Genomic DNA, 55,230 nt, shown 5'->3' on the forward strand with positions numbered 1-55,230 from the left:
ATCGGTGATTGCAACGTCACCACCGTGCCATGGCCGCTCGCCCTTCAGAGCAAGCGCCGTTCTCTCTCCAAAACTTTTTGCAGAACCTTCAGGACACTATCCCTCGCCGATGCTCCGGCTGCGCCAAAGGCTTGTTTGGATGCCTCAGCTTGGACCTGGTGGCTTGGCAACCAGGGGCAGTTCTAGACCGGTCGGGGCGCGGCCAGACTTTCGAGTTTCAAGATAAGCCGCCACGGATTTGCAATGATCTCCACGACGAAGCCATAGCGCTGGTTGCTCGCGCAACCCTATGGGCGTCCTGGGGGCTGCTCCTGCGGAAACTTGTCTTCATGGACGATTGCCACGGCCCGCACAAGATTGCCTCTCACCTCGAAACCGATCCAGTGTCCGTCCATCAGGTGTGTTTGTCTCGGACAGGCGAGGAAATAGTTCCCCGCCTGCTGGGCAACAAAGTTGAGTTGTCTCTTCTCATTAATTTTAATCCCCTCTAGCGGAGCGGTGTACGCCCCCCAAATCGCATCCTCAGCCTCCAACTTCACTGGCATCTCCGACCGAGCATAGACCCTGGTCACCATCAGACCGTGCCTGAAATTCGAAGAGCCATTGATGAACTCGATCTGTACCGACCATTCTTCTGGCACGATGATCGTGAGATTGCCGTCCCAGTAGCCGTTGAAGTCGATAATGTCGGTCCGGATGTTGTCCCTGCGGTACCGCTCGACTTGGTTCCAATCGGCGACAATCTCTATAGCCACCGTCTTGGCTGCCGGATCGTTTTTGATCCAGCTCGGGACGAAAGGCTCCCCAGCCAGCGCAATTCCAGGCAACAATCCAAAGGCGAGAAGGGCAAGGTGGGCAAAGCGCGCCATCGCAATCAGAGGCTCCTCCCGAGCGGAGCGGCCAAGCTTAAGCGACCGTAATCGAAATCGACTAGGCCTATCCCTCAACGAAGAGAATACCCCCAAAACAAGATCCACACCAGCAAACCCCCTTTTGGCGGAACGGAACAAAACTCGCCGTCGCCGGAGGCGCCCCCAAGCGAACGCCCCACCTCGCACAGGCCGATGTCTGCCGCCGAAAAGCGAAGGAGGGTAAGGTTATCCCGCCAGGCTGATCGCCGCTCGGCAAAGGTCTCCTTCGGGCCGGAAAGCGGACAGATGCTTTTCTAACCCGGAGCGACACGAGCAGACCTTTTGTCCGGCGCAAGTGTCGTCCTGACGTGACCCAATGCGGCCTTCAGTTGCGAGCGTCGCTCGCTGGAGCTGCGTCAGTCGGTCGGGGGCCAATGGTATTTTCAATGGAACGCTAATATACATGGAAATCCCAACGAGCAGCGCCTGCCAGATATTTGAGGAATGCCATGCGAAGGCTCATCTTCACGGCAATGTGTATCGCCGCCGCAACAGCAGCTAACGCCCATGATTGGTACGAAGACAAGATTGACCCGCAGACCAAATTCAAGTGCTGCGGTGGTTCGGATTGCCGCGCCGTACCTCGGTCTTCGGTGCGGTCCAGGGTAGACGGTGGGTACACTTATTTGCCGCATAATTTCACCATCCCACGGGACCGTGTGCAGCAATCCCCGGACGGGCAATACCATATCTGCGAAAATAAATATGTCGTAACCAATCAGCTGTATTGGCGTTGCTTCTTCGCACCTCGTGTCGATGTGTCTATACTTCTAAAGCATTAACCGCGCGTCGCTTCCGCGATTCACATCCGCAAGGTGCTAGTCCATTAATTCTGTTGGACTTTCTTCAAAATTGTCGAAGCTCAGGCGGTGCGCGACTGCCTCAGGGATTTCATTGAGTACATCGCCGCTACCGAGAGCAACTCCATGGGGCGCTGCCGCGGGTGACTTCCGGCGGACTCCGCAAATTCGGTGACAGTCCAGATTTTATCGTGTCGGCATGGCCGTGGTTGTCTAGATTGGCTGTGTGGCCCGCCTTGCCCGTATTGTCCAAGTCCACTCGCCACGAGACGCAACGCGGTAACGGCTGGCGATTTCGACCACGATGGACAGCCAAGCGATAGGGGTAACTGGCGCGGGATCATCAGCACGGTTCATGCGAGAGCAGCATTCGCCAGAGGCCGGAGCTACGGCTGCAGCCTCGAATTTGACGCATCAGCACTTGCAAATCGTCGGCCGAGGTCTTTTGCTCGCGCGATAGTTGCCCTTGACCGTTGAATGGTTGGCGAACAGATGAATAAAATCGATCGACGGCGGCCAGAGTCGGAAACGGACGCCACCGTAAATGCCGCGAGACTTGGAACTCGACTGCGCCTCGCCCGCCAGACACGCGGCATGACGCTGAAGAGCCTGGCCGCGGCTGCGAATTGCTCGGAAAGCCTGCTGTCCAAGATCGAGAACGGCAAGGCTTCGCCGTCCCTGCCCATGCTTCACCGTCTGGTCGAGGTTCTCGACACCAACATCGGCTGGATGTTCGAGCAAGTCGATGACGACGAGGCGATCGTATTCCGGGCGGGCGCAAGGCCTTTGATTGCGCTCGACGCGCTACGGCGTGGCGAGGGCATTTCGCTCGAACGCATCATTCCGTATTCGCCTGGCCACCTCTTACAATGCAACATCCATCACATCGAGGCAGACGGCGAGAGCGAAGGCCCGATTCAGCACGCCGGCGAGGAAGTCGGCTACGTGCTCGCCGGCCGGATCGAGTTGATCGTCGACGGCAAGCGACATGCTCTCGCCACCGGCGATGCCTTCGTTTTCAGGTCGGAGCTGCCGCATCATTACCGCAATATCGGCAAGGAACGCGCCAGCATTTTCTGGGTCAACACGCCGGCGACTTTCTGAGCAACGCTCTGCGTTCATTTGGATTGACAAATATTCAAGTCTCTTGAATGCTTGCCTCGTGCCTGTAGCACCAACGGGAACCAGCCGGTCTGGTCCGCAAGCAAGGGGAACCGAAAATGCGTCTGTTCAAAATTCTCGCCGGCTGTGCCGCCGCCATTGCCATGGGCTCGGCAGCCATGGGATCGGCGCTTGCCGATACGTTCGCACTCGTCAACATCAACCAGCAGGCCCTGTTCTTCAACCAGATCAACGAGGGCGCGCAGAAGGCAGCCGACGCCGCCGGCGCCAAGCTGGTCATTTTCAACGCCAACAATGTGCCGAGCGCGCAGAACGACGCGATCGAGAACTACATCACGCAGAAAGTCGACGGCATCATTCTGGTCGCCATCGACGTCAACGGCGTCAAGCCCGCGATTACTGCGGCCAAGGCGGCCGGCATTCCCGTCATCGCCATCGACGCGCAGATCCCCGACGGCGACAACGTTTCGTTCATAGGTGTGGACAACACCAAGGCCGGCGAGGACATCGGCAAATTCTACGCCGACTATGTGAAGACCGAGATGGGCGGCAAGGCCAAGATCGGCATCGTCGGCGCACTCAATTCATTCATCCAGAACCAGCGGCTCGACGGGTTCAAGAAGGCGGTGACCGAAAGCGGCCAGGCCGTCACCTTCCTGGACACGGTCGACGGCCAGAACGTTCAGGAGACGGCGTTGAGCGCTTCGGAAAACCTGATGACCGCCAATCCGGACATGAACTCGCTCTATGCAACCGGCGAACCCGCCTTGCTCGGCGCCGTTTCGGCTGTGACCAGCCAGGGCCGCACCGGCGACGTCAAGGTGTTCGGCTGGGATCTGACCAAGCAGGCCGTTCAGGGCATCGACGACGGCTGGGTGGTGGCGGTCGTGCAGCAGGATCCGGCAGGCGAAGGCAAGGCCGCGGTCGAAGCGTTGGGCAAGCTCAAGAAGGGCGAGAAAATCGACCCGATCATCAATATCCCGGTGACGATCGTGACCAAGAAGAATGTCGACCAATACCGCGCGATGTTCAAGTAAACTGCGTCGGCGACCGAGCCGCGGCGCCGCCTGAAGCTGCGCCGCGGATACCTGGCAATCGCGTGGAATCCCAGATGAGCAGTGGCCAGACCTATCGGGTGCGGATGAGCGGCATCTCAAAGCGTTACAACGCCATCCAGACGCTCGATGATGTGTCGCTGACGCTGAAGCCGGGCGAGGTGCTGGGGCTGGTCGGCGACAATGGCGCCGGCAAGTCGACATTGAGCAAGGTGCTGTCGGGGGCTGTGGTTCCCGACGCCGGCACCATCGAGATCGACGGCAAGCCGGTGATCTTCAGCTCGCCGGCGGACGCACGTGCGGCGCGCGTCGAGATGGTCTACCAGGACCTGTCGCTCTGCGACACGGTCGATGTCGCCGGCAATCTGTTTCTCGGCCGCGAGCCGCGCCGCCGCATCGCCGGCATTTCCTTTCTCGACAAGAAGCGCATGCACGACGAGACGCGCCAGATGCTCGATCGGCTCGGTATCGTCATTGCCGACACGCGGCTCAAGGTCGAAAACCTCTCCGGCGGGCAGCGCCAGTCGATCGCCATCGGCCGCGCCGCCTCGTTCGAGCCGGCCGTGCTGATCATGGACGAGCCGACGGCAGCGCTTGCGGTGGCCGAGGTCGAGGCGGTGCTCGAACTGATCCGCGCGGTCAGCGCGCGCGGTGTCAGCGTCATTTTGATCACCCACCGGCTGCAGGACCTGTTCCTCGTCTGCGACCGCATCCAGGTCATGTATGAAGGGCGCAATGTCGCCGAGCGGCTGATCGGCGAGACCAATATCGAGGACGTGGTCAATCTGATCGTCGGCCGCAAATTCAGTGCGCGTTCCGCCACCAACGGCTATCGCGGTGGAGCGCCGGCATGAGCGATGCGATCCACGCTGCCCAGCCCTCACGAGTGCGCAAGGGCACCTGGCGCGATGCGCTGCTCGCCAATGGCAGTGTCGTCTCGATCGCGCTGTTCTTTCTGGTCGTCTGCATCATCTTCTCGGTGGCGACCGACGCCTTTCTGACGTCGCCTAATCTGTTGAACATCCTGCGGCAGTCGGCGCCGCTGCTGATCGTCGCCGCGGCAATGACTTTCGTCATCACCACTGGCGGCATCGATCTTTCGGTCGGCTCGGTACTGGCGCTGGTGGCAACGCTGTCGGCGACGCTCTTGCAGTTCGGCCTGCCATGGTCAGTCGTTATCCTCGCCATGTTGGCGCTCGGTGCCCTGCTTGGCGCGGTGCAAGGCTATTTCGTCGCCTATGAGGGCATCCCGTCCTTCATCGTCACGCTTGCCGGGCTTTCGGTGATCCGTGGCGTGGCGCTGCTGATCACCGGCGGCTATTCGATCCCGATCGAGCCCGGAAGCGCTTTCACCGTGCTGGGCCGTGCCTGGTTCCTTGGCGTGCCGGTGCCGGCGCTGATCGCGCTGGCGATCCTGGCCATCGCCTATCTCGCCTTCAACGAGACGCCGTTCGGCCGCTATGTCACCGGCATCGGTGCCAACGCTGAGGCGGTGCGGCGCGCCGGCGTCAACACGCGGCAGACGACGCTCTTCGTCTATGTGATTTCCGCCACCGCGGCAGCCCTTGCCGGGATCATCATTGCTGCCCGGCTTGGATCGGGATCTTCGAATGCCGGACAGGGTTTCGAGCTGGAAGTCATCGCCGCCGTCGTGCTCGGCGGCACCAGCCTGTTCGGCGGCCGCGGAACGATCATTGGCACGGTGCTCGGCGCGCTGACCGTGGCCGTCATCGGCAACGGCCTGATCCTGGCGCATCTGTCGCCTTTCCTGACGCCGATTGTCACCGGAACGATCATCCTGGTCGCCATCTGGCTGAACTTCCGCCTGTTCCGCGGCGCCGTGCGGAGCCGTTGAGCCGATGGGCGGTCTGTTCGATGACGCGGTGCCCGGCCAGCGGCTGGCGATCGGGGTCGAAACCGGCCATGTGATGACCGTGCTCGGCCCGGTTCCGGTCGAGGAGATGGGCATCACGCTGATGCACGAGCACATCTTGCTCGATGGCGCGCGCAGCTGGAAATGCCCCTGCCATCCCGATGACATGGCGGTCGCCGAGCAGCCGGTGAACATCGAGATCATCGGCGAGTTGCGAATGAACCCATACGTCAACCGCGACAACGTTTCGCTCGACGACGCCGACCTGGCGCTGTCAGAGCTACAGCGCTATCGCGCACTGGGCGGCCACACCGTCGTCGATGCCACCAATATCGGCATCGGCCGCGATCCCGAAAAGCTCGCCCGTATCAGCCGCATGTCCGGCCTGAAGATCGTCATGGGCACCGGCTTCTATCTCGAGCACACCCATCCCGAATGGCTGAAGGCCATGGATGTGGACGCGGTGACCGAATTCATCGTCAACGATGTCGGCGGCGGCGAGACGCAGCCGCCGATCATGGCCGGGCTGATCGGCGAGGTCGGCGTCAGCAAGGATTTCACCGCCGAGGAGCGCAAGTCGCTGACAGCTTCGGCGCGCGCCTCGCGCATCACCGGCGTGCCGCTGTCGATCCATCTGCCGGGCTGGGAGCGGCTGGCGCACGAGGTGCTCGATATCGTCGAGGCCGAGGGCGCCGATCTCCGCCATACCGTGCTCTGTCACATGAACCCGAGCCACGACGACCCCGACTACCAGACAAGCCTCGCCCGGCGCGGCGCGTTCCTCGAATACGACATGATCGGCATGGACTATTACTATGCCGACCAGGACGCGCAATCGCCCTCCGACGAGGAGAACGCACGCGCCATCGCCGCCCTTGTCGAGGCCGGTTTCGGCGACCGCCTGCTGTTGTCGCAGGATGTCTTCCTCAAGATCATGCTGACGCGCTTCGGCGGCTTCGGCTATGGCTATATCCTGAAGCATTTCATACCGCGCCTGAAACGCCACGGCGTCGAGCAGGCGGCCATCGACCGCATGCTGATCGCCAATCCGAAAAGCGTATTCGCGCGGCTCTAAGCGGCCTGGAATTACACGGGAGTTCAAATGTCCAAGAAGAAGATCCTGCTTGCCGGCGAATCCTGGGTGTCGACCGCGACCCATATCAAGGGTTTTGACCAGTTTCCGACCGTCACCTACCACACCGGCGCCGACGAATTGCTGGGCGCGCTGAAGGCGACCGATTTCGACGTCACCTTCATGCCGGCGCATGAGGCGCAGCGCGGCTTTCCGCAGACGATGGAGGCGCTGTCGGCCTATGACGCGGTCGTGCTATCCGACATCGGCGCCAACACGCTGCTGCTGCATCCCGACACCTGGGTCCACTCGAAGCCGACACCGAACCGCCTGCGCCTGCTGCGCGATTATGTCAGCGGCGGCGGCGGTCTGTTGATGTTCGGCGGCTACTATAGTTTCCAGGGCATCAACGGCGGGGCGCGCTACCGCAAGACGCCGGTCGAGGACGTGCTGCCTGTGAACTGCCTGGCCTATGACGACCGCGTCGAGGTTCCGGAAGGTTTTGCGCCCGTACCGAAACCAGGGTCGACACATCCCATCCTCAGGGGCCTTGGTTCGGACTGGCCGATCCTGCTCGGCTTCAACGAGGTGAGGCTGAAGGACGGTGCGGAAGTTCTGGCTGCCGTGTCGTCGGACTATGGCTCGCTGCCGCTGCTCGTCACCGGCCACTATGGCAAGGGCCGCACCGTGGCCTGGACATCCGATGTCGGGCCGCATTGGCTGCCGCCGCAGTTCATCGCCTGGCCAGGCTACAAGACCCTGTTCGAACAGATGCTGGGCTGGGCGACCGGTGAGAGCTGAGCCATGCGCGTCCACGTCGTCGGCAATGCCTGCGTCGACACCATGTTTCGCGTCGGCCGCTTCCCGGCCGCGGGCGAGACTTTGAATGCCGTGAGCTATGCCGACGGGCTCGGCGGCAAGGGCGCCAACCAGGCAGTCGCAGCAGCACGGACTGGTGCAGAGGTGACGTTCTGGACGGCGCTCGGCAAGGACCCAGCTGGCGCATGGATCAGGAGCCGCCTCGACAACGAGCTGTCCGACCTTGAGGTCAGCCAATTCGAGCTGCCGAGTGACCGCTCGACCATCGTCGTCGATCGAGGCGGAGAGAATTTCATCGTCAGCGGCGTCGCCTGCGTCGAAGCCTTCGACCCGGTGGCGCAGACAGCACTTGTCCGCTGGATCGCTCCCGGCGACATCCTCGTCTGCCAGGGAAATTTGCCCCTCGCCGCGACCAATGCCTGCCTCCGAGCAGCAATGGAAAACGGCGCGCGCACCGTCCTCAACGCCAGCCCCATCGATGCGGCATCTGTGCCCGATCTCGGACTGGCGGAGGTTTTGGTGGTCAACCAATCCGAAGCGCAAGCCCTGACCGGCCAGAGCGATATGGCAGCCGCCGCCCGGGCGCTGGCGGCCAGAGGCGCAGGTATTGTCGTGATCACGCTCGGCGGCGAAGGCTGTCTCGTGCTTGGTCCGGACCAGACGGAACCGCTTCGCTTGCCGGCGCCGCGCGTCGAAGCACTCGACACCAGCGGCGCCGGCGATGTGTTCTGCGGCTGCCTCGCCGGCGGGCTTGCCCGGGGCATGCCGGTCACCTCGGCACTGGAGCTGGCGCTCGCCGCCGCCGCAATCGCCGTGACACGGCCGGGCACGCTGGCATCCTGTCCTTCCGCCTCCGAGATGGCGGCGCTCATCGATCAAATGGAGCTCTCATGACCCAGATCGGCCAATCCGGCGGCGACGCGCTCGTGGACCTTTTCGGCCGCACCAAGGTGGTGATCGGCGTCGTTCACCTGGCGCCGCTGCCCGGCGCGCCGCGCTATGATGGCGAGGCGATCGAGGCGATTTACCAGCGCGGGCTCGACGATGCCCGGGCCTATCTCGATGGCGGCTGCGACGGCGTCATCGTCGAGAACCATGGCGACATCCCCTTCGCCAAGCCTGACGATATCGGACCGGAGACGGCGGCCTATATGGCTGTCGTCTCAGACCGCATCCGCCGCGAGCTCGGCAAGCCGATCGGCATCAATGTGCTGGCCAATGCCGCCATCCCGGCCTTGGCGATCGCTAGCGCCGCCGGCGCCGGCTTCGTCCGCGTCAATCAGTGGGCGAATGCCTATGTCGCCAATGAGGGCTTTGTCGAAGGCGAATCGGGCCGTGCGGCACGCTACCGCGCCAGGCTGCGCGCCAACGGCATCCGCATTTTCGCCGATGCCCATGTCAAGCATGGCGCACACGCCATCGTCGCCGACCGCCCAGTGGAGGAACTGGTCAAAGACCTGGTCTTCTTCGACGCCGACGCCATCATCGCCACCGGCCAGCGCACCGGCCACGCCGCGGATTTGGGCTACATAAGCATGATCAAGCAGGCCGCCGGCCTGCCGACGTTGGTCGGCAGCGGCGTGACGCCGGACAACGCCAACGATATCCTCGCCATTGTCGACGGGGTCATCATCGCCAGCGCGCTGAAGCACGACGGCGTCTGGTGGAACCAAGTCGACTCTGCTCGAGTAAAGGCGTTCATGGGTGGTCTGAGGCGATAGCTGACTTCAACCCCCCACCGCACCGAAGGGCCGCAGTCACCCGCGCGAGGGGCGGGAGCTCTTCGGGCTCGCCCGCCGCCCAGAGCAAAAGATGGGCATCGAGCAGAAGTTTCATGCGTCGCCGCCAAACAGCTTCCCGATTTCCTCATCGGCCATGCGATCAACCTCGTCTGGAACTGAAAAAACTGCCCGGCCATAAACCCAACGCGACGCATTTCGCCGGCCGCAGGTGCGTCTATGGCAACGACCTTCACCATCGGCTTGCCGGATCTCGCAATTATGAAGGATTCAGCTTTGACCGCCCTGTCGACAAGACGAGACAGATGCGTCTTGGCCTCGTGAATATTGACGGTGTGCATTGCGGGCCCCGCGACTTAGTCCATGCAACTTAGTCTACTCGGGCCGATCTTCAACTATTGAGCGACTTCCTCGCGCCTAGCCGGCTCCTAGCAAGGAAGGGATTTCGACCTAATGACCCGAATTCGCCGTTAGGAATGGCTTGATCAGGATGGTAGCTTCGCTCAACCACAGCAACGAAGTCGAGGCGATCGTTCGATGCTTGTGGGGAAGGCATATCGTCCAGTAGTGTCGTTGGACGCCCGTTTCGACTTCGATGCCGCCGATCTTCACGGATCTCGAGACACAGTAACTGTTTGGAAGTCCCGCATCGCCTCTGCGGATTCGGAGTTGCCAGCCCCAATTCCTTTGGCAAGCCTGTTTGAAGCTGGTTTAGCTGTTCATCGTAGCGTGCCGGCACCACAGGGTCACCGCGCAGGGGTGTCGGCTGATCTCGACAAGGATCTCGCCGGACTGACCAGTTTCTCCATCTCGCGGAATTCGTTCCGGCGCTGCGCTCCCGCCTCGCCGCGAGACTCGAATTTTCCCATTGCTCACCCAAAGATGAATACCGCTTTCACCTTTTGCGTCAATTTATAAATTTACGCATGGAAACTCTTGGACATTATCTGTAAATTTTCGCCTTGCAGTTTGCACGCCTGGCGGGCAGCGCCGAGGAACCACCCGGGAACGGATGTCCGTGACGAGAGGATTTCAATGCCGATGACGCACAAGACCATGGAGGATTTCGCGCGCTCCTGCGGCGTCTCCAGGCCGACCTTGTCGAAATATTTCGAGGATCCAACCAGCGTCAAGCCGGCGACGCGAAAGCGGATCGAGGAGGCACTCCGCTCGTCCGACTATCAGCCCAATCTGTTTGCCCGCAACCTGAACCGCAAGCGGACCCGCAGCATAGGCATCGTGGTGCCGACACTCGCCGATCCTTTCTATTCCGAGATGGTCAGCCGCATCGAACTCAGGCTGCGCCACGAAGGCTACTGGCCGATCGTGATCTCCTCGCACGGCTCGCGCGAACTCGAAGTGGAAGCGACGCGAACCATCCTGTCACTAAAAGTTTCCGGTGGGCTGATCGCGCCGCTCGGCCTGCGCTCGGACCACCGTGCGCTGGAGAAGCTGACGCAGGCCATACCAATCGTCTATTTCGACACCTATCTCGAGAGCGGCACGCCATTCGTCGGCAACAACAACAGCCAGAGCGTTTCGACGATCGTCGATTACCTCTGCCGCTCCGGCGACGCGCCGGTCTATTTCGACATCCCGCACGTCAATCACAATACGCGCGAACGCCTGCACAACTATGTAAGCGCCATGCAACGGCTCGGGCAAGAGCCGGTGATCATTGGCGACACCCATGAATACACCTGGGATTTCGAACGGATCGGCTACCAGCAGATGGAGGCAATGCTCAGCACTGGTGGCTTGCCGGGTAAGACCATTTTGTGCGCCAATGACCGCCTGGCCTTCGGCATCATGGCGGCCGCCTATTCGCAAGGTCGCAAGGTCGGCCGCAAAAGCGATTGCGACCTGCGCGTCGCGGCCCATGACGACCACCCGCTCAGCCGCTACACCTGTCCTGCCTTGACCACCATGGCGCAGGACTTCGCCGCTATGGCGGGACGCAGTGTGGAGACGCTGCTGGCCCTGCTTGATGAGGACGGGACTGCGGTTGCACCCAAGATCAATCTCGACGCGACGCTGGTCATGCGTCAATCGGCCTGAGCATTTCCAAAGGCGAGATCGAAGCCGCGCCATGCGCCGACCGCCGCGCTGACCGCTTGCCGTGCAGCCGGGCCATGGCGGCCCATCGAGACGAAGCCGTGGATCTGGCCATTCCAGCGGCGCAGGGCGACCGGCACTCCTTCATCTTCCAGACGCTTCGCGTAGGCCTCGCCTTCGTCGGCGAGAATGTCATGGCCGGCGATGGCAACAAAGGCCGGCGCCACACCGGCAAGGCTGGCCGCCTTCAGCGGCGACACGCGCCAATCGTCGATATCGCCGGCATGGGTGACATAGTGGTCGCGGAACCAAGCCATGGTTGCCGCAGTGAGACCAAAACCCTCGGCAAAGCGGCAATAGCTGTCGGCCGTCTGCGAGGCGTCCGTATTCGGGTAGAACAGCAGCTGCGCCGTCGGCGGATTCTTGTTTTCGCGCGCGAGCAGGGAGAGCACCGTGGCGAGGTTGCCGCCCGCACTGTCGCCTGCGACAGCGATGCGCTTCGCGTCGACGCCGAGATCGTCGACGGCACTTTGCATGAAGGCAAGCGCCACGCGGCAATCCTCGATGGCCGCCGGGAACTTGTGCTCCGGCGCCAGCCTGTAGTCGGGACAGACGACGACGCAGGCGGCCATGTTGGCAAACCAGCGGCAGATCTCGTCATGGGAGTCGAGATTACCGATCACCCAGCCGCCACCATGCAGATAGAGCCACGCCGGCGCGCCGTGCGCGGAAGCTCCTAGCCCGCGATAGATCCTGAGCGTCAATGGGCCGCTTGTTCCGGCGATGGTGCGCTCGGTCAGCGAGGCGACCGGCTCGCGTTCGCCCTGCAGTGTCGGAAAGCCCTGCTCATAGGCGTGGCGGGCTTCTTGAGGGCTGCCGGCCTCGAACGGCTTGGCGGCCGCCTGCCGGCCGAGGTCGAGCACATGCCGGGCTTCCGGATCGAGCAAGGGCGAAGGCGATATTGTCATGGACGGCCCCCAAACTCAGGCAAGCAGGCTTGCCGCCTCGTCCTCCGCAAGGAGTGGCGGCTGATCGACGGTTCCATTGACTGCAACCGACTCGCGGCTTTCTCCCGAAGCGAGGGTCGCTTCCATGATCTCCAGCACATGCAGCGCAAGGTCGCCGGACGCACGCGGCTTTCTTCCGCTCAACAGCGCGCGTGAAAGGTCGGCGACGCCGAGCATGCGGTAATTGGCGCGATCGGGCGCGGCGAAGGGCCAGTTGCGAGCGCCGTAGAGTTCGCTCTCGCTTGTGAAGTCAGCCCAGTCGGCTCCGCGCTCCGAAAGCGAGACGGTGCCGCCGAATGTGTCCGGATCGGGCAGCTTGAGCGAGCCTTCCGTGCCATGCAGTTCGATCGGATGGTTGGAGTGCTTGAAGACGTCCCAGGAGGCGCCGAAGGCGACGGTAACGTCTGAGCGGAATTCCAGCAGCGACAGGATGTTGGTTGGCGTGCCGACCTTGAAGGTGGTGTTCCTGTAGGGACCCTCTGCGGTGATCAGGCGCTCCTCCTGGCCACGCGTTGCCATGGCCATCACGCGGCCGACCGGCCCGAGCAGGTTGACCAGCATAGTCAGGTAATATGGCCCCATGTCGAAGACCGGGCCGCCACCGGGTTGATAATAGAATTGCGGATTGGGATGCCAATGCTCCATGCCGCGCCCCATCATGAAGGCGGTGCCGGTCACCGGCCGGCCGATCGCGCCCCCGTCCATGAGGCGGCGCGCCCGCCGGCCGGCGGCGCCAAGAAACGTGTCGGGGGCCGAGCCGAGCAGCAGCCCGCGCTTCGCCGCCTCCGTGACAAGACGGCGACCGTCGTTGGCCGAGGTCGCCAGCGGCTTTTCGGTGAAGACATGCTTGCCCGCCGAAAGTGCTGAAAATGAGATGTCGAAATGCGCCGACGGGATGGTCAGGTTGAGGACGAGGTCGATCTCCGGGTCGGCCAGAAGCGCGTCGACGCTGAGCGGACGGATGCCATATTCGCTGGCGCGCAAGGCCACCATGTCGGCGGAAATGTCGGCGCAGGCGCGCAGTTCCACCTCACCGAACAGAGCCGCATTGCGCAAATAGGTCATCGAGATGTTGCCGCACCCGACAACGCCGATGCCGAGCTTTGTCTTTGATTTCCCGTGCATTTCGATCGTACCTCCCAACACGTCAGCGGCCTGGACCGCTGCGCGGCAACGGATCACATTCGCAAGCCGCTATACAACATTTTAAATATTGACGCGCGTAAAATTGTTATAGAACATGCGAAAATGCTGACGAACGTCGGGCGCGCTGCCGGCCCTGGGAGGAGAAATGACTGACATGAAAAATCGGCCGGCCGCCGGCTCGAAGCCCGTGCTCATGTGATGATCGCCGACCGCCGGCAATTTCTCACTGGAAGCGCCGGGCAGCTGGTGCAGTAGCGCGGCTTGCGCGCAGGACTGGGCGTTCGCCGGACTCGCGCCAGTCGCGCGCCGAGCTTTGCCAACACCGCCTCGGGGGAGGCTGACGCAGGGCGGCATCAAGGAAGGAAAGGACGGTCGTGAAAAACCTGAAAGTCGGTTGCCAGACTTTTACTTGGGAAATGTTGGGAGACCGCTTTGCCGGCGGCCCCGACGATCTCGTGAAGGCGATCGCGGATGGCGGCTATGCCGGCATCGAGATCACCGACACGATGATCGGCCGCTATGCCGGCAGGCCGGCGGAATTCGCCACCGCACTGAAGGCGACCGGCCTCACCCTCGTCTCCTTTGCCTTCGGTTCGAAGAACGGCTTCACACTGAAGGAGCAGATCGGCGCCGACCTCGAGGCCGCGAAGCGCTGGATCGACTTCGCCGCCGCTTTTCCGGGCGCGATGGTGTCGATGGGCTCGGCCACCGTCGTCTCGGACGGCCGACGCGACGACAGGTTCGCCATCGCGGCCGAGATCTACAACAGGGCGGGTGAGCTCGGGCGCAAGGCCGGCGTCGATGTCGCGGTACATCCGAGCTCGCACCACAACACGCTGCTGTTCGACCGCGCCGATTACGACCGTATCTTCGGGCTGATCGATCCGTCGCTGGTCGGTTGGGTGCCCGACACCGGCCATATATTGCGCGGCCACAACGACATGATCGACACCCTCACAACCCATCGCGACCGCATCCGCTACGTTCACCTGAAGGATGTCGATGCCAGCGGCACTTGGGCAATGCTTGGCAAGGGCGTCTGCGACACCCAGGCAGTGATCGCCATCGCCAGCGCCGCGCCCAACTTCAACGGCTGGCTGGTGTTGGAGGAAGAATCCGACACCGCTGCCGCAGATCCGGCCGCCGCGGTCAAGACCAACCGCCAGACGATGCGCGGCTACGGCGCGTGAGGAACAGATCATGATCCGGAAACAAGACCGCCGCCTTCGTGTCGGTGTGCTCGGCTGCGGGCCGATCGCGCAATTCGCCCATCTCGAATCCTGCGTCAAAGCAAGGAACGCCGACCTCTATGCTATCTGCGATGCCGCCCCCGACCTTTTGGCGCGCATGGGCGCGACCTATGAACCTGAGAAGATGTATGGCGACTACGACGCCATGCTGGCCGACCCGGAACTGGAGGCGGTGATCGTCGCGACCTCGGACGCCTATCACGTGCCGATGGCGATCAAGGCGCTCGAGGCCGGCAAGCATGTGCTGTGCGAGAAGCCGATCGGCGTCTCGGTCGAAGAGGGCCAAAAACTCGCCGACGCGGTCAAGCGCTCCGGCAAGGTGCTGCAGGTCGGCCACATGAAGCGCTTCGACCCGGCTCTTGAGGCGGCGCGCGATTTCGTCCGCGACGAGATGGGCGAGATACTGGCGCTAAAAGCCTGGTATTGCGATTCCACCCACCGCTACACCAACACCGATGCCATCCAACCGCTGCCGGTCAGCAGCCGGCTGGCGCGCAAGCCGGCCGGTAATCCGAAGGCCGATCTCAGGCGGTACTTCATGCTTGCGCATGGCTCGCACCTCGTTGACACCGCACGCTTCCTGTGCGGCGAGATCCTCGCGGTGCGCGCCCGTCTCAACCAACGTTTCGGCGCCTATTGCTGGTTCGTCGAAACGGAATTCGCCAACGGAGCGCTTGGCCATCTCGACCTGACGGTGGCTGTGCGCATGGACTGGCACGAGGGCTTCCAGCTCTACGGCGAAAACGGCTCGGTGATCGCGAAGACTTTCAATCCCTGGTACTTCCGGGCAAGCGAGGTCGATATCTTCCATGAGAAGGATGCAACGTCGCGCAAGCCGCTTGGCGCGGACGGCCATTTCTTCCGACGCCAGCTCGAAGGCCTCTCCGACACCGTGCTTGACGGCGCGCCGCTGCGTGGCGCCGACGTCGAGGACGGCCTCGCCTCGATCCGCGCCATGGTGGCGATCGCCCGCTCGGTCGAAACCGGCCAACGCGTCGAGATTGCTGGCGTAACAGGAGCGGTCTGATGGAGATCGGGGTGTTCGCCAAGACCTTTCCGGGAAGCGAGCCGGCCGGTGTGCTGGCCGCGGTGCGCGACGCCGGATTTGCCGTTACCCAGTTCAACCTTGCCTGCGCCGGCCTGCCGTCGATGCCGGATGCGGTGCCGGATCACGCCATCAGCACTATTGCGGCTGCGTCTGATGCCTCCGGCGTCGCTTTGGTGGCGCTGTCGGGCACCTACAACATGGCCCATCCGGACAGGACGGTGCGCCACGACGGCCTGCGCCGTCTTGGCGCGGTCATCGAGGCCGCGGCAGCGCTTTCGGTTCCGCTCGTCACCCTGTGCACGGGAACGCGCAACGCGGACGACCAGTGGGCGCATCACCCTGGCAATGCCGATCCGTCGGCCTGGGCCGATATGGCAAGCGAGATGGAAAAGGCGCTTGCTCTGGCCGAGCATCACGGTGTCGATCTCGGCATCGAACCCGAACAGGCCAACATCGTCACATCGGCAGCGGACGCGATGCGCCTTATCGCAGAGATGGGCTCGAAGCGGCTGCGCATTGTGCTCGATCCGGCGAACCTGTTCGAACAGGCGAGCACAGGGCAAGCACGCGCCGTCGTCGCTGCAGCAGTCGAAGGCACCGCAGGCCACGTCGCCATGGCCCACGCTAAGGACCGTTTCGCCGACGGCCGCTTTGCCACCGTCGGCCGCGGCGTCGTCGACTTCGCCGATTTCGTCGCCCGGCTCAAAGTGTCAGGCTTTGACGGGCCGCTGGTCACGCACGGCCTTTCAGCCGAAGAGGCACCAGGCGTCGCCCGGTTCCTGAAGGGGCTGGCCTGATGGCGCGCCCGGCCACCTTGTTTCGCGACGATGCCACGCTGCGGATTTCCGATGAGGGCGACGGGCTTGCCGTCGTCTTCCAGCACGGGCTGGGCGGCGGCGAGGCACAGGTCGCGCAGGCTTTCCCCATCGACGCCGGCTGCCGGCGCATCACGTTGGACTGCCGCGGACACGGTGAGTCCGATCTAGGCAGCCGCCGACCGTTTTCAATGGCGATGTTTGCGGACGATGTTCTGGCCGCCGCCGACCAGGCCGGCCTCGACCGTTTCGTCGCTGGCGGCATTTCCATGGGCGCCGCGATTGCGTTACGCCTTGCCTGCCGTTGTCCGGACCGCGTCGCCGGCCTGATGCTTGTGCGGCCGGCCTGGACGTTCGAACGCGCGCCAGTGAACCTGCAGCCGATCGCCGAGGTCGCCGGCCTCATCCTCGATCATGGCCCCGACAAGGCCAGGACGATCTTCTCGCGGTCTGAAGTCGCCGCGCGCCTGCAGAGCGAGGCACCAGACAATCTCGCCTCGCTGTTCGGTTATTTCGACCGCCCGGATGCAGCATTGTTTGCGCAAGTCCTGGCCGACATCGCTGCCGATGGAGCTGAGGTCTCGGCAAGCGACGCCGCCACCCTTGGCATTCCTGTGCTGGTCATCGGCAATACTGTGGATGCGGTGCATCCACTATCGGCCGCGCATACACTTGCGGATGCCATCCCCGGCGCGGCCTTTGTGGAGATCGCCGCCAAGGCGCTCGACGGCAAAAGGCATTTCGCCGAGCTGCAGGCCGAGATCACCACGTTCCTTCACGCCCACTTCAACATCCGGAGCCTTGTTGCGTCATGACGAGCAAATCCTTATCCGGCCGTGTTGCCATCGCCGCCTTGCCGCGCAACCGGCTGCTCGGCGAGTTTTCCCTGTGGTCGGCCGACCTGGCCAACATGGAGCGCGATCTGAAGCGCATAGACGCTTATGTCGACCTGCATCACATCGACGTCGCTGACGCCCGCTTCACCCCCGGCTTCCTGTTCTTTCCGGATCTGGTGGCACGGATCGCCAAGCTGACGACAAAGCCGATCCATGTGCATCTGATGGTCGAAGCGGAAATCGTCGAGGAGCAAACGCGCCAGTTCATCGAGGCCGGCGCCGACCTCATCAGCGTCCATGCTGAAAACGGCGAGGCCGGGTTGCGCGCCGTGCGGCTGGCGCATGAGCTCGGCGCCGAGGCCGGCGCGGTGCTCAGGCTGGAAACGCCTGTCTGCGCCGTCACGCCCTTCTTGCCCGAAGTTGCCTTTGTGACGCTTCTCGGCACGTCGATCGGCGTCAAGGGCCAGGCGCTGTCCGATCGGGCCTGCCCGCGCCTGATCGAGGCGCGCGCGCTGATGCGAAAAGCAGGTCGAGAGAACCAAATCATCTTGGCTGCCGATGGCGGAATCCGACACGAGACGGTGCCGCGCCTGCGTGCTGCCGGGGCCGAAACGGTGGTGCTCGGATCGCTGGCGTTCGGCGAACCCGACCTTGCGCAACGCATGGCCTGGCTGCATGGGTTGAAGGTCACCGCCTGATGACCAAAGTTGCGCTTGCATTCGATCTCGGCGGAACGGAGCTGCGGGGCGCGCTGGTCGAGCGCAACGGTCGGGTTGTCGCCCGCGTTTCGGCGCCGACGTTGGCGGGTGCGGGATCGGAAGCGGTGATCGGCCAGATTATCTCACTTGCTGGCAGGCTTTTGGTCGAGCGGCCGCAGGCAGAGATTGCCGGCATCGGCGTCTGCGCGCCGGGGCCGCTCGATCCCAAGGCCGGGATCGTGATCGCGCCGCCGACGCTGGCCGGCTGGCACGACGTGCCGCTGCTCGACATTCTGGGCAGGCATTTCGGCCTGCCGGTGCGGCTGGAGAACGACGCCAATGCAGCCGCGCTGGGCGAATGGCGTTTCGGCGCCGGCCGGGGTAGCGGATCGGTGGTCTTCGTCACCGTGTCGACCGGCATCGGCGGCGGCGTTGTTGCCGATGGCCACATCTATCATGGCCGACGCGGGCTGGCAGCCGAGATCGGCCATATGACCATCACCGGCGAAGGCGACCGCTGTTTCTGCGGCGCCATCGGCTGCTTCGAGGCGGTGGCATCGGGAACCGCGCTCGGGCGGCATGCCACGCGGCTGACGGCTCCCGGCGACGGCTCACTGCTCAGGCGTCTTTCCGGCGACGGCGATGTCTCGGCCAGGCACGTCGTCGAGGCCGCTCGCGCCGGCGATATCAGGGCCCTGGAACTGGTCGAGGCCGAGGCGAAGTGGCTGGGCATCGGCTTCACCAATCTGTTGCACCTCTACTCGCCTGATCTGATCGTGATGGGCGGCGGCCTCGCCAACGGCTTCGATCTGCTGGCGCCGCTTGTCAGGGGCACCGTCGAAGCGCGGGCGATGCCCGCCTATCGCGATGTGCCGATCGTACAGGCGCAGCTCGGCGACCAGGCCGGCCTGGTCGGCGCGGCAAGCCTGATCCTGCGGGAGGGCAAGCCAGGAACGTCACTGGCAATGGCGCAGAACGACGAGAGAAGATGACGCCGGCACTCGCCGGGAGCGCTTCGGCCGCAGCGAATTCGAACTCCGGCGTCAAACGCAGCGCGGCACCGAGAGGCTGATGGCAGACGGAAGGCACTCACACGTAGCGCACTTCGACTCCCAGCTTGTCCAATCGGCTACGAATCCCATACGGCATACCAGTGTCGGTGATGATCAGATCGACACGTGACAACGAGAATGCCTTGGACGAGGCGCCGATATCCCATTTGCTTGAATCTGCCACAAGGATCACACGCCTGGCCATACGAACCAGGTTACGCTTCGTACGTGCAATGTCTTCTGAGACATCGACGACGTCGAATGAGTGATCTATCGCATGCGCGCTGACGAATGCCTGGTGAGCCACAAGACCGCCCACGGCCTTGTCAAAATCCGACACGATCGTGCTGACCGTCTCGGGATAGACCCGACCGCCTATCATATGCACGTCCAGTCCGGGACGATACATCAGATGCTGCGCGATGTTCATCGCGGTTGTCGCTACTACGACATTGCTGACCGGGGGCATCTGCATTGCGACCTGCAGCAACGTCGAGCCGCTGTCGAACAGCACGGACTGGTTGTCTATGATCTGGCGCGCCGCCATCTGCGCGATACGCCGTTTGGCATCGAAGTTGCGGTACATCCGTTCTTCGAAGGCCGCGGCGGGCGAATCAGCGGGCAAGGCAATTGCGCCGCCATGCGTTTTGATCAACTGCTTTTTTGCGTCCAGAATTTCCAGGTCGGACCTAATGGTCACCTCGGACACGCCGAAGTTTTCCGCCAGTTGGCTGGTGCGCGCCTGGCCGGTCCGTTGAAGCTCGAGCATGATCTGATGTCGTCGTTGTTCCGCCAGCATGTGTGACCCCGAATTGCTGTTTGAATAGCTGCACGCTAACCTTTCGAAAATCGAACCCCAAACCGGCAAGCGTTTGCGAATCCTTGGGATAGCGCGTCATCGTAGCGAACGCTAGCGGTCGCAATCGCAATCTTATATCAAAACGAAAGAAATCGAAATATTGAGTATTGTTTTGCTTTCGAGTTAGGGTCCCTCAATGTCAGATCAAAAATCGCGAAGGGACTGCACCGATATGGGCCTTGGAACTAAAATTCGCTTGTCGCGGCTGTTCTCGCATCGATCTGGAAACCTGTTCGGTGGTGCGGTCGACCATTTCGTAGGCTATGGCAACGTCCGTGAGGGCGGCCTTGCGGATCTCCCCGGCGCGCTCAAGCGAGTGATGGCCGGAGAGCCAGATTACATCAGCATTCAGCCTGGTGCGGCGCGTCATCTGTGGCCGGCTTACGCCGGCAAGGCGGCGCTGGTCATTCAGGCGGGATGCTTTACGCCCGACGATCGAATCAGTCAGTTGATCGCGACACCCGAAGATGCCGTGCGCTACGGTGCCGATGCGCTGGCCGTCGCCATTCCGGTGCGGGGCGATACCGAGGGCCACTACATTCGCTGGCTTACCGATACGGTCAACGCTGCTGCTCGTTTCGAAATGCCGGTCGTTGCTCATGTTTATCCGCGCGACTATTCAAACGGCTGCAAGATCGTCTTCACGCCCGACGAGATCGCCTATGCAGTTAGGATTGGCTTTGAGACCGGCGTCGACGTGATCAAGGTCGGATACACTGGGGACTTCGACTCATTCAAGGAAACGGTCGCCACTTGCCCGGTTCCCATCGTTATCGCCGGCGGCCCGAAGACCGAGGATCTTCTGGGCGCTCTGACCCAGACCTCTGAAGCCCTGCGCGCCGGCGCGAAGGGTGCGGTCGTGGGGCGCAATTTGTGGGGGCATGGTGACACCACGATGGCAGCGCGTGCGTTCAAGGGCGTCATTCACGACGGGATGGCGCCGCAAGACGCTTTGGCGGCTGCGGCACGTGAGCCGTGACCGGCGATCTTCAGGTCTTGGGCTTCGGAGCCTTGGCGATTGACGACATCATCTATGTCGACAGCCCGCTGGGTGCCGGCAAAGGGAGGGTGACAAATCGCACGAGGGACCACGGCGGCAATGTGGCGACGGCACTCGTTGCTGTCGCCAAGTTGGGCGGGCGTGCCGGTTTCATCGGCTGGCTGAGCGATCAGCCACATTCAGATGTCAGCGCCCGCGAACTTGAACGACACGGTGTCGACATATCGTTCGCGCCACGTCGTTCCGATGCCAGGCCGATCCGGTCGGTGATCACTGTGGCGCCTAATGGTGACCGGTTCATCGCCTATGATGATGATGTGCCGCACGGGACCTCAGATGCGCTGGCCGACAGCGTCCTTGCGCAAGCCCAGGTATTGTTGATCGACGGCTACGCCACGCAGGCGGAGATGGTCGTTGCTCGTGCCCGCACGCTGGGTCTGGCGGTGATCGCCGATATTGAGTGGACAATCGGACCTGCAACCGACCGATTGATCCGCCTATCAAATCACCTCGTATTCCCTCTGGAATTTGCGCAGACCTATACAGGCGAAAAAGAGGCGACGGCGATCCTGCGCAAGCTGTGGTCGGATGACCGCTCCGCGGTCGTGTTGACCGATGGCGATCGAGGCGCCTACCTCCGGCAAAGGGACGATGCCGTTTTGTGGCACGTTCCGGCCTACAAGGTCAGGGCAGTGGACACGACCGGCGCGGGGGATTGTTTCCATGGGGCCTATGCCTTTGCCCTTACACAGGGAAGGCAGCCTGTCGCCTGCGTTATTTATGCAAACGCCGCGGCCGCGATCTCGGTAACGGGCCGCGGTGGCCGTATGGCTCTGCCAGACCACAACGCCTGTCTCGCGTGGATGGCGAAAGAAAATGCGCCTGTGCCCATACCGATTACGTCGCCAGACTGAGAATTCATCGCTCGGATATTGCCGCTTCTGGTGGAACGTCCGGGGAGCGCGCCTTGGCTGCGCCGATGACACTGCCGGTTCGATCTGCAGTCGCGCTGGGTGGAGGCTATTCGACGTTTAGCTAGCGCTGATAATAGGGAGGATGTGACGTGGCCATTGTTGTGTTGGACAAGATTTGCAAGACCTACGGGACGAAATTCCAAGCAATCAGGGATCTTAGCCTGACGATAAACGATGGCGAGTTCCTCATTCTCGTTGGCCCGTCGGGATGCGGAAAATCGACTGCCTTGCGCATGATCGCGGGGCTGGAAGAGATCAGCAGCGGAACCCTGAGCATTGGCGGCGAGAATGTTGAGGATCTGGCGCCGAAGGACCGCGATATTGCGATGGTCTTTCAGAATTATGCCCTGTATCCGCATATGACAGTGTTCGACAACATAGCCTTCTCGATGAAGCTTGCGGGGAAGAGCAAGGCCGAGCGCACGAAGCGCGTCCATGAAATTGCAAAGACCCTGCAATTGGAAACGCTGCTCGACAGTAAGCCGGCGGCGCTGTCAGGCGGACAACGCCAGCGGGTCGCCATGGGGCGCGCGATGGTGCGCGAACCGGCGGCCTTTCTCATGGATGAACCCTTGTCAAACCTCGATGCCAAGCTGCGCGTGCAAATGCGCGCGGAAATTGTCAGCCTGCAAAGACAGTTGGGGGTGACCACGATTTATGTAACACACGATCAGACCGAAGCCTTGACCATGGGCGACCGGGTTGCGGTCTTGAAAGGCGGTGTGCTTCAGCAGGTCGACACGCCAAAGACACTGTACAATCGGCCAATCAATGCCTTCGTGGCGGGTTTCATCGGGTCGCCATCGATGAACCTGTTCGAAGGCCGTTTGCACAATGGCAGGATCGACCTGCCGACCTTTTCGATCCCGGTGCCGACGAGTGCGTTTGAGCGCTCGCCTGGTCTGACCGCCTTCGAAGGCAAGACACTCATCTTCGGCATACGCCCCGAGGATCTCTACGACAGCAGTCTGGAATCGGGATCGCGCCATGCCACTCTGCCGGCCATCGTAAAGTCGACGGAGGAATTGGGATCCGAGCTTGTCGTTCACCTGAGTGTCGATGCGGTTCGAATCGATTCCGGCGACCCAGATGCCGTTGAAGATCTAAGCGGTGCGGCAAACGCCGTAGCGAGGTTTGAAGCCGTCAGCGCGGTCCGGCCGGGCGAGTTGATTAATCTTGCGATCAACGCGGCCAAGTTGCACTTCTTCGATCCCCAGACGCATCTCGCAATTTAGCGTGATCCGCGAGGGTTGATCCGGAAAGAATCGGACGCGCAAATTTTGTTAGACGCTGGCTCCGCTCTGGTGTGCGAACCCCTCGCTCGACCATCAAATCGGTTGGTTGAGGGTTATTTTTGGGCCGTGACTTCTAAGCTGCAAGATCGTAGCCGGCCAGGAGCCAAGCATTCGTGGGCGACTAAGATCGTTGGCTTTGCATCAAGGGAAATTTCGGGCCGTCCTCCTTGGCAAACGGTGCAACCCTGCTCGACATCGTTCAGCGTGCGACACGCCGATTTTTTCACCGGGAGCTCGAGATCGTCTTGTGCCCATTGGTCACCCAACAAAGCGACCAAGCGATCAAGAGTCGCCTGAACGCCGTCTAAATTGCGACGTCTTCGCAAGTGCGTGACCTCGCCGAAAGCCCGCTTTTCCGCCCGATCGATGCGCCTTTCATTTGTTTTCTTTTGAGCTAACAGGCTTTCGTTTGTTTCGACGCGACAGCGCAGTGCGAAAGACCACCGCGGAAAACTTAGGAAAGAAGCTGTACGGATTGTCCCTGCGCCGAAAGCAGTTTGGCGGCCTTCCGGTCAAACGAGACGAAAGTCTCCCCGCCAAGCCAGCCGCCGTCAAAAGCGATCACGCCGTCCGCGAAATCGCCGCCGGCATCGAGGACTGACAGCCCTGCCTCAACTGCCGGCCGGTTGACGACAACATTCGCGGTGTTCAGCAACGCCCGGATCGCCGCGGCAATATTTTCGCGCTCTGTCTGGTATTGCCTGGCCAGAACCCAGGCGAAGCATAGGCGCGCAGCAGCACATTCGTGTCGGCCGTAACCCTCATTCCTTGCCGGACCCGGCCGCGGCGCCCGCTTCCGCTATCGCCTCGTTGATCTCCTCGATGCTGAGCACCTGGCCGTTCGTCTTGCCTCTGAGGAAGCCGTGGAGGTCCCGGAATGACCCTTTCGCCCGTGCCGCCTTCAATTCCGCCCGACCGTCGGGCAGCAGATCAAGCTCGATCTTCTCGCCCGGCTTGATGCCCAGATGTTGCAGCACGTCCTTGCGGAACGTCACCTGTCCCCTTGTCGTCACTGTCAACGTTGTCATATTAAACATTTCCTGTTCATCGCAATAAGATAATGCAAATCTGCATTATTATCAATGCAGATCGTCGGGGCCAAGCTTGGCGTCCATGCGGCGACAGAATCGCATTCCTGCCGTTTAGAAAGCCGCCAGGGACTGTGGATTCGCTCTCGCCCCCTAGTTCGGCAGATTCGTTGATTTCCCAACGTCGAGTGGATCACGAACGGTCGCTTCGAGTATCTCGAGATAGCTTTTTCGACGTTGCGGCCGGTCTGGACCGCTGCCCTCCATCTGCTCTGCGATCTTCTTCAGATTTTCCGCCGCCGGCCAGAAACGACCATCACCTTGGCGAATTCGCTCATAGCGGACAAACAGGGCAGGTCAGCCACGATTGGCGGATCCAAGGGGCTCGCGCACTTCCGTGCTAATGGACATCTTGCAACCGATGCCGACCGGTTGCCCAAGAAAGCGCTTCTTCGAGCCGGTCGTCTCCCCAAAAAGTTTCGCCATTTACCACGAACGCAGGCGAACCGAAAATTCCGTATTCGCGCGCCGCATCGGTTTCCATCTTGAGCCGCTCGTGGGCGGCGGGTGCGTTGGCCTGAGCGATCACCGCATCCACGTCTTTGCCGAGTGGCCGAAGCACGTGTTCAAGGTGGCCTCTGTCGCCGAGGGCCACGCCCTCCAAATACCAAGCCTTGAAGCTCTCGATTGTATAGTCCTCACACCAGCCGCCTTCCGCGGCGACCATAGCAACCCTGTTGGCCAGAAGGTCGGGGTCGGTTGGCCAGATGGGTGCATTTACGAAGGGTAGCGCGTGAGTTCGCGCCCTGCGCTGCACGTCACGCCACATGTATTTGACCTTGGCGGTCTGCGAGCGAAGCGCAATGTTGTTTTCCGCCATGACGGTGCGGACATTGAATGGACGCCATCTGACGGTAATGCCAGCGTCCCTCGCCAAAGGGCCGATACGCATGACGGAGAGGTATGCATAACCACTCCCAAGGAAATAGAAAAATTCGAGTTGCCTCATCCGCTGTCTCCTCGACACTGTCTGGAGCCCGGGCGTTCACGCGATCGTCGACGCCACCACTACGCTGCCAGCTGCCCTTACCAAGACTTCACGCGTCGCCTCCCAGTTTCCTGGTCGTCATGGCGCATCGAAGGCATCCTGCCCAAACATCAGGGTAATTGCTGAGTTCCTGTATTGCGCAAGCGAGATCCCTGTCTTCGCTCTGTGAAAAGGCTTGCCGAATTGCTTCCCAACCACGCAACGTTACAGTGGAAGAGACGATCCACCTGGCATCTTCCGCCTAGGCTGAAGCACAAGCTGCTGCCTTGAACCGATTCACGAGCTGCAAGGTATTCTCTCGTGATTGGGCAAAGTCTAAGCTAAAGCCAACTATGGCCTCCTGCCTCCCGACGCACACTATCGCCCAACGTTGGAGCGTAGGCAATATTGTATTAGCGTCAACTTGAATACCGCCATCGTCGCTCCCGGCTCACCCTGGCGCGGCGAATAGGCATTGGTGAGGTGGTGGCGATCACCGCGGCACAGGGCGCGGGCCTATCCGCGTCTCAGCCGCAGCTCGCGCGTGACTCCCGGCGGCGAAATTCGAACTCCGGACCCCTAGAGTCGAAGTTACTAGTGTCAAAATAGTTGTTTTAGATGAATTACTTAATCAAAATGTCGTTTTCGAAAGCCTTGGAAATCCAAGATCATCGGATCGCCTAGAGTAGAGGCTTCGTCTCGCGCACTTCCTGGTTCTGTCCGCGATCGATCCAGCCGTTGGCGATTGAGCAGCATGGAATCGCCGAATTCATGCGTGCGATATCGGTGCTCGGCGAAGGCTGCGGAGGCCTTGGCGAGCAGAGCATCGTAGGCAAAGGCGCGCAGCAGCTCGAAATGGCTTTCGCCGGGCTGGTGGACGCCTGTGAGAATCGCATCGACCACGCGAAGTGGCGTGCCCAGCGCGATACGCCCGGTCGCAATGCCATTTCCGGCACGCACATTGCCGTCGGGGTTGGCAGCTGCCTCAAGCGCGCGCACCACGCTCGTGCCGATTGCGATGATGCGGCTTCCGCGGAGCTTCGCCCGCGCGACCTGGGCCGCCGTGCGCTCGGGAATGCGGTACGGCTCGTCGAAAGGGAGGCGCAAGTCGAGCGCGGGGTCCCCGGTGGAAGACACGCCCGCGGCATGCGTGAGTGTTGCGAAGCCCACGTCTCGCCGACGCCAGGCCTGGAGCGTGCGCCAGTCGAGTGCGAACCCTGCCGATGGCGCCTCGAACGCCACCGGCCCGGCGGCAATCTTCGTCCAAACATTCCAAAGTGCCAACGGTTCGCGAACATTCGCATATTGGATCAGCCGGCCGTGCTGCGCCACTCCTGCAAGCACCGCTGCGCGGTTGCCTCGGAAGCGCAATTCGAGAAGGCGAGGATGGTCGAGAAGGCGCTCTATGACGGCTTCAAGCCGGCCGAGCCGGAGGTGATCGCCTGGTGATAGCGGGGGCGGAGGCAGCCGATTTTCCGTGCGCATGCGGTGATCGCCCGCGCCGAAGGCAATCGCCAGGAAGTTGGTTGGGTCGGGAAATGTCAGCCAGCCTGCCAGGCGGATCTCGATCGCCTCGTTGCTGGGAAGGTGCGTGCCGCGCAAGCTGGCAGGCAAGGTCGCGGCGTCATTGGCGATGACCAGATCGCCGGCATCGAACAGTATCGCGAGTTCAGTGCGCGGCAGGTCGCGCGTCGCGCCGTCCGCCTCCACGACGAGCAGCCTGGCGGCGCGCCGATCCGGACGGTCGGCGGCAATCATCCGCGTGTCTCGGCGAGAAGTGTTGCGCCGGCCGGCAACGTATCGAGCATCTTTTCGATGATCTCGGCAGCAGCCAGGTCGGGACGCTTCAATGTCGACGGATCGGCGTCAGGAAGCGCCAGCGCGTGCAGCGGGGTGTCCATATCGCCGGGGTCGAGCGCGAGGTGCCGGATGCCGTCGGCCTTCGCCTCCTCGTCCCAAATCGCCGTCAGGTGAGCAAGAGCGGCCTTGCTCACACCATACGCGCCCCAGCCGGGATAAGCGTTCACCGCCGCGTCGCTGGAAATGTTGATCACCAGCGCGCCACGGTCCTCGCGCGCGGACGCGGCAAGTGCACCGAACAGTGCTTTCGTCAGCCGGAACGCGCCGACGAGGTTGACCGCGAGCGCTTTTTCCAGCTCCTCGCACTCGGTATCGGCAAGGAGCGCCAGTGGAACGGGCCCGAGGCTCGACGCATTGTTGATCAGAACGTCGAGCCCGCCTAGGCTCGCGGTGACCTGCAACGCGATCGGGTAGATGTCGTCCTTTTTGCCGACGTCGCCGACGATGCCATGTGCGCCCGTCTCGTCAGCGATGCGTTCGACGTTCGCGGCAGTGCGGGCAACGAAGGCGACGAACGCACCCTCTCTGGCAAGCTGCCGGACAAGCGCCAGTCCTAGGCCGGACGTGCCGCCGGTGACTGCTACACGAAGTCCCTGAAGATCAATGTTGGTCAGCATTGACGATACTCCTTCAATCCGTACAACTTATTGGTACAAGCTGAAGTTAACTTGAGGTCAAGCATCATTCCGTGGATCGATGCCGACCAGACTCACGTATCGAGGCGCACCTTCGCCTTGTCGGCCAGCGGGCTGATCGCATGCGAGCGGGCCGGAACGGGCGCAAGCGCAGCCGCGATCATGCCGAGCCGGATCGCCTTATCGTCTTGACGCCGCGTATTGGCTGTCGATCGAGGCGATCGGCTCCGAGTTCGCCGTGATTATCAGGCCGGTGAAGGAAGCGTGTCGCCGTGCAAGCGCCATCGGATTGCGGCGGCGGAAACAATTCTCAGCCTCGCCGAACGCCACCAGTACACTACCAATCTGCAGGCGCGGGGCTTGGGAGGCTCGCGATCGGGCCTGGTCGGACTGATGCCGCCCATCCACGACAATCGTTACTTCTCCGCCATGGCGCAGACTTTTGAGGACATGTGCGCAGCCGGGGCCAATGCTCGGTCGTGGTCAGTGCCAGCCGCGACCAGGAGAGGAACGGCGGACGCGGAGACGTTTTCTCGATGACGGCGGCTTCTCCGGCTGACCAAGGCGCACCGGCTTCACTCAACCAAAGAAATATGATCATGATCTGGACCGAGACGATCGGCTTCCTCGGAAGCTTCTTCGCCGTTCTCACCTACTCAATGAAGCCTCAATGAAGCCATGCTGTGGCTGCGCATAACGGCGGTGCTGAGCTGTTTGTGCTTTGCCGCCTATGGCGCCCCTCATCGGCAGCCTACCCTGAGCCTGATGGAACTGGTGCTGCTGCCGATTAATGCCTGGCGCCTGTTCGAACTTCTCCATCAAACTCAGCCGGGCCGGATTCAGGGGGCCCGAAAATGCCAACACCGCATCTCTGGCTGCTGCTCCGGTGGGCGCTTTCCCTCTGGGTGCTCGGCCGGATCTGGCTTGTGATCGCCGCTAGCGACCGCTTTCAGGAAGTAGCAGAGCTCGTCTCAACCGCCGAGACGAGGCGCAAATTCGCCTAGCGCCTCAACGCCGCATAGTTCCGCCTTTGATGGGCGACAGTGGACCGGCGGTTTTCGGGATGACCATCTTCCATGCCGAACGGCTGTGATGCGACGCATTGCGGAAATCGAGCCCCGTAACTGAGCGGTGGCTTTTCAGAACATGATGACCTCTCCGCGAAGTCGAGAGGCCATCGTGATCAGATCTCGGTTCCCTCGGCGATGTGAGCGCGTCCCCGACCTCGACATCCGGATGGCGAACCGTATTCTCGATCTCGGTGTGCCCAAGCAGGATCTGAACCGCCCGGAGGTTGCCTGTTGCCTTATAAGAAGCGGATCGAAACCGGAAGTTCGACGCGAATTCAACGGAGAGCTCGCCGGCTGTTCACGCTGCTCTACGCGCTCAGTCCTAACACAAGCCGCCAGAGAACTGGCCTTCCAGAAGCGACGCAGCTCAAGGGAACGTCGCCTCGCCGGGCATCGACGATCACTCTGGCACGCCGGAGATGCCCAGCGCCTCGACATAACGCTCGGCGAACACCTCGTCCAGCCACGGGTTGATCTGTCTCTGCAGGGTGAGCGTGTAGGTCGGGAACGCCTTCATAAGACGCCGCGCCGCCGCCTGCGCCTCGTCCAGCCGGTTGAGTTCGACCAGCGCCATGATCACCACCCGGTGCGAAGAGCCGTAGTTCGGCATCTCGTGCAGCGCGCGTTCTCCCCATGCCAGCGCTTCCTCGTAGCGCTCGAGCATCAGGTAGCTCATCCCGATGCCGGAGAGCGCGATGCCCTTCTCGGGGTCGATCGGGCTCAGCCGCATTGCCCTGTGAAAGTGCTCGATGGCGACGAGCGGGCGGCTGGAATGTGCGTTCACCCAGCCGCTGCCCGTATGGCCCTGCGCCGAATTGGGGTTGAGCAGCAGGGATCGCTCGATCGTGCGCAACGCCATCTCGTAGTCCTTCGCGCTGTAGGCGATCACCTGCGCGGCGAAGCGTAGGCTCGTGGGATCGTCGCGCGCTTCCGCCAGTACCTCTCGCGCCATGCGCGCGGCGACTCGGATATCGTCGGGCTCGTGCCAGCACTGGCTCACGGATAGGCTGCGGATATAGGCGCCGAGTGCCTTCGCCAAGTTGAAGCCAGGGTCGATGCTGAGCGCCTCGTTGGTGAGCCGGCGCACGTCGGCAAAGCCTTCGCGCGTCATGCTGTAGAAGCGCGGCAGCGCGCGAAGGTAGAGGTCGTAGGCGCTGATGTACTCGGTCGGTTTCATGCGCGCCTGCTTGATCTCCTGCAGCCGGATGCTCGGTTCGACCGCACCGACGACGCTCTCGGTCACCTTGTCCTGCAGGTCGAAGATGTCGCTCACATCGCCCTCGAAGCGGTCAGTCCAGACATGGTGCCCACTGATCGCGTCCACCAGCTGCCCGCTGATACGCACCCGCGATCCTGCTCTGCGGATGCTGCCTTCTAGCACGTAGCGGACGCCCAGCTCGCGCCCGACCTGGCGCAGGTCTACCGCCCGGCCCTTGTAGGTGAAGGACGAGTTGCGGGCGATCACCAAGAAGGAGTTCACCCGACTCAATCCCGTGATGATGTCCTCCACCAGCCCGTCGGCGAAGTATTCCTGGTCGGGGTCGCCGCTCATGTTGGTGAAAGGCAGGACCGCGATCGAGGGTTTCTCGGGCAAGGGAGGCGATGCAGCCACCGAGGCGCTGGCGTCGGACTCGACGCGGTAGGCGCGCACGGGCCGCTCGATGTTCTTGAGGCGCAGGTTGCCGAGCGGCCTGAAGCCGCAATCGAGCTTGCCCTGAAGGTGGTCGTACGCGGTGCCGGAGACGACCACGGTGCCGGCATCGGCGATGCTTTCGAGTCGGGCGGCGATGTTGACCCCGTCACCGTAGAGGTCGCCGTCCTCCTCGCAGACCACGTCGCCGAGATTGACACCGATGCGCAAGCGAATCCGCTCTTCGTCGGGCATCTCCGCCTCATGTTCTGCCAGGGCCTGCTGAATCGCCATTGCCGAGGTCACCGCGTTAACGACGCTCGCGAACTCGCACAGCATGCCGTCGCCGGTGAGCTTGACGATCCGACCCTGGTGCACAGAGACCAGCGGTTCGAGGAGGTCCTTGCGGTACATCTTCAGCCGCTCGAGCGTGCCGCGCTCGTCGCGCTCCGTCAGGCGCGAATAGCCGACCACGTCGCAAGCCAGGATCGCTGCGAGGTGGCGCTGCGTGGTCATTGCATCGCTCAGCCAAGCGCCTGCACGCGGGCTGCCCCGTGTCCGTGTCCTGCCAACTTCCAGACGCCCCATGTGCATGGTATCCATCTCTCCGGTCGCCGCCCGCCGCCGATATAGAACGCAGAACGCAGCTCGACCTTGCCTTCACGAGGTTTCGCTATCCCTCTTGCGAGGCGTGGAGCGTTCCAGTCGCCGCGCCCACGCAGCCTCTGGAGACGCTGACACGTCACTCCCAGAAGGCCGGAGATATTTCTTGCCCTGTGTAACCGGTTGACGCCACCGTGGCGGTGCTTTTGTCACGGCGATGTAACAGCGAGATGGCCTGCGAGCGCGCGCATCGGGCATTACACCAGACGTTTGCGCTTAGAGGTGCTGAGGTCGGCAGGTGGTGCGGGCGCGACCTTCAGCATGGTCAGCTGCGATGTCTGGCTTTTGGGCGAAAGCAAATCCGCCTCTGCGGCCGATATTAAAGCGCAAAACTGCCATTCACTTCGTGATAGATGTAGGCCGGCTTCAATTCAGAACCGACCTCGGCCAAAGGCTACCTTTGAGCCAAGATGGCCTTAGTTGCATGTGATTGGGCAAACACGCCGACTTCCTCAGTCGGCTATTGTCAAGCCGCTCGGGCTTCATGTCTTCGCCGCTCACCATTTTGTCACGGCGGAGAAATCGAGTTTGCCTGAGCCGAGGATAGTCACTTTCGCAACGACGCCCACCTCGGCCGGTACCCTCAGGTCCATGGCGCCATGGGCCTTGGCGAAGACCAGGAATTCGGTACGCGTGGCGTTGACGGCCTCGGTGACGAGGATCAAACCAGTCGAATTCGGCATTCCGGCACGCATACGTATTGGTGGTCAGGCTCGCTGGCGGACGCCCTGTTCCGCCTCTGGTTGACGCGAGCTAGCCTTTCGAGCCGGCTGGGGCGATTGCGCCTGGAACAATATCCGTGTTCTGAGCCACCTTGATTCGCCATCCCGACTGCCCTTCTTGGACAATCAGAAGCAATATGCCTTTCCTAACCCCGGCCGGGGAGCCGTCCGGAGCAAATGCTCCCGTTAGCGTCCAAGTGTAATGAACAGAAGCAAGCCCCGGAGCCAATTCCACAACCGACGAGATATCGCCTTCTAATCGGCTATCCCGAAACATGGTGTCATGGGTGGCTCGGTGCGCCGCTTCGATCTCGGATCGGTTCTTCCACCAAACACCTACGACGTTAACGAAATTAGCATCGGAAGCGAACAGAGACGCAAACTCATCCATGTCATGCCGGTTCCAAGCGTTCGCAAAAGCGGTAGCGACATGCTCGGGCTTATCAGACGTCACGCTCATGACCCACGTCTCCTGCGTACCTCCGCTAAGCATATAGGAGCCGGGACCGGATGCGACACGGCAAAGGTCAAATTTCAAATTGACGCACTAGCGGCAGCGGAGGAATTGCGACATCCAATGTGGGATCCTGTTACGATCCCCTATGGCCATCCGAATAGTATCCTGGCTCTTCTTTCCGCCTTCGCCTACGGATTCGCAAAACTCGTTGAACGTTATGGCGGCGTTGGCGATCAGCCTTCTCCATGTGAAGAAGGCTCAACCTTTGATTGCCCAGACCGCAATGCGCCGCCACCTTAAACCTGAGCCTAAGCATTCGAGCGCGCTTGGAATAGGAAGTCGCGTTCGCGCCAATCAAGCGGAAGACCAAAGTCTGCACGGCAGAAGAGCGAATTGATGGCTATCATCGTGACATGATAGCGTTGCCGCACCTTGCCCGAGGACGGTGTCTTCGCGCCATTCCATGCACATGCCATGCGTCGCAGTTGCGCCACAAATGCTCAGGGCGCCAGTCCGGCCTTCCCCCAAGTGACAATCCTGGCGTCAGGCGCCGCAGGCTGATGGATGTTGTCTGGTCGGTCATCTTTGATGAAACCGTACCGGATGCAGACGCCGAAGGGGGGCGGAAGCCGACTAAGAGCCCGCCAATTTCGTCTAAGTTCATGTCCGCCGTTTGCAAGTAAAAATGCGAAAAGACACTACGATGCAAGGACTTAGCTTGCGTTCTTGAGCCTTCGACCTTTCTCTAGCACGCGGCAGTAGTCCGGAGCAGTGGTCTGAGTGCCCCTATTCTGCTCCTAGTTTTTGACGTTCGGAGACGACTAGATGGCCAAAATCAAGCTAACCAAATCTGCGGTTGACGCCGCCGCCCCGCAGGACCGCGATTACGCATCCGGCAGGGTGAAGACGGTGCAGGGCGCGGCGATGCCGCGCAGCACGTGTTCGCCCAGCGGCACCAGCGGTGTGGTGATCTCGGCGGCGAGCGCGCCCGAGATCAGCACCGAGCGGCCGAGCGGCCGGCATAGCCCCTCCAGCCGGCTGACCAGGTTGACCGCGGGGCCGATGGCGGTGAAATCCAGCCGGTCGACCGCGCCGATATTGCCCCACAGCATCTCGCCGAGATGCAGCGCCGCGCCGAACGGCAGCCGGGGCAGGCCCTGCGCCTGCCGCCCCGCATCGAGATGGGCCATGCCGGCGCGGGCGGCGACGACGGCGCGCAGCGCCGCCTCGCAGGCATCGGCCGGCGCAGCGGTGACCGGGAAAATCGCCAGCATGCCGTCGCCGATGAATTTCAGCACTTCGCCCCCAAAGGCGTGCACCGCGCCGGCGACGCGGTCGAACCAGGCGTCGAGCGCGGCGATCACCGTCGTGGGCTCGGTTGACTCGGACAGGGCGGTAAAGCCGCGCAGGTCGGCATAGAGCAGCGCGGCGCGAATGGTTTCTCCGGTGCCGCGGCGCAGGGACCCGCCTTGCACCCGGGCGGCACTGCGCCGGCCGAGATAAGCCTCGAGCAGCGCTGTCAGCGCCGCCCGCGCCGCAAGTGCGGCAAGGGGCGCCGCGGCGAAGCGCGCGGCCTGGCGCAGCCGGGCAGCCTCGGCGGGGCCGAACGGCCGGGTTCCAGCCCAGCCCAGCACCGGACTATCCGGCGCCCGGCCAACCGGGCCCTCCTGCACCGGGCCGAGCTCCGCCAGCCAGTCGCGCCCGGCCTGGCCGAGCGGACCGCCGGCGAAGCTCAGCGCCTCGATCACCGCCCCTGTCTCCGCCCGCCAAAGCCAGGTGCGGCGGGTGATGATGGGATGCGGCACCGCGAGCGTCAGCGCGCCGCCGGCCAGCGGCAGGCCGTCAGCCAGAAGTCGGCCGCCGAGCTCGGCCAGAAACCGATCGGGGGCGGCCGAGGCGTCGGCCTCGTCCACCAGCCAGGCGAGAGGCGCGGGCAGATCCATGGCGCGATTATGCGGCCACCGCACCCGGCCTGTCATCCGCGCCGTGACGATGCGCAGCCGGCCCGCCGATCTATCCTCCCCCCGCCCCCGGCGCTGGTACGGTCCGATCCTCGATGGCGCCGGGTTCGACCCGCCCTGCGAGCCGGCGTCCGCCGTCAAATTGCAACGGGCTCACGGGCGGCGATATCGCGCGCGGAAGGCCGTCACCCCCTGCCCGTGTGGCCGTATTTGGGATCCGGGCCGGGATCACGCCCGGCTGCAACCTCGCCCAGCCTGCCGAGGTAATGAGCCCAGCCCTCCGCATGGCCGGCGCATTGCTCGGCATTGGGCAGGCCGGTGTGGGTCAGGCGCAGCAGCGTTCCGTCCGGCTGCTCGATCAGATCGATCTCAACCAGGCTCGATCCCGGCGGCACCTCATCGCTCTCTTCCCAGCCGAAGCTGTATGCCAGACGGTGCACCGGCACCACCTCCCGGAAGGTGCCGCGAGCGACGCGAGCCCCGGTAACATTGACGAGATAGAGCCCGCCGGACTGCGGCTCGAGCTGCGCCTCCGTTCCCATCCAGCGCAGGATCTTCTCCGGATCGGTCAGGAGGGCAAACAGCGCAGCGGGGGGCGCCGGGATGTGTGTCTCGCGGCGGACGACGAGGGCCTCTTGCATCGGCTTCCTCCATAGTTGCGACAGTTGGAGCAATTGTAAACCAGTTGGCTGCTCGTGCGATAGAATAGGATCGGACATCTACTCTGGAGTGACAAGTGTGGCGAGATTCCGATGGGCACTCGCCGATCACAGCCGCGGCGCATGCGCTCCGCTTCGGGAGCGTTCGAAGCGTTGGGTGCCGCATCCGATATCCCGAGGATCGATTCTCAGAGATCAGTTGCATCACCGGAGATTGGTTTCGGGCTGACGCCACGCGAGCTGCACGTGCTGCGGCTGGTGGCGACCGGCAGGTCGAATAAGGTGATCGCTCATGAGCTCTGCCTCAGCGGAAAGACCATCGACCGGCACCTCTGCAAATTCGCAGAACCTAAGCGCCAAAACTGGCGCGGTGCTCCTACGCGTAGCTGATTCCCGTCAGTGACCGGGGTTTCGGCGCGGAAACAGGCAAGCTGCGGCAGCTTCATGCCCCGTCGTCGCCCTCACGCCACCAGACGCGGAGCAGTTCGTGCAGTCGCGGCGACATCGTGGAGTGGCGGTCCTTGCGGCCCTTGCCCTCCTGGACGCGGCCGAAGTTGATCGGCCGCAACACCAATGCGCCCAGTATGATGATCGGCCAGCGGGCCGCGGACATGATAGTCCATCAAGAAGTGCTGCAGTGACGCCCGTCGATCCCGGGCTCCTACGCAACATCCATTTCGGGACCATCTCTCTATTATTCTGCAGGCGGACGCGTGCCGGTTGCCAAAGGACGTGTTGAGCGCGCCATCAGACACTCCAGGACCGGCTTGTGAAGGCACTGCGCCTGCGCGTCATCAGCACGATCAAAGGAGACCAATGCTTATGCACCTGAGTTCATGGCGGACTTCAACGCTCGCTTTGGCAAGGACGATCCTGCCGGTGGCTTCGGCGAAGCGCCGGGCCGGTGATCTGAACATTCCCCTTTGCGGCGATATCTTCGGCATTCCACGAAACGAACGACGGGAGTTGGATATGAGAACGGAAATGTTGCTCGACGCAAAGGTCTCGCCAAGTCGGCCACAGGGCGAGTGTTCAGGTTCTGAGCAGCAGGCTTGAACTTCTGTACGACAACGAACTCAGCCTGATCATTCTCCCAATTGACTGCCGAAAATGACCGCCTTCTTACAACTAACCGCCAAGCCACATTTGGCATTTGCAACTCGCGCTGGGGTGTCGACCGCTTCTCTCACGCTCCCCCCATATAGATTTCCATGATCTGCCGGTCGTCGCGCACGTCCCGACGCGTCCCCTCGAAGCGCTTTTCGCCGGCCGCCAGGATGTAAAGCTTGTCCGCAATCGGCATCGCCTCGCGGATGTTCTGCTCCACCATCACGATGCCAATGCCGTGCGCGGTGAGGGTGGTAATGCGTTCGAGCGTCTCGATGACCATGGCCGGCGACAATCCGGCGGAAGGCTCGTCCAGCAGAATGAAGCGCGGTTCCGAAACCAGTGCCCGCGCCAGCGCAAGCATTGCCTGCTCGCCGCCCGAAAGCGAACCGGCCGCGGTACGCCGCCGCCGTGCTAAAGAGGGATATTGCTCGATCAGCGCCTCGATGCGCTGCTCGACTATCCGCCGGTCCGCGATGGCGTAGCCACCCATGCGCAAATTCTCCATCACTGTCAGGCGCGGAAACACACCGCCGCCCTGCGGCATCAACACCAGACCCTGGCGCACCACTTCATGGACGGCAAGGTTGGAGAGTGTTGATTCACCCAGGCGCGCCGTACCGCTCCACACCGGCAGCGCGCCGACAATGGCCTTGAGCAGGGTCGACTTGCCACTGCCGTTCGGCCCGAAGATGCAGGTAATCTTGCCAGCTTCCGCGCTCAGCGAGACGCTATGGACGATCTCCTGCTTGCCGTAGCCGGTGACGATGTTGTCGGCGGTGAGCGTGGTGCTCATTGTGGCCGCCCCAGATAGGTCTGCATAACTTCCGAATTGCGAACGATGTCGTTGAAAGGCCCGGTGGCCACGACACGGCCTGCATCCATGACAATGATGCGGTCGCACACGTTCCGCACCATTTCCATGTCGTGCTCGATGACCAGGACGGTGGTGCCGCGCTCGCGCAGCCGCGCGATGGCCTCCACGATGATCTTGCGGATGCTGGGATGCACGCCCGCTGTCACCTCGTCGAGCAGAATGAGCGAGGCCTGGCGCATCACAACGCGCCCGAACTCCAGCAGTTTCTGCTGGCCGCCCGAAAGATCGGATGCGCGGTTGTCTGCGACATGCTCCAGCTTGAGCAGCGCCAGCGTATCGGCCGCCCGTTCGCGCGCGCCCTGCCAGTGGCCCTCGGCCGCAGCCGCCAGCAGGTTTTCGGTGACGCTCATATTGTCAAACATGGCCGGAATCTGGAAGGTGCGAGCAAGCCCCAGCCGCGCGATCGTGTGAGCCTTTCGGCCGCCGATTTCGTGACCGTCGAAGCGGATCTGGCCACGATCCGGCGTCACCGTGCCCGATATCAGGTTGAACAGAGTCGACTTGCCAGACCCGTTAGGTCCGATCAGGCCGGCGATCTCGCGCCGACCGACGTCCAGGGAGACACCGTTGACGGCCTTGATGCCGCCGAAATGGCAGTGGAGTTCGCGCACGACGAGAATAGGCTCGCCGGTGCCAGCCGTTTTGCCCTCGGCGGCGCTCAACTGGGCCGTCCCGGGCCGCCGCCGACAAGATTGCCGACCGCCTTGTCCAGCACGGCGCCAGACTTGGCCACGCGCCTCGAAAACATGCCGGCGATGCCGTTCGGCAGGAACAGCACCACCAGCACGATGGCCGCGCCCAATATGGCGATATAGAAGGCGGTGTCACCCCAGTACATCCAGATGATGCGGTTTACGACAAAGAGCGCCACACCGCCCAATGCCGGCCCCCACAGGCTGCCCAGCCCGCCCAGCAGCACCATCACCACCATCTGATCGGTGATGTCGCCGCCGAAGACGCTTTTCGGATTGATGAACGTGACCCAGTAGGCGAAGATCGCGCCGAATACCGAGGCGGTGACGGCACTGAGCACGAAGGTCTGCAGCTTGACCAGCGAAGTATTGATACCGATAGCCTCGGCCGCCGGCTCATGATCGCGCAGTGCCTTGACCTTCAGCCCGAAACGCGAGCGCTCGAACAGCGCCCACGTAATGAGATAGGTGAGCGCAGCCGCGCCGAACATGGCGAAGTAGAAGAAGCGCTCGTCAAGAAAGGGCGGCAGCCCAATACCGCCGATGCCGCCGGTGAAGTCCATCACCGAGGCGAACTGTATGAGCACCTCGGCGAAGGCCCAGGTGGCTATGGCGAAATAGGCGCCGCGCAGGCGCAGCGTCGGCGCGCCGATGATGATGGCAAACAGCGCCGTCACCACGATACCGGCCGGGAGGGTGGCGAAGAAGGGCCAGGCGAGCCTGTCGCCCATCAGCAGCGCCGTAACATAGGCGCCGAGCCCGAAGAAGGCCGAATGGCCGAAATTGATGTAGCCGGCATAGCCGCCGAGCATGTTCCAGGAGCAGGCCAGCCCCGCCCACATCAGCGCGCCGGTGGCAATGCGCAGCCAGTAGTTGTTGACCAGCATCGGCAGCAGCGCCAGCACAACGATTACGGCGATCAGCAGGAGGAGGACGGCCCAGCGTGGCTTCATGTCCCGCCTCACAAGCCGTGCCGCAGGATCCCGCGCGGAGACACGAGAAGGACGAGGAATAGGGTGCCGAAGATCGCCAGCAGCGAATAGCTCGACCCGACATAGGTCGCGACGAAGGCTTCGATGACGCCGAGCAGCAGCGCGGCGACGAGGGCACCGCCGACGGAGCCCAAGCCAGCAAGCACAGCCACGAAAAATGCGAACAGAGTATAGCGCAGGCCGACTTCCGGGTTCACTGAAAAGATTGCACCCATTAGTACGCCGGCCATGGCAGTGATGCCTGCGTAGAGCCCGTAAACAGTGGCGCTGAGGCGGCGGATGTTGACGCCCATCAGTGCGGCGTTCTGCCGGTTTTCAGCCGTCGCTCTGATCGCCAACCCATAGCGGGTGCGGTAGAGGAACAGGAACAGTCCGCCGGCGATGGCGATCGCGAAGACCGCCGCGGCCACGCGGATCAGTGGCACCGTCACGGGGCCGACGGCGAGGCTCTCTCCGCTCAACACGGTCGGCACGCTGTGGGTATTGAAGCCCCACGCGGTCAGCATGCCGCCGCGCAGCAGTGTGAACAGGCCGAAGGTCAACGCCAGCGCCATCAATTCCGGCCGCGCCGTGCGGCTGTTGCGGACATTGTAGAGGATCGGCCCAATCAGATAGCCGATGGCGCCGAATAGCATGAAGGCCACGGGGATCGCCAGGAATCCGTCGACACCAAGTCCGGCACCCATATAGTAGCCGAGATAGCCGCCCAGCACGACCCAGCCGCCCACCGCGAAATCGATGACATGCAGCACGCCGAAAGCGAGCTGGAAACCGATCGTAAAAGTGGCGATGACGCCGCCGATCAGAAGGCCGTTCAGCAAGGTCTGTAGGAATAGATCCAACGCGGGAACCGTCCGTCAGCCAACGAAAGAGCGGAGTGCCGCGGCAAAGCGGCCGTACACACGATAGCATGGTCCGTCATTTTCCGAGCACGCGCAACCACCGTCATTGCGCCGGGCAAGGGTGATGGCGACGAGGCCGCCCCCACCCTGTCCAGAACCGGCTATTTCCAAGCTGGCAGCGGGTAGGTGAGGTCCCCTGCCGCGGCCTCTTTCGGCCCCACCGCTACGGTCTTGCCACCCTGAATCTGGATCAGCACCGGCACCGGCTGGACGTTGTCGTGGTAGTGGTTGCCTTCCTTCTCGAACTTGATCGGTCCGTAGAAGGTCTGGATGTCGGTCGCGGCTATCGCGTCCTTAAGAGCCACCCTGTCTTCAGGCGTGAGCCCCGGCTTCTTGCCAAGCCGCTTGACGGCATCGCCGAAAACGAGACCGCTGGCCGCGCAGGCCGCTTCGGTATAGTCGGGCTCGTGCCCGGACTTCTTTTGCGCCATCTCGGCAAACTCCTTTGCGGTGCCGAAGAGGTCGTCCTTATATGAAACCGACGGCAGCCACACGGAGACGCCGCAGGTGCCGTCGGCGTCCGCGGCGAGCGCCTGGGCGAAGGCCGGGTCGGTGACGCCATAGTGCATTATCAGCGCCTTGGGCCGGAAGTTCAGCGACTTGGAGGTCTTGACGACATTGATCAGCGGCTCCTCATGGCCGCCGACGGCGACGATATCGGGATTGAGCGCTGCGATCTTAGAGATGACGGGGGTAAGGTCGCCAGAGGCCGGCACCAATTCGTAGGCGACGACTTCCAATCCGGCCTCGTTGGCCCCGTCGCGAAAACCTTCGCCGGTTTCCTTCGAGAAGGGTTCGTTGACGCCGATCACAGCAATCGTCTTGGCCATGGGGTTAGACAGTTTCGCCAGCACGGCCAGCGATTTACCCGCAGTGGTGTCCACGGCCGGGATGATGCCGAAGTTGAATTCCGGCTTGGCCTTCCAGACGTTTGGGGATTCCGCGGAGCCGGAAATCATCGGCACCTGGTACTTCTGGCAAATCGGCTGCACGGCGATAGTCGAGCCGCTGGTGTAAGGGCCGAATAGCACGTCGACCTCATTCTGGACGATCAGGCGCTCGGCGGCATCGGCGCCGGTCGCGGGGTTGCTTTGGTCGTCACCGTAGAACATGTCGACCTTGAAACGCTCGCCGGCGACTTCAACCCCGCCCTTGGCGTTGACGGCCTCCGCCCATAGGTCGTAACCGCGTTTGGTCAGGTTGCCGCCGAGGATGTTCTCGCCCGACAGCGAGGTGATAACGCCGGCCTTGAATGTCGTCACCTGCGCGCATGCCGCTCGCACAAACGGGCCCAACGGGCCGGCTACGAAGGCGCCGGCGCTGACGCCGAGGAACCGACGGCGCGAAAAACGTTTGCTGTTCGTGAACATCACTCAACTCCCTTCATCCGTTATCAGATTGGAAACCGACGATATCTCCTGTTTATACCACTGTATGCCTTTTGTGCGGACAGAGAAGATATGCCTGGGTCAACAGGCAATGCGTAAGGCGGCTTCGGGTCATCAACGCGTAGAGGCGCCGCAGTCTGTGGATGCTCAGTGCCTCGTCGTGCACCAGCTTCGTCGACGTATGCCTTTTGGGCGCCATTGGCGCCGCGAGCAGTTGTAGACGCGGCTCCTATTCTGCACCTAGACAAGTTTGCGAGGCATCAAGGAACGAAGGTCTAGTCATTAAGGCATTGATTTTTCTGTTGATTTATGTTCCTCGCGACGCTCCGTCGCATGGTAGACAAACCACTTTTTGAGAGGCAAGGCGCGAGATAGCCCTCGGATCATGGTCGCGGAGGGGTGGGATTCGCCGATCATGGCCTCGTCGCCAAGATGACGCCTTCGGCAGCCTTTTGATTTCTTTAAAACGGTCGCCGCAGTTTCGAAGATGGAGCCCCACGGAACCAAATCTGTCCGCTCGCGTCCGGGTTGGCTGGGCAAAGCCGGCCCGGCGCCCGAAGGCAGGCCCAAGCGGACAAGCGTGGCAACAATGCTTTCATTCCAAATTGGGTTACTCGGGCCGTTCTGCCACAAAGAGAGTATCGGAGAGAAGCCCAAGCCGGTCGCGATCCGCGGCGGGTATACGATCTGAATTTATTCGGGTGACCGTAAAGCCGGCGTCCTCGATACGCTCCTTGATATCCGGTCCGTAGGCTCGCACGTGATCCGATCCACCAAAGCGCTCGTCGCGCTCGCTCAGTGACATAGATGGCGTCGCTTCGATCGTTTGGCGATAAATAAGCGGCACCTGGATCCAGACCTGCCCTCGGGGCTTAAGAGATGACCAAAGTTGCCGAAACACATGCCGATCATCAGGTACGTGTTCCATGACATGACTTAAGACGACGATATCGAGATCGCTGGTGCGACGCATGTCCATCAGGTCAATTTTCACGGTATCGGGGCCGTACCGTCCCGGCTCGAAATCGGCTTTGATTAGATTGCCCGCTTGAGAGAGTCTCTTTGAAAGACCCTTCTCGCTCGGCGCAATCTGGAGAATTTCAAGCTGCCCCGCCGGCAACTTGATAAGCCTACGGTCTAGAGCACAAATCAAAAACCGCTCACGATCCACGGCATGACAAAGCGGGCAGATAAGAGTGTACGCTCCGAAACGGTAAAAAGCCGCGACATCGCGATCGCAGGCATTGCAGTGATGAGCCTTGCTCGTCGGGAGGAGCGTCAGGGCAAAGGCTCTGAGCCAATCTCGGTACGAATGAAGTTTGCGTGTGACCCGCCGTACTGTGATACGATCACCATAGCTGCGAAAAAGAGAAAGAAGTCGGCTCTCTCGAACATTGTTCTTCCTTGATGGTTTCAGCATGTCGCCTCTAAGGTTTTTTCACCCAGGGGACGATAATTAGCGCCAGCTGATATGAAGTCGAGTCTGCGGAGCAGCCCGTGCTCCCGATCGGTCGCTGACGATGCAGGGCGTGGGAGCCAGGCCCTCGCGCTAACGCTGGGACAGCGGCCAGCAGGAACACGCGCTGGCGGGGCTGCTAGTTCTAGTTGTCCTATTCGAATCCCGCCTTTGAAGAGAAAAATTCGATCATCGTCATTGCTGCGCCTTGCCCGCTGCTCCTCGACAATGGCCCGCATCGTCAAATTCGCCGGCCACTCGCTGCGCGTTGACCTCGTCGGCCGAGGTCGACGATCGCTATGTGCAAAAACAGCTCGGCCATAACTCCTCGGAGATGACCCGCCGCTATCAGCGCCGCAGAGATCGCTTCCGCATCAACCTGACCAGGGCTTCCGACCTCTAACGAGGCAAAAAACCCCTCCTCTGCCGTTATTCCGCCGCTCAGGTTCGCGCGAACGGCCTCAACCTGAGCGCCAAAAGACTGGTTTTCGGCCATTCGGGCTGCCCCGGAGCCTCCGGGCCTGTTTCATCGCCAGGACAGCTGGTCTTTCGGCAGCCGACCGCTCGGATCGAACACGTTCACTTTGTGCGGAAGATCGGGACCCCAGTCCCATAGCACCAGATTGCGGTCTTCCGTCTCCGCGCCCGGAGCAAAACTCGGCACCAGAATTCCAGCGATGCCTTCAGGCCGCAGCCGGTCATAGATGGACCAGGATGCAGGTCGCTCTCCGTTGCTGAGAGCCGTGGCCCAGGCGCTCCCCATGTCCGCAAGCGTGACAGAACATTCTCCCCTCCCCTGCTCGGTTGTCAGATCAGTGATGTCCTCGCAGTCCACCTCATAAGAGCACAGCACGCAGGGGTCGATGCGATGCGCGAAGCCCTGGTTGGCTTCCTTGACAGCCGTCATGACGGTCAGCGCCAGATATAGCGCGGGCACACCTTTGGGATTGAATCGAGCGCCCCTGATCGCCGCTCCATCACCGGAACTCGGCTTGAATGCCCAACGTGGATCATGCGCCCTGTAGCAGGTTCCGACAAACCTCAAGCAAAGCCACCCAGGGCCATGTGATCGAGGTAGTCGCGAATAGCAGCGGCCTTGCCGTCCTTCACGAGGGCTTCGGCGGTGCGTCCACCGAATGCCGGCAGCGGCTGGGCTCGGTACCAGGCCATGGCCTGTTCCTTGCCTCCCGCCCAATCCGTCACGCGGCTGATGATTTCGAGCATCTCGCGCAGACGCCCCTGCGTCTTTGCCGTGCGGCTGCGCTCCAGCCGATAGAGGGTTTCGCGGGCAAGCCCGGCCGTCTGAGCCAACTGACCCTTGGACATTCCAAAGCTGTCGGCCACCTGGTCAACGGCAATTTTCCCGGCACGGTCCATATAGGACAAAACCAGGGGTTCATTCTGCATGGATTTCTTGAGGGCTTGCCCCATGGAGTTCCTTGTCATATTAGCAGCCGTATTTACTGTGCAAAACATATGGCGCTTTTCGACTGGTTTCAAGCCCCAAGCGCATGGCGTTGTTTGGCGGCTTCTGGACGCGTGCCCCGGGCGACAGCACCCGCCAGATCTCGTTCAGCGGGCATGTCACCTTCGTCGTCCAGGGAATTCGTTTTCGCAAGGACGGCACACACTCGGCAAATTGCACGAAACGCTGACGTTGTCTTTCAAAGACGAAGGCAAGCGGAGGGAGGAGGTTGGTGGCCGATCAAAAGTTTGAGCGATATCCTCGTGATGTGCGCGATTGGCGCCGCGAGCAGTTGGTTCGGTGTCTCGCGACACTCCGGCGCATGGTAGACAAACCCCGTTTAGGAAACGAACGTCCGTCCCGACGGAGGGACTGCGCGATTCAGATGTCCGGATCGTCGAGAATGCGAGAGATCGTGCTGCGCCCCAGCGCACTCATGGCGGGGTTGGTGCGACGGTAATACCAGACGAGACCCATTGCCTGCTGGAATGCCCAAGCAACACCACGCTTCCACCAAAGATCTTCAACCTGAAGGCCGCACCGAAAGGTCGCTCTTCGCTCGCGGTCTAGAAGATGCCACGCGACTACCAAATCTAGCGACGGGTCGGCTGGTCCGAAACTGCCGCCATCAAGCACTCCGACAAGACGCCCGCCCTGCACGAGAAGGTTTGCTGGGATAAGGTCCCTATGAGTCATCACGACAGGCCCAGCGGATGGCAACTCCCGGAAGCGAGTCCACAAATCGCGCAGTCGAGCCACATCAAGAAGGCCCTCGCTCTTTTCAAAGCAAACACTCATCCAATCGTCATGATCGGAGAGATGTCCACCACGTCCTTGCCCGTCGAAGCGTCGGCCCCGTGTGTCCGCTTGGCGCAACGATGCCACGAGGTGTACAAGGTCTAGGGCGAACGTCGTCGATCCACTTAGCCCGTGCGGCGTGGCAACCTCGCCTTCGATCCAAGTTTGTAACGCCCATGGCATTGGGTAGTGAGGACCTGGCTCGCCGAGCCCAATCGGTTGAGGCGTCGGAAATAAGCAATGTTCCCCAATCTCGACCATGGCAGCGGCCTCTGACCGAAGCATATTGGCGCATTCGGTCGGATTCATCGCCCTCAGTGGGAACCGCGCCGTGCTCTTCGAGCCAATGCGGAAGATGACATTGACGGTTCCCGACGATCTAACTGAGGTGATGTCTTCATGACGATACTGGGGAAACTGGTCGCGGATCATCTGGCGGGCGATATCGATGTCGATATCCACCTGGTCGTCATGCATCATGAGTTCTCGTTCTGCCGAGCTCGAATATGCGCAGCACCCGAGGCATTCCACACTCTTGTCCTACCTCCACCGATGCCATCAAAATCTTCCTTGCGGCGCTTCGCTTGGCATAGATGCCGACGCCCAGAAATTTTCGCCACGATACCTCAGCCCGCCGATCGCGGTCTATGAGCATCAAGCAGAGGTCCCCCTATTCCCAGGGAGTAAACCGTGGCGACGCGCAGATCGCCGGCGGCCTCGGCAGCATGATGGATGCGTCGATGTCGGGCCACGTCGGCAATGTCGACAATCGCGAGCGCGATGGTGAGTGTCTTTGCTTCAGCACGCCGCGAATGACCGGACGGTAGATCCCAGATCAGGAACCGATTGATAGGGTTCTTGTGCTCCGGGACGCTAAGCAGAGCTTGCAAATGATGGTGTCCCGGGCGTGACGATCAGGCTTGCCGGTAAAACAGCGCCCGTCCGGTCGGAATTAGCTGAAGAAGATAATCGAAGTCGCTGATGTTCGCTGTGAGTACCGTGAACCCTAGCTTCTGCGCCTGCAGGAACAAGACACAATCCTGAAGCGCGCGGAGGCGAGCATCTTTCTGGTAGCCCTGAAGGCGGCACATGATGCCGGACAGCAGCGCAGCTTTTCCAAGCACGTCCGTATCCGGTGCGAAGACACGATGCGGGTGCATGCCGCGAACGGTAGCGCCAATCTGTTTGATTGCAGTCTTTGTACCGGGATGCTTGGGGTCCAGCACGCCGACGGTGTGCATGAGTTTCTGGATGGCAACCGTCGAATGATTACTCAGTCTGAGATCGAGCAGATCGGCGACAACATCCGGGGCGTGGCTCTGCAAACCATCAATGTAGACACAGGTATCGAGCATCAGCTCTTGCCCCGCCTCGGCAGTATCACCGAGGAACGGAAGGTCGTCGTCCTTGCGGCGAGACAGCCTTTCCTGAGGATCGAATCGTGCCCAGCGGACAGAACTGGCAAAATCAAAGTCAGTCAACTCAGAACCCGAGCTTAAGCGTCGGATCGACGGTGCCTCTCGTCTTTCTGAACGTCTGTCCGAAATTGTCGTCGAGGGCGACATTGGCGAGGGCGAATTCGATCAAGTCGGTGTCAGTCTTGATCCCGGTCTGCTTCTTGGCTTTTTCGATCAGCGCCGGACTGATACGACCACCGATCCGCGTGCTCTTCTCACCCAGCAGACCAGAACGTTCCGCCGCCTTCATGACGGCCTCAACACGGGTTCTGCTGACCGCGACAGACTTGCCGGTCTTTGTTGCCCGACCAGTCTTCGGAAGTGGCTCGCCGGCCTTCCTCGTCATTTCGATTATATCGGCCATACCGGCGCGCTTCTGAATGGCAAATCTCCCTTGCCGTTCCGCGCCACCACCCGTGTGTTTCTTCCTCGCTGCCTTCGCCATGACGCAGCCTCCAATGTCTGACATTTCACGATTTCGTCCAACATAACATGATTGAGACAATTTTCAAGGAGCCACCGAAATTCGGCGACGGCTGGCGGTCTCGGAAGCCCGGCAGGGCGAACGCCTGGATGCGATGCTTCTCGCCGACGCCGTGCGGCGCGCCTATGCGAGCGCGGCCACAGTCGGTTCCTCAGCGAGCGCGCCGCTGCCCTCTATGAGGGAAACGGCTTCGTGCGGCTGCCGGACTCCCTCCGGCTGGTCCTACCGATGCACGCAATCCAGCAACTGGTGGAGCCATGATCGACGCAGCACCTACATCGCCTAACGTCAGGCGCTCTGTCGCTCGGGCGGCCAAAGCCGGGCGACAATGCCGCAAAATCGCGTCACCGCATCCCTTGTTGCGCCGCTTCGCCAAAACAGAACCGAAGAATGGGCGACTTTTGTGTGCACCGAGCGTGCACGTCGCCCTCTAAACACTGGGTTCCTGTCCTGTTGCCAACCCATCACTGGATACCTCAGAGCACGCTGGATGATCCAAACGCTAATTCCGCAGCGTCATGGTCGGCCTTCAAAGCCCTTGGCCGGGAAGTTGGTACGCATAGTCGGAATCAAGCAACACCCTTCCGAACTGGATTTTGAAGCCGCGGATAAGCGGCTATGATGAGCGTGCCGAATGCAAGTAAGGTCGAGGAGGCCTCGAACAATCGGCATTAGAGGAGATTACGTCGATGACGAACGTTCGCGCCCTTGTCCTTGAACGCCAGCACGAACTCAAGCTGCGCGACATCGACTTGCCGCAGACGGTTGGCCCAGGCGAAGTGCGCATCAAGATCCATACGGTGGGCATCTGCGGTTCCGACGTGCATTACTACACGCATGGCCGCATCGGCCCGTTCGTGGTCGAGGCGCCGATGGTCTTGGGTCACGAAGCCGCTGGCACCGTCGTCGAAACAGGCGAAGGCGTCGAGCATCTGAAGGTCGGCGACCGCGTCTGTATGGAGCCGGGCATCCCCGACCCGAATTCGCGAGCGAGCCGGCTCGGCCTCTACAACATCGACCCGGCTGTCAGATTCTGGGCAACGCCGCCGATCCACGGCGTGTTGACACCCTATGTCGTTCACCCCGCCAACTACACTTTTAAACTGCCCGATAATGTCAGCTTCGCCGAAGGCGCCATGGTGGAGCCTTTCGCTGTCGGGTTGCAGGCGGCTGCCAAAGCAAAGATCGCGCCGGGCGACACGGCGGTGGTGATTGGCGCAGGGCCGATCGGCACGATGGTGGCGATCGCTGCGCTCGCCGGCGGCTGTGCCCGCGCCATTGTTGCAGATCTCGCCCAACCCAAGCTCGACATCGCCGGCGGCTATCAAGGTGTGATCCCGGTCAACATCCGCGACAAGGGCCTGGCGGCGGAGGTAAAGCGCCTGACCGACGGCTGGGGCGCCGACGTCGTCTTCGAATGCTCGGGCTCGTCCAAGGCATGGGAGACCCTGCTCGATCTGCCGCGGCCCGGTGGCGCGGCGGTGGTGGTCGGCCTGCCCGTGGCGCCTGTGGCGCTCGACATTGCCACGGCCTCGACCAAGGAAGTCCGTATCGAGACCGTTTTCCGCTATGCCCACCAATATGAGCGGGCAATCGCGCTGATGGGGTCGGGCCGGGTCGACCTGAAGCCACTCATTTCGGCGACCTTCCCCTTCGAAGATTCCATCACCGCCTTCGACCGCGCAGTGGAAGCCCGGCCGGCGGACGTAAAGCTTCAGATCCGATTGCCGGATTAAGGGGACGCTGTTTTCTACAGAGCGGCTGGTTCGCCAACCCATATGTCTCGTATCATCTCGTATGGTCCGGCGAACCCTAGGATAAAACCCAGAAACGACTTCGTCGCACCTTGCGCTCCTCCAGGCCCCGGGGCAGGAGTTCGAATCTGTTCGGGCGCGCCACCTTCTCGGCCACCATCCTCCGGTCCATCGCCCGCGCGGTCATTTGGTCCCGATGCCAATATTGACGGGGTTTCTCAGAATGGCCGAAGCGTCATCGCCGGCCCGTTCGCGCACCATGCGATCGAGCGTCTGGCGAATGACCGCGCGCTCGCCTTCGCTCAACGCGAGGCTGCCAAGCACTTCCTCGACAATCGGATTGCTCCATACGATCCAATCCCATAGCTCAGCACCTGACTTGAACGCCGTGCTCTCGGTGATCATCTCGACATTGACGCCGTTCAGTCCAGCCTTTGCCAGTTCGCGGGCAAGCCGCTCCGGATCGCTGAGCTGAAACGGCAGTGGCGGCGGATCCATTGGCGGACCATTAAACTCCGGGCGTACCGATTGAACGGCCCCAACCAAGAAAGTGAGGAAGTCAATTCGATGCGGGTCGCCATAGGCAATGACCAGCACCCGCCCTCCAGGTTTGACAACCCGCGTCATCTCCCGAATGCATCGGCATGTCGGGAAAGAGCATGACCCCAAACTGAGATCCCGCCACGTCGAAGCTGTCGTCGACAAAGGCAAGCGCATGCCCGTCCATTACGCGGGCGTCAATTTCCAGGCTTTCGCGGCTGGCGCGCTCTCGCAGCAGGCGGAGCATGACGGGCGACTGGTCGACGGCGACTACCTCGGCACCGATCCGAGCTGCCGGGATACTGAGCGCGCCGCTGCCGGATGCAATGTCAAGAAGGCACATACCTGGGCGGAGCCCTGCCCTGGCCAGACTCTCATTGCCAAGCCACATCTGTGTTTCGGTATTCGTCCGATCGTAACCCGAGGCAATTCGGTCCCAAGCCTCACGTGTGTCCGGCAGCGCCTGAGGAGTCGCGGATCCGGCTGCGGCAAGCGCAGCCCGCAGCACCTTTACAAATTCGGCAGGCTGCTCGATCGGCGGATCATCGGCGGCGCCGTCGATAATGTGGAGCGGCCACCCATATCGGACGCTCGCCGCTTCCGCTACAGGCAATGGGGTGGCAAGATCGTGCCGCCCCCAGATCAGGAAGGTCGGGATTCTGATGCGCGCTAGTTCCTCTGATGGGATTGCGGGAAATCCGAACTGCTCCATCAGACCTTGCTGGGTCGGCTTCAACGCCGGCGCCTGCGCGCGATCGAGATTGTAGGCTCGCAGCCGCTCCCAGTTCTCGCCCATATGATCACGCACCGTGTCGAGGTCGAAGGCGCATTGCTGCCAGAGGCGGTCATGGCTTTCCGGACTTGGCTCCGTGATGAACGCGGCGAGGGCCGCACCGAATTCAGGCGCCGGCTGAAACGGCGCAAGGCCGAGCGCGTCCGACAGCACCAAGCAGCGGAGCTGGCTACCGTGCTTGGCGGCAAAGCGAGCAGCAATTGCGGCGCCGAGAATTTGGCCGACAAGAATGGGCGGTGTTGGGCAGGTGCGTTCGATGAGTTCGCCAAGCCACGCGAGAACACGATCGGGATGAATCGGACCCTCGACGGTCCCCGACGTGCCGTGGCCCGGCAGATCGGGCGCGATTACGTGATGCGTTCTCACAAGCTCCGGAAGAATTCTCAGCCACTTTGCTGCATGTTCTCCTGGGCCATGCAACAGCACGATCGGTGATCCCGCGCCCCCGTCCAGTAGCACGGTCGAGATGCCGGCCAATTCGAGCCGCCGTTCGGCGATCGACAGCCCGGTGAGCAGGCGCTTGCGCGCAGCTTCTCCGGATATGCGGTTCGATTCAATTGCCGCCGGGGTGGCGGTGTAGTCTTCAACGTGAGTCATCATGGCCTCCCTCATGTTGATAGGGCGATTTCGTCTTGCACATGCCGCCTGGCCTCTTGGGTTGCTCACGTGCTAGAGCGCGAGCTGCGAGCGGTTGACACGCTGATCTCGGTTCGCGCGAGCCCCAATCCGAACCACAACGTCCAAAGGGCCATCACGAAAGACGACGCAACCCAGACGAGGCTGCCCAGCCAGATGCCGAACCACATGCCCAACGGCCAGCCGGCAAAGGCAGCAAGCCCAGCCACAACTCCGACCAGTGACGCCCAGGTCGGCGTTATCTGTTGCCGGCTCAGCGCCTCATTGCCGGCGATCACGACAACCGCCAGACACAGGAACATGAATCCGTTGGCCTTGCCTTCGGCGAACGCCCACCAGGCCGTGAAGCGCGCCATATCGTTGGCGGCGGCGGCATCGGCGACGGTGGTGGCCTCGGCCACGGCGGTGGTCATCGTCCAGAGGGCGCCGACCGGCACCACCGCCCAGGCGGACAGGGTCCACCAGTGTTCGGTCAGGCGAGAGCCCGCGGTCAACACGATCAGGCTCGCGACGACGAACAGCGACAGTGCTGCCGCGGCGGCCCAATGCACGACCACCCACAGGGTGACGTTGTTGGCGATGATGTGCATTTGAAGGGCGAGGTCGGGATGAATCGGCCCGTGACCGACCAGGACGAAACCTAAGAGTACAGAAGCAATCGCAAGCCAGGCGCCCGCCACCCGCATCCCGGTATCGGTACGTGACATCACTTCCTCCTTTCATTGTGGCCGGATGTTTGCAGCTCGATCACCGAGTCCGTCCTGCAGTCTGCAGGCGAGTTGCGCCGAGGCGCCGCGCATCCATAGCCGACAGGTGCAAGCTTAGGCCGGAAGGGAAGGCGGCGCTTCGGGCGAACTACCCAATCGGCGCCGACGATGCATGGGTGATTCCACCCATTGCCGGGCACGCTCAGACTAGGCGGTGCTCGTAGGCCCAAGCGGTGGCGGCGGTGCGAGTGGGGACGTCGAGCTTGTTGAAGATATTGCTTGCGTGCCTGTCCACTGTCTTTCCGCTCAAATGCAGTTCGTTGGCGATTTCCTTGTTGGTTTTGCCAGAAGCGATCAGGCGGAGGACTTGCAACTCGCGGGCAGAGAGACCGCTGGCTTCCTCCGACCGCATGTCAAGCAGAGCATCGATGCGAGAAACCTCGGGCGCGGCACCAAGCTGCTGAAATACTGTCCGTGCTGCCTGCAGCTCCAGTGTCGCGCCGTCTTCGTCACCGAGGGCGCGGCATGCCAGGCCCATGATGACCCGTACGCGCGCTGCTTCGTATGGCGCGTCGACTTGCTGCCACTCCTCTATTGCCCGGCGCAGACAAATCGCCGCGGCCTGCGCTTCGCCTTCTGCCAGTTCCACCGCTCCCCGCGCGTGGGCGGCAAGGGCGCGCAACGGTTCGGTCCCGTAGCTTTCTGCAACGTCCGCCAGTTCGTGGCAGGCACGCCGTGCTTCCTCGATGTCGTCAGCCGCCAGCATGATCTCGACGTGAGCTGGCAGCAGCCGAATGCGCTTCACTTGGTCGGTCGTCGCGGCCATGACGCGCCGGATTGCGGCCACAGCCGCATCGATGTGCCTTTCGGCCAACCGCAACAGGGCAAGGCCCGGCTGCGGTTCGAAGCCATATTGGCTTGCACTCCGATATGCCTGTTCGGCCGCTTCAAAGTCTCCACGGAGGCGGTGTACTTCCGCCAACTGGTACCACGCCCCAGCCGTATCTTTTCGATTATTTGACTGCGTCAAACGCTCCACGGCATGCTGCGCTTCGTCGATTGCGTCCTGCCATGCGCCGCTGAGCCGTTTAATTTCAGCGCGATGCATCAGGCAGGTGCCGCTAAAACTGATCAGCTGGGGCTGTTCCGAGCACCATCGCCCCAGAGCGGAAGTCCATTCGCGTGCGCGACCCAGAGCATGGACTTGCTGACACGCTTCGATCACGCTGCAGTAGATCAGGCCGGTAAGCAGCGGCGACAATTCGCCGGCCGTGACCGAAACCATCGCCTCATCGAGAAGCGCGAAACCTTCTGTGGTCCGCCGCTGACGTAACAGAACACGGCCCTGCAGGTGCCGCGCACAGGCAACGAGATCCGCGTCCGCAAAGCGCTCGCCAATCTCGACTGCGCCGCTGGCCGCAGCGTAGGCTGCCTCAAGGTTGCCCGCAGCAAGATTCTGTTCGACGTGGGGCAGCATCAGGTAACCCTGTTCGACACAATCATGTGGCTCGCGTTCGAGCAGTCGATGGGCCCGTCCAAACCAGCCGGTCGCCGGAGCCATCTCCCCACGAAAGACAAGACGCAGGCCCAGCCAGAAGGCGCAGCGGGCGGCGCGATGGTATTCGCCAGCGTCGAGATATGCATGATGGGTTCGCTCCAAGGCCCGCAGGTACTCCTCGTCGCGCCCAGTCAAATAGGCCGACATCGCCAGCCGTTCGAGATCATCCACAGCAAGCGGAGCCGTCTCATCGGCGTGCGAGAGGAACCTATAGGCGTCGCCCCACGCCCTTTCTTCGTAAGCCTCACGACCGAGAGCGAGCTGATCCGTCTCTTCCAGGGAGCCGCTGTTGCATTGCTGTCGATCTGAGCTGCCCATCCCATTGGCTCCGCAGACGAACAGAAATCCTAGCCATCAATGGCTACTTTCCGAGGCGGAGTATAGCATGCTCGAAAATGAATGAACGGAATGCACTTAAGCGCTCCGAATGAGAGCGTTCCGGACGACAGCAAACGGGTCGGATCGCGACGCTCGTCGCACAAGATGCAAATGTCGTCTCATGACGCGACCAAGCCGTCCGACGACCTGCCGCGCAACGGGCCGACCTTATCCTCCCTCCTGACCTTACCATCTGCGGCCGGTGATCTGGCGCGATCTCATGCAGCAAGTGCTCGCTATGTTATCGGAGTAGGCTAGGCGCAACCAAAAGCTGCTACTTGCGAAACCTCGACGAGTGGTAGACCACCATCTCCTCACCCGCCTCTTCCGATTGTCAGTAGCCCACAACAAGTCAATGAAATCAAAAGCGATGCGTGCAGGTTCGCCATCTTGGACTTGGCTAACCGAGGGCACAAATAACCTCTAACACGTTGATAAATAACGACAATGGTGGGCCCGGAGCGACGTGGTCTTTTCAACAAAAACAACTACTTAGCGGGTGGTTAGCCCAACCATATCCTTCGTATGTTCTCGCATTTGGTGGCGAAACTAGTGACGACAACTCCGAATGAGGACCGGCTCAACAACAATGGAGAGAGGCCTAAGTCCGGCGGCTCAGTGTCAGAGGCGCGGACGAAACGTTCCAAGGAATGCCGAAACCATGTCCTGCTCGCCGGCGCATTGCCGGCTTATCGGGTATATTGGCTATGCTGACTTCCACTGTTTCCATTGTGAAGAGTTGTTAGAATCCCTTACGGCAAAGGTTTTCAAGATCGGCTTTTGCCATTCCCTCGATGCCGACCGCAGGAAGAATATCATTATCTGCCTTGAGATCGCGACCACAAGCTGCCGATAATATCGAAACTCCGGACTCGTGGAGTATCGCCGGTTTCCCCGTTAGCTTCCCCAGTAGTACGGTCGGCAGCAGTCCGAACGGAACATCCTCTAGAATATAGCGGCTTTCGATGGTTGTTGGGCCAAAGCCGCCACGGCCTTGGCGCTCCATCTCCTGGTTCATCTCCGAAACGGTTCCCATCGGAACATGGAACGACAGTGAAAAATGCTCTCTGACGGTGCGAACGGCGATGCTGAAATGGGCCGCGATGGCCAGCCGTTCGGCATCCAGAGCCTCGATAAGACGGCCGACGGCGGGAGTGACGTTTCCCCCCTGGCTCCATTGCTCGGCCTTCTCCATGCGTGTCAGGTTAAGAAGCGCAATACCTAGATGGTTTTGCGGGTTGAGGTTGCTGAGCGCGATCGCAAGCATCCCGTCGCGCTGGACGAAACGATCGCCGAACAAGGTCGTGCAAAGTTCGTGTCCTTGATCCTGGTAACTGAAAGGCAGCGTCGCCACGTCAAGCTTCTGGCGAATGGTGGTGACATGGACTTCGGTTGGTCCGAGCTGGCGGCCAGTCAATAGTGTTGTGCCCCAAACGACGATCGGCAACGAGACCTTGCGTTCGGCCAACCGCTTGGAGAGATAAAGCGCCGAGAACGAACAATGCGAACTGATGATGACCGGGATTCCATCAATCAGATGGGGGGCGGCGGCATCCATCACCATCTTGTGGCCGTAGGCCGGAAGCGCAATCACCACCACGTCCGCGTTGGCGACGGCATCCGTGCAATCCTTGGCAATGCGCACCGGCACCGTCGCGTCTATATCCCCTGTGGCTTTCAATAATTCACCCGCAGCCAACGCCCTGGTGCGCTGTCCCGACGGTGACCAAAGCGTTGGCGAATGTCCCGATCCTGCCAAATACGCGGCAAGGCCATAAGCAATTGCTCCGGCGCCCAGAATACTCACGCGCATAATATTCCTCCTGTTGCTGGCTTTGTGGTTCGAGAATCCTTGCCGTCGTCACACATGAAAGTTTTCATCAGGAGGTTCCGCAAGCCGGAGTCGCGTCTGCCGTCCTCGTCCGCCTCCGCCAGGGATTCCGGCTCTGAAGCCGGCCAAATGCACAAAGCCGCAACGAACATTAGTTTCCGCTTGACACATATCAAAAACGAATGAGACGATGTCAATCATACGGAATATGCATGTAGGCGAAGATGGAAACTCGAGATCTTCAGACCTTCCTTGCGGTTGCTGCCAGCGGCAGCAT

At 61.8% G+C, this 55,230-nt stretch carries 55 protein-coding genes and 5 pseudogenes (1 of these 60 only partly in view); 28 read left to right on the forward strand and 32 right to left on the reverse strand.

Annotated elements, in window-relative coordinates; all coding sequences use genetic code 11:
• A partial coding sequence (locus tag NKH05_RS26855; protein WP_353026446.1) for a hypothetical protein occupies positions 1–186 on the forward strand: 186 nt, incomplete at its 5' end.
• A 101-nt stretch (positions 187–287) separates the two neighbouring features.
• Here NKH05_RS26855 and NKH05_RS26860 read toward each other — a convergent pair.
• The gene (locus NKH05_RS26860) at positions 288–869 is read right to left on the reverse strand and encodes a sulfocyanin-like copper-binding protein (protein ID WP_352718092.1); all 582 of its coding nucleotides are present in this window, start codon (positions 867–869) and stop codon (positions 288–290) included.
• A 1,334-nt stretch (positions 870–2,203) separates the two neighbouring features.
• On the opposite strand from NKH05_RS26860, the gene NKH05_RS26865 reads away from it, so the two are divergent.
• The 8 genes from NKH05_RS26865 to NKH05_RS26900 all read left to right on the forward strand — a co-directional run bounded on the left by NKH05_RS26865 (position 2,204) and on the right by NKH05_RS26900 (position 9,373).
• On the forward strand, positions 2,204–2,815 hold the full coding sequence (locus NKH05_RS26865; RefSeq protein ID WP_031194868.1) for a cupin domain-containing protein: 612 nt from the start codon (positions 2,204–2,206) through the stop codon (positions 2,813–2,815).
• A 116-nt stretch (positions 2,816–2,931) separates the two neighbouring features.
• Complete coding sequence (locus NKH05_RS26870) at positions 2,932–3,870, forward strand: ABC transporter substrate-binding protein (RefSeq protein WP_352718090.1); 939 nt, start codon at positions 2,932–2,934, stop codon at positions 3,868–3,870.
• 74 nt (positions 3,871–3,944) lie between these two features.
• Entirely contained in the window at positions 3,945–4,742 is a 798-nt protein-coding gene (locus tag NKH05_RS26875; protein ID WP_023721835.1) for an ATP-binding cassette domain-containing protein, read from the forward strand.
• Positions 4,739–5,743 carry an ABC transporter permease gene (locus NKH05_RS26880; protein ID WP_352483919.1) on the forward strand — a complete coding sequence of 335 codons (1,005 nt, stop codon included), beginning with the start codon at positions 4,739–4,741 and terminating at the stop codon, positions 5,741–5,743. Before NKH05_RS26875 ends, NKH05_RS26880 begins: the two co-directional genes overlap by 4 nt.
• Before the next feature lie 4 nt (positions 5,744–5,747).
• Positions 5,748–6,836: a phosphotriesterase family protein gene (locus tag NKH05_RS26885; protein ID WP_352548567.1), complete on the forward strand. Its 1,089-nt coding sequence runs from the start codon at positions 5,748–5,750 to the stop codon at positions 6,834–6,836.
• 27 nt (positions 6,837–6,863) lie between these two features.
• Positions 6,864–7,634, forward strand: a complete 771-nt coding sequence (locus tag NKH05_RS26890) for a glutamine amidotransferase (protein WP_352496441.1) — start codon at positions 6,864–6,866, stop codon at positions 7,632–7,634.
• 3 nt (positions 7,635–7,637) lie between these two features.
• Positions 7,638–8,546 carry a ribokinase gene (locus NKH05_RS26895; RefSeq protein WP_352548569.1) on the forward strand — a complete coding sequence of 303 codons (909 nt, stop codon included), beginning with the start codon at positions 7,638–7,640 and terminating at the stop codon, positions 8,544–8,546.
• Positions 8,543–9,373, forward strand: a complete 831-nt coding sequence (locus tag NKH05_RS26900) for a BtpA/SgcQ family protein (protein ID WP_352483923.1) — start codon at positions 8,543–8,545, stop codon at positions 9,371–9,373. The genes NKH05_RS26895 and NKH05_RS26900 overlap by 4 nt, the downstream gene beginning before the upstream one ends.
• Before the next feature lie 111 nt (positions 9,374–9,484).
• Here NKH05_RS26900 and NKH05_RS26905 read toward each other — a convergent pair.
• Positions 9,485–9,732, reverse strand: a pseudogene (locus NKH05_RS26905) (type II toxin-antitoxin system Phd/YefM family antitoxin).
• Positions 9,733–10,426: 694 nt separating this feature from the next.
• Here NKH05_RS26905 and NKH05_RS26910 point away from each other — a divergent pair.
• On the forward strand, positions 10,427–11,449 hold the full coding sequence (locus NKH05_RS26910) for a LacI family DNA-binding transcriptional regulator (RefSeq protein WP_352483924.1): 1,023 nt from the start codon (positions 10,427–10,429) through the stop codon (positions 11,447–11,449).
• On the opposite strand, the gene NKH05_RS26915 is transcribed toward NKH05_RS26910, so the two are convergent.
• Both NKH05_RS26915 and NKH05_RS26920 read right to left on the reverse strand, forming a co-directional pair.
• The gene (locus tag NKH05_RS26915; RefSeq protein WP_353026449.1) at positions 11,437–12,414 is read right to left on the reverse strand and encodes an alpha/beta hydrolase; all 978 of its coding nucleotides are present in this window, start codon (positions 12,412–12,414) and stop codon (positions 11,437–11,439) included. The genes NKH05_RS26910 and NKH05_RS26915 overlap by 13 nt on opposite strands.
• 15 nt (positions 12,415–12,429) lie before the next feature.
• Positions 12,430–13,578: a Gfo/Idh/MocA family protein gene (locus tag NKH05_RS26920; RefSeq protein ID WP_352496437.1), complete on the reverse strand. Its 1,149-nt coding sequence runs from the start codon at positions 13,576–13,578 to the stop codon at positions 12,430–12,432.
• Between the two features lie 437 nt (positions 13,579–14,015).
• On the opposite strand from NKH05_RS26920, the gene NKH05_RS26925 reads away from it, so the two are divergent.
• Genes NKH05_RS26925 through NKH05_RS26950 form a run of 6 tightly spaced genes read left to right on the forward strand, consistent with a single transcriptional unit; the run spans position 14,016 to position 19,238 of the window.
• Positions 14,016–14,789: a sugar phosphate isomerase/epimerase family protein gene (locus NKH05_RS26925; protein ID WP_352496446.1), complete on the forward strand. Its 774-nt coding sequence runs from the start codon at positions 14,016–14,018 to the stop codon at positions 14,787–14,789.
• 10 nt (positions 14,790–14,799) lie between these two features.
• On the forward strand, positions 14,800–15,876 hold the full coding sequence (locus NKH05_RS26930; RefSeq protein WP_352548576.1) for a Gfo/Idh/MocA family protein: 1,077 nt from the start codon (positions 14,800–14,802) through the stop codon (positions 15,874–15,876).
• Positions 15,876–16,694: a sugar phosphate isomerase/epimerase family protein gene (locus tag NKH05_RS26935; protein ID WP_352496436.1), complete on the forward strand. Its 819-nt coding sequence runs from the start codon at positions 15,876–15,878 to the stop codon at positions 16,692–16,694. Before NKH05_RS26930 ends, NKH05_RS26935 begins: the two co-directional genes overlap by 1 nt.
• Entirely contained in the window at positions 16,694–17,527 is an 834-nt protein-coding gene (locus tag NKH05_RS26940) for an alpha/beta fold hydrolase (protein ID WP_352591012.1), read from the forward strand. The genes NKH05_RS26935 and NKH05_RS26940 overlap by 1 nt, the downstream gene beginning before the upstream one ends.
• A complete protein-coding gene (locus NKH05_RS26945) occupies positions 17,524–18,246 on the forward strand; it encodes a ribulose-phosphate 3-epimerase (RefSeq protein ID WP_352591009.1) in 723 nt (240 codons plus the stop codon). Before NKH05_RS26940 ends, NKH05_RS26945 begins: the two co-directional genes overlap by 4 nt.
• On the forward strand, positions 18,246–19,238 hold the full coding sequence (locus NKH05_RS26950; protein ID WP_352548581.1) for an ROK family protein: 993 nt from the start codon (positions 18,246–18,248) through the stop codon (positions 19,236–19,238). The genes NKH05_RS26945 and NKH05_RS26950 overlap by 1 nt, the downstream gene beginning before the upstream one ends.
• Before the next feature lie 97 nt (positions 19,239–19,335).
• Here NKH05_RS26950 and NKH05_RS26955 read toward each other — a convergent pair whose 3' ends face one another.
• Positions 19,336–20,097 (reverse strand): DeoR/GlpR family DNA-binding transcription regulator, encoded by a 762-nt coding sequence (locus NKH05_RS26955; protein WP_352496432.1) that lies wholly within the window; start codon positions 20,095–20,097, stop codon positions 19,336–19,338.
• A gap of 232 nt (positions 20,098–20,329) precedes the next feature.
• Between NKH05_RS26955 and NKH05_RS26960 the strand changes: the two genes are divergently transcribed.
• From NKH05_RS26960 to NKH05_RS33185, 4 genes are all read left to right on the forward strand, one after another.
• Positions 20,330–21,136 (forward strand): beta/alpha barrel domain-containing protein, encoded by an 807-nt coding sequence (locus tag NKH05_RS26960; protein ID WP_352496431.1) that lies wholly within the window; start codon positions 20,330–20,332, stop codon positions 21,134–21,136.
• Positions 21,133–22,071 carry a PfkB family carbohydrate kinase gene (locus NKH05_RS26965; RefSeq protein WP_352591007.1) on the forward strand — a complete coding sequence of 313 codons (939 nt, stop codon included), beginning with the start codon at positions 21,133–21,135 and terminating at the stop codon, positions 22,069–22,071. Before NKH05_RS26960 ends, NKH05_RS26965 begins: the two co-directional genes overlap by 4 nt.
• A 149-nt stretch (positions 22,072–22,220) precedes the next feature.
• On the forward strand, positions 22,221–23,366 hold the full coding sequence (locus NKH05_RS26970) for an ABC transporter ATP-binding protein (RefSeq protein WP_353019782.1): 1,146 nt from the start codon (positions 22,221–22,223) through the stop codon (positions 23,364–23,366).
• A 490-nt stretch (positions 23,367–23,856) separates the two neighbouring features.
• Complete coding sequence (locus tag NKH05_RS33185; RefSeq protein WP_502913271.1) at positions 23,857–24,027, forward strand: hypothetical protein; 171 nt, start codon at positions 23,857–23,859, stop codon at positions 24,025–24,027.
• 160 nt (positions 24,028–24,187) lie between these two features.
• Here NKH05_RS33185 and NKH05_RS26980 read toward each other — a convergent pair whose 3' ends face one another.
• From NKH05_RS26980 to NKH05_RS26995, 4 genes are all read right to left on the reverse strand, one after another.
• Entirely contained in the window at positions 24,188–24,454 is a 267-nt protein-coding gene (locus NKH05_RS26980; RefSeq protein WP_031194881.1) for an AbrB/MazE/SpoVT family DNA-binding domain-containing protein, read from the reverse strand.
• Between the two features lie 400 nt (positions 24,455–24,854).
• On the reverse strand, positions 24,855–25,463 hold the full coding sequence (locus tag NKH05_RS26985) for a 2-hydroxychromene-2-carboxylate isomerase (RefSeq protein ID WP_352590996.1): 609 nt from the start codon (positions 25,461–25,463) through the stop codon (positions 24,855–24,857).
• Positions 25,464–26,108: 645 nt separating this feature from the next.
• Positions 26,109–27,239, reverse strand: a complete 1,131-nt coding sequence (locus NKH05_RS26990; protein WP_353026453.1) for an S-adenosylmethionine:tRNA ribosyltransferase-isomerase — start codon at positions 27,237–27,239, stop codon at positions 26,109–26,111.
• Entirely contained in the window at positions 27,236–27,958 is a 723-nt protein-coding gene (locus NKH05_RS26995; protein ID WP_352496565.1) for an SDR family NAD(P)-dependent oxidoreductase, read from the reverse strand. Before NKH05_RS26995 ends, NKH05_RS26990 begins: the two co-directional genes overlap by 4 nt.
• A 309-nt stretch (positions 27,959–28,267) precedes the next feature.
• Between NKH05_RS26995 and NKH05_RS27000 the strand changes: the two are divergent.
• Positions 28,268–28,482, forward strand: a pseudogene (locus NKH05_RS27000) (LacI family transcriptional regulator); the annotation flags it as partial.
• Positions 28,483–29,159: 677 nt separating this feature from the next.
• Here the strand turns inward: NKH05_RS27000 and NKH05_RS33190 are convergent.
• The 6 genes and pseudogenes from NKH05_RS33190 to NKH05_RS27025 all read right to left on the reverse strand — a co-directional run.
• Positions 29,160–29,296, reverse strand: a pseudogene (locus NKH05_RS33190) (integrase); the annotation flags it as partial.
• A gap of 150 nt (positions 29,297–29,446) precedes the next feature.
• Complete coding sequence (locus NKH05_RS27005; protein ID WP_353026456.1) at positions 29,447–31,192, reverse strand: adenylate/guanylate cyclase domain-containing protein; 1,746 nt, start codon at positions 31,190–31,192, stop codon at positions 29,447–29,449.
• Positions 31,193–31,836: 644 nt separating this feature from the next.
• A complete protein-coding gene (locus NKH05_RS27010; RefSeq protein WP_156948243.1) occupies positions 31,837–32,022 on the reverse strand; it encodes a hypothetical protein in 186 nt (61 codons plus the stop codon).
• A gap of 70 nt (positions 32,023–32,092) precedes the next feature.
• Positions 32,093–32,521 carry an SgcJ/EcaC family oxidoreductase gene (locus tag NKH05_RS27015; RefSeq protein ID WP_031194889.1) on the reverse strand — a complete coding sequence of 143 codons (429 nt, stop codon included), beginning with the start codon at positions 32,519–32,521 and terminating at the stop codon, positions 32,093–32,095.
• Positions 32,522–33,402: 881 nt separating this feature from the next.
• Positions 33,403–34,461 (reverse strand): adenylate/guanylate cyclase domain-containing protein, encoded by a 1,059-nt coding sequence (locus NKH05_RS27020; RefSeq protein WP_353026459.1) that lies wholly within the window; start codon positions 34,459–34,461, stop codon positions 33,403–33,405.
• Positions 34,462–34,664: 203 nt separating this feature from the next.
• Entirely contained in the window at positions 34,665–35,120 is a 456-nt protein-coding gene (locus tag NKH05_RS27025; protein WP_352590985.1) for an SRPBCC family protein, read from the reverse strand.
• Between the two features lie 141 nt (positions 35,121–35,261).
• Between NKH05_RS27025 and NKH05_RS27030 the strand changes: the two genes are divergently transcribed.
• Positions 35,262–35,528, forward strand: coding sequence for a response regulator transcription factor (locus NKH05_RS27030; RefSeq protein ID WP_352885442.1), 267 nt, complete (start codon positions 35,262–35,264; stop codon positions 35,526–35,528).
• Positions 35,529–35,580: 52 nt separating this feature from the next.
• Here the strand turns inward: NKH05_RS27030 and NKH05_RS27035 are convergent, their stop codons facing one another.
• Complete coding sequence (locus NKH05_RS27035; RefSeq protein ID WP_023723176.1) at positions 35,581–35,751, reverse strand: hypothetical protein; 171 nt, start codon at positions 35,749–35,751, stop codon at positions 35,581–35,583.
• A 103-nt stretch (positions 35,752–35,854) separates the two neighbouring features.
• On the opposite strand from NKH05_RS27035, the pseudogene NKH05_RS33195 reads away from it, so the two are divergent.
• Together NKH05_RS33195 and NKH05_RS27040 are read left to right on the forward strand one after the other, a co-directional pair.
• Positions 35,855–36,004: pseudogene (locus NKH05_RS33195) on the forward strand (ISNCY family transposase); the annotation flags it as partial.
• Positions 35,955–36,194: a hypothetical protein gene (locus tag NKH05_RS27040; protein ID WP_198030586.1), complete on the forward strand. Its 240-nt coding sequence runs from the start codon at positions 35,955–35,957 to the stop codon at positions 36,192–36,194. The pseudogene NKH05_RS33195 and the gene NKH05_RS27040, both read left to right, overlap by 50 nt.
• 130 nt (positions 36,195–36,324) lie before the next feature.
• On the opposite strand, the gene NKH05_RS27045 is transcribed toward NKH05_RS27040, so the two are convergent.
• From NKH05_RS27045 to NKH05_RS27070, 6 genes are all read right to left on the reverse strand, one after another.
• Positions 36,325–37,041 carry an ABC transporter ATP-binding protein gene (locus NKH05_RS27045; protein WP_352915306.1) on the reverse strand — a complete coding sequence of 239 codons (717 nt, stop codon included), beginning with the start codon at positions 37,039–37,041 and terminating at the stop codon, positions 36,325–36,327.
• Complete coding sequence (locus NKH05_RS27050; RefSeq protein ID WP_353026462.1) at positions 37,038–37,784, reverse strand: ABC transporter ATP-binding protein; 747 nt, start codon at positions 37,782–37,784, stop codon at positions 37,038–37,040. Before NKH05_RS27050 ends, NKH05_RS27045 begins: the two co-directional genes overlap by 4 nt.
• Positions 37,781–38,767: a branched-chain amino acid ABC transporter permease gene (locus tag NKH05_RS27055; RefSeq protein ID WP_352642002.1), complete on the reverse strand. Its 987-nt coding sequence runs from the start codon at positions 38,765–38,767 to the stop codon at positions 37,781–37,783. Before NKH05_RS27055 ends, NKH05_RS27050 begins: the two co-directional genes overlap by 4 nt.
• Positions 38,768–38,775: 8 nt before the next feature.
• The gene (locus tag NKH05_RS27060; protein ID WP_352496556.1) at positions 38,776–39,648 is read right to left on the reverse strand and encodes a branched-chain amino acid ABC transporter permease; all 873 of its coding nucleotides are present in this window, start codon (positions 39,646–39,648) and stop codon (positions 38,776–38,778) included.
• A 161-nt stretch (positions 39,649–39,809) separates the two neighbouring features.
• Positions 39,810–41,078 carry an amino acid ABC transporter substrate-binding protein gene (locus NKH05_RS27065; protein ID WP_353026464.1) on the reverse strand — a complete coding sequence of 423 codons (1,269 nt, stop codon included), beginning with the start codon at positions 41,076–41,078 and terminating at the stop codon, positions 39,810–39,812.
• A gap of 628 nt (positions 41,079–41,706) precedes the next feature.
• Positions 41,707–42,516: a class I SAM-dependent methyltransferase gene (locus NKH05_RS27070; RefSeq protein ID WP_353026466.1), complete on the reverse strand. Its 810-nt coding sequence runs from the start codon at positions 42,514–42,516 to the stop codon at positions 41,707–41,709.
• A gap of 270 nt (positions 42,517–42,786) precedes the next feature.
• Here NKH05_RS27070 and NKH05_RS27075 point away from each other — a divergent pair.
• Positions 42,787–42,955, forward strand: a pseudogene (locus NKH05_RS27075) (integrase); the annotation flags it as partial.
• Positions 42,956–43,078: 123 nt separating this feature from the next.
• On the opposite strand, the gene NKH05_RS27080 reads toward NKH05_RS27075, so the two are convergent.
• The 3 genes from NKH05_RS27080 to NKH05_RS27090 form a co-directional block, all read right to left on the reverse strand.
• On the reverse strand, positions 43,079–43,597 hold the full coding sequence (locus tag NKH05_RS27080) for an RES family NAD+ phosphorylase (protein WP_352590967.1): 519 nt from the start codon (positions 43,595–43,597) through the stop codon (positions 43,079–43,081).
• A complete protein-coding gene (locus NKH05_RS27085) occupies positions 43,594–43,983 on the reverse strand; it encodes an antitoxin Xre/MbcA/ParS toxin-binding domain-containing protein (RefSeq protein WP_031195508.1) in 390 nt (129 codons plus the stop codon). The genes NKH05_RS27080 and NKH05_RS27085 overlap by 4 nt, the downstream gene beginning before the upstream one ends.
• A gap of 415 nt (positions 43,984–44,398) precedes the next feature.
• On the reverse strand, positions 44,399–45,295 hold the full coding sequence (locus NKH05_RS27090; RefSeq protein WP_352590964.1) for an aminoglycoside phosphotransferase family protein: 897 nt from the start codon (positions 45,293–45,295) through the stop codon (positions 44,399–44,401).
• A 167-nt stretch (positions 45,296–45,462) separates the two neighbouring features.
• On the opposite strand from NKH05_RS27090, the gene NKH05_RS27095 reads away from it, so the two are divergent.
• A complete protein-coding gene (locus NKH05_RS27095; RefSeq protein WP_023723152.1) occupies positions 45,463–45,642 on the forward strand; it encodes a hypothetical protein in 180 nt (59 codons plus the stop codon).
• A gap of 87 nt (positions 45,643–45,729) precedes the next feature.
• Here the strand turns inward: NKH05_RS27095 and NKH05_RS27100 are convergent, their stop codons facing one another.
• Both NKH05_RS27100 and NKH05_RS27105 read right to left on the reverse strand, forming a co-directional pair.
• Entirely contained in the window at positions 45,730–46,296 is a 567-nt protein-coding gene (locus NKH05_RS27100; protein ID WP_352496462.1) for a type II toxin-antitoxin system VapC family toxin, read from the reverse strand.
• A gap of 1 nt (position 46,297) precedes the next feature.
• Entirely contained in the window at positions 46,298–46,717 is a 420-nt protein-coding gene (locus tag NKH05_RS27105; protein ID WP_352484302.1) for a hypothetical protein, read from the reverse strand.
• A 728-nt stretch (positions 46,718–47,445) separates the two neighbouring features.
• On the opposite strand from NKH05_RS27105, the gene NKH05_RS27110 reads away from it, so the two are divergent.
• Positions 47,446–48,492 carry an NAD(P)-dependent alcohol dehydrogenase gene (locus NKH05_RS27110; protein ID WP_352590958.1) on the forward strand — a complete coding sequence of 349 codons (1,047 nt, stop codon included), beginning with the start codon at positions 47,446–47,448 and terminating at the stop codon, positions 48,490–48,492.
• Between the two features lie 201 nt (positions 48,493–48,693).
• Here NKH05_RS27110 and NKH05_RS27115 read toward each other — a convergent pair whose 3' ends face one another.
• The 5 genes from NKH05_RS27115 to NKH05_RS27135 all read right to left on the reverse strand — a co-directional run bounded on the left by NKH05_RS27115 (position 48,694) and on the right by NKH05_RS27135 (position 54,935).
• Positions 48,694–49,107 carry a hypothetical protein gene (locus NKH05_RS27115; protein WP_352590955.1) on the reverse strand — a complete coding sequence of 138 codons (414 nt, stop codon included), beginning with the start codon at positions 49,105–49,107 and terminating at the stop codon, positions 48,694–48,696.
• Positions 49,070–50,455 carry an alpha/beta fold hydrolase gene (locus NKH05_RS27120; RefSeq protein ID WP_352590952.1) on the reverse strand — a complete coding sequence of 462 codons (1,386 nt, stop codon included), beginning with the start codon at positions 50,453–50,455 and terminating at the stop codon, positions 49,070–49,072. Before NKH05_RS27120 ends, NKH05_RS27115 begins: the two co-directional genes overlap by 38 nt.
• A 50-nt stretch (positions 50,456–50,505) precedes the next feature.
• Complete coding sequence (locus tag NKH05_RS27125) at positions 50,506–51,186, reverse strand: hypothetical protein (protein WP_352590949.1); 681 nt, start codon at positions 51,184–51,186, stop codon at positions 50,506–50,508.
• 202 nt (positions 51,187–51,388) lie between these two features.
• Positions 51,389–53,062, reverse strand: coding sequence for a LuxR C-terminal-related transcriptional regulator (locus NKH05_RS27130; RefSeq protein ID WP_353012890.1), 1,674 nt, complete (start codon positions 53,060–53,062; stop codon positions 51,389–51,391).
• 802 nt (positions 53,063–53,864) lie between these two features.
• Positions 53,865–54,935 (reverse strand): NAD/NADP octopine/nopaline dehydrogenase family protein, encoded by a 1,071-nt coding sequence (locus NKH05_RS27135; RefSeq protein ID WP_352484298.1) that lies wholly within the window; start codon positions 54,933–54,935, stop codon positions 53,865–53,867.
• A 242-nt stretch (positions 54,936–55,177) separates the two neighbouring features.
• On the opposite strand from NKH05_RS27135, the gene NKH05_RS27140 reads away from it, so the two are divergent.
• On the forward strand, positions 55,178–55,230 hold the start of the coding sequence (locus tag NKH05_RS27140) for a LysR family transcriptional regulator (protein ID WP_352590940.1). Its footprint extends 919 nt past the window's final position; 53 of the gene's 972 nt are visible here — the first part of the coding sequence; it begins with the start codon at positions 55,178–55,180; the stop codon falls past the right edge of the window.

It is taken from the genome of Mesorhizobium sp. M1399, from assembly GCF_040317735.1.
Taxonomy (GTDB): domain Bacteria; phylum Pseudomonadota; class Alphaproteobacteria; order Rhizobiales; family Rhizobiaceae; genus Mesorhizobium.

Excerpts from the sequence above, each read along its gene's own strand:
- NKH05_RS26940 (WP_352591012.1), top strand. The coding sequence starts at position 16,694 with ATGGCGCGCCCGGCCACCTTGTTTCGCGACGATGCCACGCTGCGGATT.
- NKH05_RS26895 (WP_352548569.1), top strand. The coding sequence starts at position 7,638 with ATGCGCGTCCACGTCGTCGGCAATGCCTGCGTCGACACCATGTTTCGC.
- NKH05_RS27095 (WP_023723152.1), top strand. The coding sequence starts at position 45,463 with ATGAGCATCAAGCAGAGGTCCCCCTATTCCCAGGGAGTAAACCGTGGC.
- NKH05_RS26890 (WP_352496441.1), top strand. The coding sequence starts at position 6,864 with ATGTCCAAGAAGAAGATCCTGCTTGCCGGCGAATCCTGGGTGTCGACC.
- NKH05_RS27040 (WP_198030586.1), top strand. The coding sequence starts at position 35,955 with ATGCTTATGCACCTGAGTTCATGGCGGACTTCAACGCTCGCTTTGGCA.
- NKH05_RS26960 (WP_352496431.1), top strand. The coding sequence starts at position 20,330 with ATGGGCCTTGGAACTAAAATTCGCTTGTCGCGGCTGTTCTCGCATCGA.
- NKH05_RS26880 (WP_352483919.1), top strand. The coding sequence starts at position 4,739 with ATGAGCGATGCGATCCACGCTGCCCAGCCCTCACGAGTGCGCAAGGGC.
- NKH05_RS27020 (WP_353026459.1), bottom strand. The coding sequence starts at position 34,461 with ATGGATCTGCCCGCGCCTCTCGCCTGGCTGGTGGACGAGGCCGACGCC.
- NKH05_RS27010 (WP_156948243.1), bottom strand. The coding sequence starts at position 32,022 with ATGCCGAATTCGACTGGTTTGATCCTCGTCACCGAGGCCGTCAACGCC.
- NKH05_RS26900 (WP_352483923.1), top strand. The coding sequence starts at position 8,543 with ATGACCCAGATCGGCCAATCCGGCGGCGACGCGCTCGTGGACCTTTTC.
- NKH05_RS27070 (WP_353026466.1), bottom strand. The coding sequence starts at position 42,516 with ATGCTGAAACCATCAAGGAAGAACAATGTTCGAGAGAGCCGACTTCTT.
- NKH05_RS26925 (WP_352496446.1), top strand. The coding sequence starts at position 14,016 with ATGTTGGGAGACCGCTTTGCCGGCGGCCCCGACGATCTCGTGAAGGCG.
- NKH05_RS26875 (WP_023721835.1), top strand. The coding sequence starts at position 3,945 with ATGAGCAGTGGCCAGACCTATCGGGTGCGGATGAGCGGCATCTCAAAG.
- NKH05_RS26915 (WP_353026449.1), bottom strand. The coding sequence starts at position 12,414 with ATGACAATATCGCCTTCGCCCTTGCTCGATCCGGAAGCCCGGCATGTG.
- NKH05_RS26870 (WP_352718090.1), top strand. The coding sequence starts at position 2,932 with ATGCGTCTGTTCAAAATTCTCGCCGGCTGTGCCGCCGCCATTGCCATG.
- NKH05_RS26865 (WP_031194868.1), top strand. The coding sequence starts at position 2,204 with ATGAATAAAATCGATCGACGGCGGCCAGAGTCGGAAACGGACGCCACC.
- NKH05_RS26885 (WP_352548567.1), top strand. The coding sequence starts at position 5,748 with ATGGGCGGTCTGTTCGATGACGCGGTGCCCGGCCAGCGGCTGGCGATC.
- NKH05_RS26985 (WP_352590996.1), bottom strand. The coding sequence starts at position 25,463 with ATGAGGCAACTCGAATTTTTCTATTTCCTTGGGAGTGGTTATGCATAC.
- NKH05_RS27055 (WP_352642002.1), bottom strand. The coding sequence starts at position 38,767 with ATGAAGCCACGCTGGGCCGTCCTCCTCCTGCTGATCGCCGTAATCGTT.
- NKH05_RS27130 (WP_353012890.1), bottom strand. The coding sequence starts at position 53,062 with ATGGGCAGCTCAGATCGACAGCAATGCAACAGCGGCTCCCTGGAAGAG.
- NKH05_RS26995 (WP_352496565.1), bottom strand. The coding sequence starts at position 27,958 with ATGCTGACCAACATTGATCTTCAGGGACTTCGTGTAGCAGTCACCGGC.
- NKH05_RS27015 (WP_031194889.1), bottom strand. The coding sequence starts at position 32,521 with ATGAGCGTGACGTCTGATAAGCCCGAGCATGTCGCTACCGCTTTTGCG.
- NKH05_RS27030 (WP_352885442.1), top strand. The coding sequence starts at position 35,262 with ATGCGCTCCGCTTCGGGAGCGTTCGAAGCGTTGGGTGCCGCATCCGAT.
- NKH05_RS27085 (WP_031195508.1), bottom strand. The coding sequence starts at position 43,983 with ATGGGGCAAGCCCTCAAGAAATCCATGCAGAATGAACCCCTGGTTTTG.
- NKH05_RS26860 (WP_352718092.1), bottom strand. The coding sequence starts at position 869 with ATGGCGCGCTTTGCCCACCTTGCCCTTCTCGCCTTTGGATTGTTGCCT.
- NKH05_RS27005 (WP_353026456.1), bottom strand. The coding sequence starts at position 31,192 with ATGACCACGCAGCGCCACCTCGCAGCGATCCTGGCTTGCGACGTGGTC.
- NKH05_RS27045 (WP_352915306.1), bottom strand. The coding sequence starts at position 37,041 with ATGAGCACCACGCTCACCGCCGACAACATCGTCACCGGCTACGGCAAG.
- NKH05_RS26910 (WP_352483924.1), top strand. The coding sequence starts at position 10,427 with ATGCCGATGACGCACAAGACCATGGAGGATTTCGCGCGCTCCTGCGGC.
- NKH05_RS26955 (WP_352496432.1), bottom strand. The coding sequence starts at position 20,097 with ATGCTGGCGGAACAACGACGACATCAGATCATGCTCGAGCTTCAACGG.
- NKH05_RS27105 (WP_352484302.1), bottom strand. The coding sequence starts at position 46,717 with ATGGCGAAGGCAGCGAGGAAGAAACACACGGGTGGTGGCGCGGAACGG.
- NKH05_RS27065 (WP_353026464.1), bottom strand. The coding sequence starts at position 41,078 with ATGTTCACGAACAGCAAACGTTTTTCGCGCCGTCGGTTCCTCGGCGTC.
- NKH05_RS27135 (WP_352484298.1), bottom strand. The coding sequence starts at position 54,935 with ATGCGCGTGAGTATTCTGGGCGCCGGAGCAATTGCTTATGGCCTTGCC.
- NKH05_RS26950 (WP_352548581.1), top strand. The coding sequence starts at position 18,246 with ATGACCAAAGTTGCGCTTGCATTCGATCTCGGCGGAACGGAGCTGCGG.
- NKH05_RS27110 (WP_352590958.1), top strand. The coding sequence starts at position 47,446 with ATGACGAACGTTCGCGCCCTTGTCCTTGAACGCCAGCACGAACTCAAG.
- NKH05_RS27035 (WP_023723176.1), bottom strand. The coding sequence starts at position 35,751 with ATGTCCGCGGCCCGCTGGCCGATCATCATACTGGGCGCATTGGTGTTG.
- NKH05_RS27120 (WP_352590952.1), bottom strand. The coding sequence starts at position 50,455 with ATGAGGGAGGCCATGATGACTCACGTTGAAGACTACACCGCCACCCCG.
- NKH05_RS27125 (WP_352590949.1), bottom strand. The coding sequence starts at position 51,186 with ATGTCACGTACCGATACCGGGATGCGGGTGGCGGGCGCCTGGCTTGCG.
- NKH05_RS26980 (WP_031194881.1), bottom strand. The coding sequence starts at position 24,454 with ATGACAACGTTGACAGTGACGACAAGGGGACAGGTGACGTTCCGCAAG.
- NKH05_RS27090 (WP_352590964.1), bottom strand. The coding sequence starts at position 45,295 with ATGATGCATGACGACCAGGTGGATATCGACATCGATATCGCCCGCCAG.
- NKH05_RS26990 (WP_353026453.1), bottom strand. The coding sequence starts at position 27,239 with ATGATTGCCGCCGACCGTCCGGATCGGCGCGCCGCCAGGCTGCTCGTC.
- NKH05_RS27025 (WP_352590985.1), bottom strand. The coding sequence starts at position 35,120 with ATGCAAGAGGCCCTCGTCGTCCGCCGCGAGACACACATCCCGGCGCCC.
- NKH05_RS26935 (WP_352496436.1), top strand. The coding sequence starts at position 15,876 with ATGGAGATCGGGGTGTTCGCCAAGACCTTTCCGGGAAGCGAGCCGGCC.
- NKH05_RS26930 (WP_352548576.1), top strand. The coding sequence starts at position 14,800 with ATGATCCGGAAACAAGACCGCCGCCTTCGTGTCGGTGTGCTCGGCTGC.
- NKH05_RS26945 (WP_352591009.1), top strand. The coding sequence starts at position 17,524 with ATGACGAGCAAATCCTTATCCGGCCGTGTTGCCATCGCCGCCTTGCCG.
- NKH05_RS26920 (WP_352496437.1), bottom strand. The coding sequence starts at position 13,578 with ATGCACGGGAAATCAAAGACAAAGCTCGGCATCGGCGTTGTCGGGTGC.